The sequence below is a fragment of the Geodermatophilus sp. SYSU D00703 genome, assembly GCF_054050155.1.
The window spans coordinates 55,530-111,701 of record NZ_JBJGYU010000013.1 but is presented as its reverse complement, the minus strand read 5'-3'; the positions used below and the strand labels follow the sequence as shown (position 1 = coordinate 111,701).

At 73.8% G+C, this 56,172-nt stretch carries 58 protein-coding genes, 1 pseudogene and 1 riboswitch (2 of these 60 running past the window's edge); of the genes and pseudogenes, 31 read left to right on the top strand and 28 right to left on the bottom strand.

Annotation, left to right across the window (positions count from 1 at the left end; all coding sequences use genetic code 11):
* Both ACI782_RS14565 and ACI782_RS14560 read left to right on the top strand, forming a co-directional pair.
* Positions 1-672, top strand: partial view of an ABC transporter ATP-binding protein gene (locus tag ACI782_RS14565; RefSeq protein WP_456910373.1) — the 3' portion only. It extends 606 nt beyond the left edge of the window; the window shows 672 of its 1,278 coding nt (coding positions 607-1,278); the start codon falls outside the window, past its left edge; its stop codon occupies positions 670-672.
* 69 nt (positions 673-741) lie between these two features.
* Complete coding sequence (locus tag ACI782_RS14560; RefSeq protein ID WP_456910371.1) at positions 742-2,388, top strand: glycoside hydrolase family 13 protein; 1,647 nt, start codon at positions 742-744, stop codon at positions 2,386-2,388.
* Here ACI782_RS14560 and ACI782_RS14555 read toward each other — a convergent pair.
* Together ACI782_RS14555 and ACI782_RS14550 are read right to left on the bottom strand one after the other, a co-directional pair.
* The gene (locus tag ACI782_RS14555) at positions 2,385-2,855 is read right to left on the bottom strand and encodes a GNAT family N-acetyltransferase (RefSeq protein WP_456910369.1); all 471 of its coding nucleotides are present in this window, start codon (positions 2,853-2,855) and stop codon (positions 2,385-2,387) included. The two genes, ACI782_RS14560 and ACI782_RS14555, sit on opposite strands and share 4 nt — an antisense overlap.
* Positions 2,852-3,868 carry a PfkB family carbohydrate kinase gene (locus ACI782_RS14550; protein ID WP_456910367.1) on the bottom strand — a complete coding sequence of 339 codons (1,017 nt, stop codon included), beginning with the start codon at positions 3,866-3,868 and terminating at the stop codon, positions 2,852-2,854. The genes ACI782_RS14555 and ACI782_RS14550 overlap by 4 nt, the downstream gene beginning before the upstream one ends.
* 147 nt (positions 3,869-4,015) lie before the next feature.
* On the opposite strand from ACI782_RS14550, the gene ACI782_RS14545 reads away from it, so the two are divergent.
* Entirely contained in the window at positions 4,016-4,876 is an 861-nt protein-coding gene (locus ACI782_RS14545) for a PspA/IM30 family protein (protein ID WP_456910365.1), read from the top strand.
* Positions 4,877-4,945: 69 nt separating this feature from the next.
* On the opposite strand, the gene ACI782_RS14540 is transcribed toward ACI782_RS14545, so the two are convergent.
* Entirely contained in the window at positions 4,946-5,800 is an 855-nt protein-coding gene (locus ACI782_RS14540) for a DNA-formamidopyrimidine glycosylase family protein (protein ID WP_456910363.1), read from the bottom strand.
* 94 nt (positions 5,801-5,894) lie between these two features.
* On the opposite strand from ACI782_RS14540, the gene ACI782_RS14535 reads away from it, so the two are divergent.
* Together ACI782_RS14535 and ACI782_RS14530 are read left to right on the top strand one after the other, a co-directional pair.
* The gene (locus ACI782_RS14535; protein ID WP_456910361.1) at positions 5,895-6,473 is read left to right on the top strand and encodes an antibiotic biosynthesis monooxygenase; all 579 of its coding nucleotides are present in this window, start codon (positions 5,895-5,897) and stop codon (positions 6,471-6,473) included.
* Between the two features lie 137 nt (positions 6,474-6,610).
* Positions 6,611-7,117 carry an NINE protein gene (locus ACI782_RS14530; protein WP_456910359.1) on the top strand — a complete coding sequence of 169 codons (507 nt, stop codon included), beginning with the start codon at positions 6,611-6,613 and terminating at the stop codon, positions 7,115-7,117.
* A gap of 37 nt (positions 7,118-7,154) precedes the next feature.
* Here ACI782_RS14530 and ACI782_RS14525 read toward each other — a convergent pair whose 3' ends face one another.
* Positions 7,155-11,768: an ATP-dependent helicase gene (locus ACI782_RS14525; protein WP_456910357.1), complete on the bottom strand. Its 4,614-nt coding sequence runs from the start codon at positions 11,766-11,768 to the stop codon at positions 7,155-7,157.
* Positions 11,769-11,891: 123 nt separating this feature from the next.
* Between ACI782_RS14525 and ACI782_RS14520 the strand changes: the two genes are divergently transcribed.
* Together ACI782_RS14520 and ACI782_RS14515 are read left to right on the top strand one after the other, a co-directional pair.
* Positions 11,892-13,037: an acyl-CoA dehydrogenase family protein gene (locus tag ACI782_RS14520; RefSeq protein ID WP_456910355.1), complete on the top strand. Its 1,146-nt coding sequence runs from the start codon at positions 11,892-11,894 to the stop codon at positions 13,035-13,037.
* A 12-nt stretch (positions 13,038-13,049) separates the two neighbouring features.
* The gene (locus ACI782_RS14515) at positions 13,050-14,336 is read left to right on the top strand and encodes an MFS transporter (RefSeq protein WP_456910353.1); all 1,287 of its coding nucleotides are present in this window, start codon (positions 13,050-13,052) and stop codon (positions 14,334-14,336) included.
* On the opposite strand, the gene ACI782_RS14510 is transcribed toward ACI782_RS14515, so the two are convergent.
* Positions 14,321-14,431, bottom strand: coding sequence for an LPXTG cell wall anchor domain-containing protein (locus ACI782_RS14510; RefSeq protein ID WP_456910351.1), 111 nt, complete (start codon positions 14,429-14,431; stop codon positions 14,321-14,323). The two genes, ACI782_RS14515 and ACI782_RS14510, sit on opposite strands and share 16 nt — an antisense overlap.
* A 64-nt stretch (positions 14,432-14,495) precedes the next feature.
* On the opposite strand from ACI782_RS14510, the gene ACI782_RS14505 reads away from it, so the two are divergent.
* The 3 genes from ACI782_RS14505 (at position 14,496) to ACI782_RS14495 (ending at position 16,569) form a co-directional block, all read left to right on the top strand.
* On the top strand, positions 14,496-14,690 hold the full coding sequence (locus ACI782_RS14505; protein ID WP_456910349.1) for a DUF3046 domain-containing protein: 195 nt from the start codon (positions 14,496-14,498) through the stop codon (positions 14,688-14,690).
* Positions 14,691-14,864: 174 nt separating this feature from the next.
* Positions 14,865-15,899 carry a recombinase RecA gene (recA, locus tag ACI782_RS14500; RefSeq protein ID WP_456910347.1) on the top strand — a complete coding sequence of 345 codons (1,035 nt, stop codon included), beginning with the start codon at positions 14,865-14,867 and terminating at the stop codon, positions 15,897-15,899.
* A 7-nt stretch (positions 15,900-15,906) separates the two neighbouring features.
* Complete coding sequence (locus tag ACI782_RS14495; RefSeq protein WP_456910345.1) at positions 15,907-16,569, top strand: regulatory protein RecX; 663 nt, start codon at positions 15,907-15,909, stop codon at positions 16,567-16,569.
* A gap of 220 nt (positions 16,570-16,789) precedes the next feature.
* On the opposite strand, the gene ctaD is transcribed toward ACI782_RS14495, so the two are convergent.
* From ctaD to ACI782_RS14465, 6 genes are all read right to left on the bottom strand, one after another.
* Complete coding sequence (gene ctaD / locus ACI782_RS14490; protein WP_456910343.1) at positions 16,790-18,544, bottom strand: aa3-type cytochrome oxidase subunit I; 1,755 nt, start codon at positions 18,542-18,544, stop codon at positions 16,790-16,792.
* Positions 18,545-18,671: 127 nt separating this feature from the next.
* A complete protein-coding gene (locus ACI782_RS14485) occupies positions 18,672-19,094 on the bottom strand; it encodes a hypothetical protein (RefSeq protein ID WP_456910341.1) in 423 nt (140 codons plus the stop codon).
* Positions 19,095-19,158: 64 nt separating this feature from the next.
* Entirely contained in the window at positions 19,159-20,073 is a 915-nt protein-coding gene (locus ACI782_RS14480) for an amino acid ABC transporter permease (RefSeq protein ID WP_456910339.1), read from the bottom strand.
* Positions 20,070-20,720, bottom strand: coding sequence for an amino acid ABC transporter permease (locus tag ACI782_RS14475; RefSeq protein ID WP_456910337.1), 651 nt, complete (start codon positions 20,718-20,720; stop codon positions 20,070-20,072). Before ACI782_RS14475 ends, ACI782_RS14480 begins: the two co-directional genes overlap by 4 nt.
* 71 nt (positions 20,721-20,791) lie before the next feature.
* Positions 20,792-21,685, bottom strand: coding sequence for a glutamate ABC transporter substrate-binding protein (locus tag ACI782_RS14470; RefSeq protein ID WP_456910335.1), 894 nt, complete (start codon positions 21,683-21,685; stop codon positions 20,792-20,794).
* Positions 21,686-21,708: 23 nt separating this feature from the next.
* Complete coding sequence (locus ACI782_RS14465; RefSeq protein ID WP_456910391.1) at positions 21,709-22,428, bottom strand: amino acid ABC transporter ATP-binding protein; 720 nt, start codon at positions 22,426-22,428, stop codon at positions 21,709-21,711.
* A 208-nt stretch (positions 22,429-22,636) separates the two neighbouring features.
* On the opposite strand from ACI782_RS14465, the gene ACI782_RS14460 reads away from it, so the two are divergent.
* Complete coding sequence (locus ACI782_RS14460) at positions 22,637-22,837, top strand: hypothetical protein (RefSeq protein ID WP_456910333.1); 201 nt, start codon at positions 22,637-22,639, stop codon at positions 22,835-22,837.
* Positions 22,838-22,893: 56 nt separating this feature from the next.
* Positions 22,894-24,360, top strand: coding sequence for a tRNA (N6-isopentenyl adenosine(37)-C2)-methylthiotransferase MiaB (gene miaB, locus ACI782_RS14455; protein ID WP_456910331.1), 1,467 nt, complete (start codon positions 22,894-22,896; stop codon positions 24,358-24,360).
* A gap of 71 nt (positions 24,361-24,431) precedes the next feature.
* Here the strand turns inward: miaB and ACI782_RS14450 are convergent, their stop codons facing one another.
* Positions 24,432-26,000, bottom strand: a complete 1,569-nt coding sequence (locus ACI782_RS14450) for a DUF349 domain-containing protein (protein WP_456910329.1) — start codon at positions 25,998-26,000, stop codon at positions 24,432-24,434.
* A gap of 40 nt (positions 26,001-26,040) precedes the next feature.
* Here ACI782_RS14450 and ACI782_RS14445 point away from each other — a divergent pair, with 40 nt between their 5' ends.
* The 3 genes from ACI782_RS14445 to dapF are packed head-to-tail and all read left to right on the top strand — an operon-like array spanning position 26,041 to position 28,546.
* The gene (locus ACI782_RS14445) at positions 26,041-26,760 is read left to right on the top strand and encodes a hypothetical protein (protein ID WP_456910327.1); all 720 of its coding nucleotides are present in this window, start codon (positions 26,041-26,043) and stop codon (positions 26,758-26,760) included.
* Positions 26,757-27,680: a tRNA (adenosine(37)-N6)-dimethylallyltransferase MiaA gene (miaA, locus tag ACI782_RS14440; protein ID WP_456910325.1), complete on the top strand. Its 924-nt coding sequence runs from the start codon at positions 26,757-26,759 to the stop codon at positions 27,678-27,680. Before ACI782_RS14445 ends, miaA begins: the two co-directional genes overlap by 4 nt.
* Positions 27,677-28,546 (top strand): diaminopimelate epimerase, encoded by an 870-nt coding sequence (dapF, locus tag ACI782_RS14435; RefSeq protein ID WP_456910323.1) that lies wholly within the window; start codon positions 27,677-27,679, stop codon positions 28,544-28,546. Before miaA ends, dapF begins: the two co-directional genes overlap by 4 nt.
* Before the next feature lie 15 nt (positions 28,547-28,561).
* Here dapF and ACI782_RS14430 read toward each other — a convergent pair whose 3' ends face one another.
* Entirely contained in the window at positions 28,562-28,771 is a 210-nt protein-coding gene (locus tag ACI782_RS14430) for a hypothetical protein (RefSeq protein WP_456910321.1), read from the bottom strand.
* A gap of 148 nt (positions 28,772-28,919) precedes the next feature.
* Here ACI782_RS14430 and hflX point away from each other — a divergent pair, with 148 nt between their 5' ends.
* From hflX to ACI782_RS14415, 3 genes are all read left to right on the top strand, one after another.
* A complete protein-coding gene (gene hflX / locus ACI782_RS14425; RefSeq protein ID WP_456910319.1) occupies positions 28,920-30,410 on the top strand; it encodes a GTPase HflX in 1,491 nt (496 codons plus the stop codon).
* A gap of 64 nt (positions 30,411-30,474) precedes the next feature.
* Positions 30,475-31,224 carry a phosphatase PAP2 family protein gene (locus tag ACI782_RS14420; protein WP_456910317.1) on the top strand — a complete coding sequence of 250 codons (750 nt, stop codon included), beginning with the start codon at positions 30,475-30,477 and terminating at the stop codon, positions 31,222-31,224.
* The gene (locus tag ACI782_RS14415; RefSeq protein WP_456910315.1) at positions 31,196-32,245 is read left to right on the top strand and encodes a hypothetical protein; all 1,050 of its coding nucleotides are present in this window, start codon (positions 31,196-31,198) and stop codon (positions 32,243-32,245) included. Before ACI782_RS14420 ends, ACI782_RS14415 begins: the two co-directional genes overlap by 29 nt.
* 21 nt (positions 32,246-32,266) lie before the next feature.
* Here ACI782_RS14415 and lexA read toward each other — a convergent pair whose 3' ends face one another.
* Positions 32,267-32,944, bottom strand: a complete 678-nt coding sequence (lexA, locus tag ACI782_RS14410) for a transcriptional repressor LexA (RefSeq protein ID WP_456910313.1) — start codon at positions 32,942-32,944, stop codon at positions 32,267-32,269.
* Between the two features lie 276 nt (positions 32,945-33,220).
* On the opposite strand from lexA, the gene ACI782_RS14405 reads away from it, so the two are divergent.
* From ACI782_RS14405 to ACI782_RS14390, 4 genes are all read left to right on the top strand, one after another.
* Entirely contained in the window at positions 33,221-33,862 is a 642-nt protein-coding gene (locus tag ACI782_RS14405; protein ID WP_456910311.1) for a LysM peptidoglycan-binding domain-containing protein, read from the top strand.
* A 139-nt stretch (positions 33,863-34,001) separates the two neighbouring features.
* Positions 34,002-34,616, top strand: coding sequence for a hypothetical protein (locus ACI782_RS14400; RefSeq protein WP_456910309.1), 615 nt, complete (start codon positions 34,002-34,004; stop codon positions 34,614-34,616).
* Between the two features lie 387 nt (positions 34,617-35,003).
* The gene (gene nrdR / locus ACI782_RS14395; protein WP_456910307.1) at positions 35,004-35,561 is read left to right on the top strand and encodes a transcriptional regulator NrdR; all 558 of its coding nucleotides are present in this window, start codon (positions 35,004-35,006) and stop codon (positions 35,559-35,561) included.
* An 81-nt stretch (positions 35,562-35,642) separates the two neighbouring features.
* Entirely contained in the window at positions 35,643-38,510 is a 2,868-nt protein-coding gene (locus ACI782_RS14390) for a vitamin B12-dependent ribonucleotide reductase (RefSeq protein ID WP_456910305.1), read from the top strand.
* 371 nt (positions 38,511-38,881) lie between these two features.
* On the opposite strand, the gene ACI782_RS14385 is transcribed toward ACI782_RS14390, so the two are convergent.
* The 3 genes from ACI782_RS14385 to ACI782_RS14375 form a co-directional block, all read right to left on the bottom strand.
* Positions 38,882-39,223, bottom strand: a complete 342-nt coding sequence (locus tag ACI782_RS14385; RefSeq protein WP_456910303.1) for a hypothetical protein — start codon at positions 39,221-39,223, stop codon at positions 38,882-38,884.
* Positions 39,220-39,381: a hypothetical protein gene (locus ACI782_RS14380; RefSeq protein ID WP_456910301.1), complete on the bottom strand. Its 162-nt coding sequence runs from the start codon at positions 39,379-39,381 to the stop codon at positions 39,220-39,222. The genes ACI782_RS14385 and ACI782_RS14380 overlap by 4 nt, the downstream gene beginning before the upstream one ends.
* Positions 39,382-39,890: 509 nt before the next feature.
* Positions 39,891-40,085 (bottom strand): hypothetical protein, encoded by a 195-nt coding sequence (locus tag ACI782_RS14375; RefSeq protein ID WP_456910299.1) that lies wholly within the window; start codon positions 40,083-40,085, stop codon positions 39,891-39,893.
* A gap of 181 nt (positions 40,086-40,266) precedes the next feature.
* Between ACI782_RS14375 and ACI782_RS14370 the strand changes: the two genes are divergently transcribed.
* Positions 40,267-40,662: an SDR family NAD(P)-dependent oxidoreductase gene (locus ACI782_RS14370; RefSeq protein WP_456910297.1), complete on the top strand. Its 396-nt coding sequence runs from the start codon at positions 40,267-40,269 to the stop codon at positions 40,660-40,662.
* A gap of 137 nt (positions 40,663-40,799) precedes the next feature.
* Here ACI782_RS14370 and ACI782_RS14365 read toward each other — a convergent pair whose 3' ends face one another.
* Positions 40,800-41,636 carry a LysM peptidoglycan-binding domain-containing protein gene (locus tag ACI782_RS14365; protein ID WP_456910295.1) on the bottom strand — a complete coding sequence of 279 codons (837 nt, stop codon included), beginning with the start codon at positions 41,634-41,636 and terminating at the stop codon, positions 40,800-40,802.
* A 2-nt stretch (positions 41,637-41,638) separates the two neighbouring features.
* Positions 41,639-41,799: riboswitch (cyclic di-AMP (ydaO/yuaA leader) on the bottom strand.
* Positions 41,800-42,097: 298 nt separating this feature from the next.
* Here ACI782_RS14365 and ACI782_RS14360 point away from each other — a divergent pair.
* Entirely contained in the window at positions 42,098-43,681 is a 1,584-nt protein-coding gene (locus ACI782_RS14360; RefSeq protein WP_456910293.1) for an alkaline phosphatase D family protein, read from the top strand.
* A 93-nt stretch (positions 43,682-43,774) separates the two neighbouring features.
* On the opposite strand, the gene ACI782_RS14355 is transcribed toward ACI782_RS14360, so the two are convergent.
* From ACI782_RS14355 to ACI782_RS14335, 5 genes are all read right to left on the bottom strand, one after another.
* Complete coding sequence (locus ACI782_RS14355; protein WP_456910291.1) at positions 43,775-44,584, bottom strand: cyclase family protein; 810 nt, start codon at positions 44,582-44,584, stop codon at positions 43,775-43,777.
* Positions 44,581-45,084: a VOC family protein gene (locus ACI782_RS14350; RefSeq protein WP_456910289.1), complete on the bottom strand. Its 504-nt coding sequence runs from the start codon at positions 45,082-45,084 to the stop codon at positions 44,581-44,583. Before ACI782_RS14350 ends, ACI782_RS14355 begins: the two co-directional genes overlap by 4 nt.
* A gap of 110 nt (positions 45,085-45,194) precedes the next feature.
* Positions 45,195-45,644, bottom strand: coding sequence for a hypothetical protein (locus tag ACI782_RS14345; protein ID WP_456910287.1), 450 nt, complete (start codon positions 45,642-45,644; stop codon positions 45,195-45,197).
* Between the two features lie 199 nt (positions 45,645-45,843).
* Positions 45,844-46,836, bottom strand: coding sequence for a hypothetical protein (locus tag ACI782_RS14340; RefSeq protein ID WP_456910285.1), 993 nt, complete (start codon positions 46,834-46,836; stop codon positions 45,844-45,846).
* A gap of 23 nt (positions 46,837-46,859) precedes the next feature.
* Positions 46,860-48,206, bottom strand: a complete 1,347-nt coding sequence (locus ACI782_RS14335; protein ID WP_456910283.1) for an SLC13 family permease — start codon at positions 48,204-48,206, stop codon at positions 46,860-46,862.
* Between the two features lie 192 nt (positions 48,207-48,398).
* Here ACI782_RS14335 and ACI782_RS14330 point away from each other — a divergent pair, with 192 nt between their 5' ends.
* Positions 48,399-49,166 carry an IclR family transcriptional regulator gene (locus ACI782_RS14330; RefSeq protein ID WP_456910281.1) on the top strand — a complete coding sequence of 256 codons (768 nt, stop codon included), beginning with the start codon at positions 48,399-48,401 and terminating at the stop codon, positions 49,164-49,166.
* A 6-nt stretch (positions 49,167-49,172) separates the two neighbouring features.
* On the opposite strand, the gene ACI782_RS14325 is transcribed toward ACI782_RS14330, so the two are convergent.
* Positions 49,173-49,328: a hypothetical protein gene (locus ACI782_RS14325; RefSeq protein WP_456910279.1), complete on the bottom strand. Its 156-nt coding sequence runs from the start codon at positions 49,326-49,328 to the stop codon at positions 49,173-49,175.
* 105 nt (positions 49,329-49,433) lie between these two features.
* On the opposite strand from ACI782_RS14325, the gene ACI782_RS14320 reads away from it, so the two are divergent.
* The 5 genes and pseudogenes from ACI782_RS14320 to ACI782_RS14300 all read left to right on the top strand — a co-directional run bounded on the left by ACI782_RS14320 (position 49,434) and on the right by ACI782_RS14300 (position 52,040).
* Positions 49,434-49,811, top strand: coding sequence for a hypothetical protein (locus ACI782_RS14320; protein ID WP_456910277.1), 378 nt, complete (start codon positions 49,434-49,436; stop codon positions 49,809-49,811).
* 35 nt (positions 49,812-49,846) lie between these two features.
* Positions 49,847-50,881, top strand: a complete 1,035-nt coding sequence (gene mgrA, locus ACI782_RS14315) for an L-glyceraldehyde 3-phosphate reductase (RefSeq protein ID WP_456910275.1) — start codon at positions 49,847-49,849, stop codon at positions 50,879-50,881.
* A 111-nt stretch (positions 50,882-50,992) separates the two neighbouring features.
* A pseudogene (locus tag ACI782_RS14310) lies at positions 50,993-51,112 on the top strand (IS982 family transposase); the annotation flags it as partial.
* Between the two features lie 186 nt (positions 51,113-51,298).
* Complete coding sequence (locus ACI782_RS14305) at positions 51,299-51,517, top strand: hypothetical protein (protein ID WP_456910273.1); 219 nt, start codon at positions 51,299-51,301, stop codon at positions 51,515-51,517.
* A gap of 238 nt (positions 51,518-51,755) precedes the next feature.
* Complete coding sequence (locus ACI782_RS14300; RefSeq protein ID WP_456910271.1) at positions 51,756-52,040, top strand: HU family DNA-binding protein; 285 nt, start codon at positions 51,756-51,758, stop codon at positions 52,038-52,040.
* A gap of 596 nt (positions 52,041-52,636) precedes the next feature.
* On the opposite strand, the gene ACI782_RS14295 is transcribed toward ACI782_RS14300, so the two are convergent.
* The 4 genes from ACI782_RS14295 to ACI782_RS14280 all read right to left on the bottom strand — a co-directional run bounded on the left by ACI782_RS14295 (position 52,637) and on the right by ACI782_RS14280 (position 55,389).
* Positions 52,637-53,044 (bottom strand): RidA family protein, encoded by a 408-nt coding sequence (locus ACI782_RS14295; RefSeq protein WP_456910269.1) that lies wholly within the window; start codon positions 53,042-53,044, stop codon positions 52,637-52,639.
* A 323-nt stretch (positions 53,045-53,367) separates the two neighbouring features.
* Positions 53,368-53,811 carry a cupin domain-containing protein gene (locus ACI782_RS14290; RefSeq protein ID WP_456910267.1) on the bottom strand — a complete coding sequence of 148 codons (444 nt, stop codon included), beginning with the start codon at positions 53,809-53,811 and terminating at the stop codon, positions 53,368-53,370.
* A 523-nt stretch (positions 53,812-54,334) separates the two neighbouring features.
* A complete protein-coding gene (locus ACI782_RS14285; RefSeq protein WP_456910265.1) occupies positions 54,335-54,589 on the bottom strand; it encodes a hypothetical protein in 255 nt (84 codons plus the stop codon).
* A complete protein-coding gene (locus ACI782_RS14280) occupies positions 54,586-55,389 on the bottom strand; it encodes a YoaK family protein (RefSeq protein WP_456910263.1) in 804 nt (267 codons plus the stop codon). Before ACI782_RS14280 ends, ACI782_RS14285 begins: the two co-directional genes overlap by 4 nt.
* Positions 55,390-55,548: 159 nt before the next feature.
* Here ACI782_RS14280 and ACI782_RS14275 point away from each other — a divergent pair, with 159 nt between their 5' ends.
* A protein-coding gene (locus ACI782_RS14275; protein WP_456910261.1) for a TenA family transcriptional regulator crosses the window boundary here: on the top strand, positions 55,549-56,172 show its 5' portion. The gene runs 114 nt beyond the window's last position; the window shows 624 of its 738 coding nt (coding positions 1-624); it begins with the start codon at positions 55,549-55,551; its stop codon lies beyond the right edge, outside the window.

Sequence of the window (56,172 nt, the reverse complement as noted above, 5' to 3'; positions counted from 1 at the left end):
GACCGGGTCTGCGTGCTGCGGAAGGGCCGCATCCAGCAGGTCGCCTCGCCCCGCGAGCTCTACGAGCAGCCGGTCAACCTGTTCGTCGCGGGCTTCATCGGGTCCCCGCCGATGAACTTCCTGCCGGCGACGCTCGAGGGCAACCAGCTGCGGACGCCGTTCGGGCCGATCGAGCTCGACGAGCGCCGGGTCGCGGCGGTACAGGGTCGGGACCTGCTGCTGGTCGGCATCCGGCCGGAGTACTTCGAGGACGCGTCGCTGGTCGACGAGGCCAAGCGGCCGCTCGGCTCGACCTTCCGCGCCCGCGTCGACGTCACCGAGTGGCTGGGCGACTCGCAGTACGCCTACATCCCGTACGAGGCGCCGGAGGCGATCACCAACCAGCTGCGCGAGCTGTCCCGGGAGCTGGACTCCGAGGAGCTGCGCACCCAGGCCGTGGTCTCCATCGACGCGACCAGCCGGATCCGGGAGGGCCGCGAGGCGGAGTTCTGGCTCGACAGCCGCAAGGTGCACGTGTTCGACCCGCAGTCCGGCGAGAACCTGACGCGCGACGCCGAGGCCGGCGCCCGGCTCACCCAGATGGCCGAGGAGGACCGCGTCGAGCAGGTGCAGGAGGCTCAGGAGCAGGGCACCACGGTGGGCGGCGGCGCCCACGCGGCCGGGGCCGCCTGAGCAGCGACCCTCCAGGGGCGGCCGGTCGCCGGCCCCGCCCCGACGTCCGCCGAGCACCCCGGGAGCCCGATGTCCGCCGCCCCGGACGATCGTCGTCCGTGGTGGCGGACGGCGGTCGTCTACGAGGTCTACCTGCGCAGCTTCGCCGACTCCGACGGTGACGGGGTGGGGGACGTCGGGGGGCTGCGCAGCCGGCTGCCGTACCTCGCCGACCTCGGCGTGGACGCCGTCTGGATCACCCCCTGGTACCCGTCGCCGATGGCCGACGGCGGGTACGACGTCGCCGACTACCGCGGCATCGACCCCCGCTTCGGCACGCTCGCCGACGCCGACGCACTGCTCGCCGAGGCGCACGCTCTCGGGCTGCGCGTGGTCATCGACCTGGTCGCCAACCACACCTCTATCGAGCACCCGTGGTTCACCGCCGCGCTGGCCGGCGGCCCCGGCGCCCCCGAGCGGGACCGTTACTTCTTCCGCGACGGCCGCGCCGGCGGCGCCGAGCCGCCCAACGACTGGATCAGCGCCTTCGGCGGCCCCGCCTGGACCCGGGTGACCGAGCCCGACGGGCGCCCCGGGCAGTGGTACCTGCACCTGTTCGCGCCCGAGCAGCCCGACCTCGACTGGGACGACCCCGCCGTCCAGGCGGAGTTCGACGACGTCCTGCGGTTCTGGCTCGACCGCGGCGTCGACGGCATCCGGGTCGACGCCGCCCCGGCCATGGCGAAGGTCCCCGACCTGCCGGACGCCGGCCACGGCCCCGGGGCGCTGTTCGAGTCCAGCTCGTGGGTGGACAACCCGCACTGGGACGTCGACGAGGTGCACGAGATCTTCCGCCGGTGGCGCCGGATCGGGGACACCTACCCCGGCGACCGGCTGTTCGTCTCCGAGGCCGTGGTCAACGGTCCCGAGCGGCTGAGCCGGTACGTGCGACCCGACGAGCTGCACACGACGTTCAACTTCGACTACCTCAAGGCGCCGTGGGACGCGCGGCGCATCCGAGCGGTCGTCGACGGGACGCTGGCCGCGCTGGCGCCGGTCGGCGCGCCCGCGACGTGGGTCTTGTCCAGCCACGACGAGACCCGGCACGTCACCCGCTTCGGCCGGGCGCACAGCGGCGCCGCGACCATGGGGTTCGACGCCGCCACGCCGGCCGACCCCGTCCTGGGCCTGCGGCGGGCGCGCGCGGCGGCGCTGCTCACCCTCGCCCTCCCCGGGGGCGCCTACCTGTACCAGGGCGAGGAGCTGGGCCTGCCCGAGGTGGAGGACCTGCCGGAGGAGCTGCTGCAGGACCCCACCTGGGTGCGGTCCGGCCGTACCGCGCGCGGCCGCGACGGCTGCCGGGTACCGCTGCCCTGGGCGGGGGACCGGCCGCCGTTCGGGTTCACCGCCGAGGGAGTCGCGCCGTGGCTCCCGCAGCCGGCCGCGTGGCGGGACCTCACCGTGGCCGCCCAGCGGGACGACCCGTCGTCCACCCTCTCGCTCTACCGCGCCGCGCTGCGGCTGCGCCGCCGGCTGCCCGGGCTCGCCGGCGAAGAGCCGCTGACCTGGCGGGAGCTGGGGGAGGACGTCCTCGCCTTCGACCGCGGGACGGCGTTCCGGTGCGTCGTGAACCTGTCGTCGCGCCCGCTGCCCCTGGCTGGCCGGCCGGTCCTCGCGAGCGAGGACGTGGGCGACGTGCTGCCGCCGGACACCGCGGCCTGGCTGACGACCGCCTAGCGGACCAGGGGCCGGGTCAGCACCAGACGGTCCTGCCCCGGGCCGGCGCGGTCGGCCGCCAGGTGCTCGCTCGCCCCCAGCGCGGTGTGGAGGTCGACCGCGGCGGCGTCGTCCGGCCGCACCACCACCTGGACGACCCGGGCGCCGGTGCCTCGGGCGACCTCGTCGAACCACCCCACCAGCCGCCGGGCCAGGCCGGTGTGCCGCCGGTCCGCGCGCACGGCGAGCAGGTGGACGTAGGCCAGCCGGTCGGCGGTCACCACGCCGAGCAGGTAGCCGACGTCCTCGCCGTCCGCGCTGCGGGCCAGCACGCCGAAGCCGCCGAACTGGTCGAACCAGACCGGGTCGTGCACGGAGCGGGTGTCGACGTCCCAGAAGCGGTCGTGCGCGGCCAGCAGCCGGGCGCGGACGACGGGAGCCGACAGCTCGGCGAGCCCGACCAGGGCGACGTCGTCCGGTGCGCTCACCGGCGAGCCGCCGCGAGCTCCTCGCGGGTCGGCGGGTCGGCGCCGACCCGGGTGCAGTTGAGCGCGGCGACGAGGGCGGCGTCGTCGACGACCGGCAGGAGGCGCTCGTCGGGCAGCTCCTCGAGCGCCACGCGCGTGGTGACCCCCTCGGCGAGCAGCCCGGCGAAGAGGCCGGCGGCCAGCGCGTCCCCGGCGCCCACGGTGTCGACGACGGTGACCGCCGGTGGCTCGCGGTGCACCAGCGCGCGGCCGGGCCGGGCCACCCGCAGCGGCGCGCCGCCGTCGGTGAGCAGCACCAGCGCCGCGCCGCGGTCGGCCCAGCGCAGTGCCGCGGCGTCCAGGTCGTCGAGCGCGTCGGGCTCGAGCCAGGCGAGGTCCTCGGCGCTGACCTTGACCACGTCCGCCCGGGCGAGCAGCCGGCCCAGCCGCGCGCGCACCGCCTCGGCGGTGTTGCCCAGCGCAGCGCCGACCTGCCCCTCGGCCAGCATCGGCCGGATGTTCGGGTCGACGCTGACCAGGGCCCGGCCGCTGCCGGCGACGCGCTCGACCAGGCGGGCGATCGCCTCGCAGCCGGGCGGGGTCCAGCTGGAGATCGAGCCCACGTGCAGGATCGCCGTCCGCTCCGGGAGGATCGCGGCCAGCTCGTCGTCGGTCCACTGCCAGTCGGCCGCGCCCAGCACGTGGAAGCCGTAGTCCGGGGCGCCGTCCGGGCCGAGCCCGACGACGGCCAGGCTCACCGGCTCGCCGGCCACCACCAGGCCGGCGGGGTCGACCCCGGCCAGCTCGACGTGCCGGCGCAGCGAGGCGGCCAGCGGTCCGGAGCCCAGCCGGGCCAGCAGCCGCACGGGGGTACCCAGCCGGCCCGCGGCGACGGCGACGTTGAGCGCGTTGCCGCCGGGACGGGCGACGTACTGCGGCGCGGTCCCCTGCGGGCCGGCGCCCGCCTCGGGAACGGGGATGAGGTCGACGACCAGCTCACCCAGCACGCTGAGCACCGGGGTCTCGGGAGACACCCCGAGACCCTAACGGGGGACGCCCTCCGGGGCCTCCCTGGTGGCTCACGGAGGGCCACACCTGGGACGATGGGGGTGACGACCACCGCTGCGGCCCCGCCGGGCCGGGGACGACCGGCGGACGATCCGCGCTGAGCAGGAGGACCGATGCCCAACCCGTTCGTGAAGCTGTGGAGATACCTCACGGCCTCCGCCAACGCCAAGATCGACGAGAAGGCCGACCCCAAGATCCAGATCGCCCAGGCGATCGAGGCCGAGCAGCAGCGCCACCAGGCACTGGCCAACCAGGCCGCGGCGGTGCTCGGCAACCAGCGGCAGCTGGAGATGCGGCTCAACCGGCAGCTCGGTGAGGTGGAGAAGCTGCAGGCCTCCGCCCGCCAGGCGCTCGTGCTGGCCGACCAGAGCCGCGCCGCCGGTGACGCGCCCAAGGCCGGCGAGTACGAGAACGCGGCGCAGGCCTTCGCGACCCAGCTGGTGGCCGCGGAGCAGGCGATGGAGGACCTCAAGCGCAGCCACGACGAGGCGCTGCAGGCCGCCGAGCAGGCCCGCGGGGCGGTCGAGCAGAGCCGGATGCGGCTGCAGACCACCCTGGCCGAGCGCACCAAGCTGATGAGCCAGCTCGAGCAGGCCAAGATGCAGGAGCACGTGGCCGCGTCGCTCAAGCAGGTCAACGAGCTCTCGGCGCCGGGCAACACCCCGAGCCTCTCCGAGGTCCGGGACAAGATCGAGGCGCGCTACGCCAACGCGCTGGGCCAGGCGGAACTCGCGCAGACGTCGGTTGAGGGCCGGATGCTGGAGGTGCAGAAGGCCACGCTCGACGTCGCGGGCGCCTCTCGGCTGGACCAGATCCGCGCCTCGATGAACCAGCTCCCCAGCGGTACCTCGGGCCCGGCCGCGGTCACCGGTGGTGCCGCCGGCCCGGCCCTGGAGCAGGGCACGCCGTCCGTGCAACCGCCGACCGCGCAGCCGGTGGAGCAGCCGGCCGAGGCGCCCGAGCGCAACGCCTGAGGCACCTCGTCGACGACGGGCCGGCCGCACCCGCGGCCGGCCCGTCGTGCTCCGGGCACTCGGGTGTGGTCAGCCGGACTCGACGAGCGGCCGGGGCCGGCCCGGCTCACCGGTGCGGGCGGCCGGGTCGATGGGGGAGCGGGCGGCCTGGCAGCGCGGGCACCACCAGGTGACCCGCTCCTGGAGGTCGGGCCCCTGGTCGCCGAGCAGGATCGTCGTCCCGCACCGCCGGCAGGGGCGGCCCTTGCGTCCGGCGACCCAGTGGTCCTGTCCCCGGCGCAGGTCCCCGGTGGTGCTCTGCTCCGGGTGCTCGCGGTTGGCCAGCATCAGCGTGCGCGCCCGCTCCACCAGGCCGGCGAGGTCGGGGACGTCGGCCACCCGGGCCCACGGGTGGACGCCGGCGAGGAACAGCGACTCGACCTTGTAGAGGTTGCCGATGCCGGCCAGGTTGCGCTGGTCGAGCAGCGCGACGCCGATCTGCTCGTCGGGGGAGGACCGCAGCCGGCGCAGCGCCTCGTCGAGGTCCCAGTCCGGGCCGAGGACGTCGGGGCCGAGGTGGCCCACGAGTTGGTCCTCGTGCTCGGTGCGGACCATGGCGACGTCGTGCAGCCGGTAGCCCACGCACTCCCACCGGTCGTTCGCCAGGACGGCCCGGACGGCGAAGGCCGGCCCGCCCCGCCAGCTCGCTCCGGGCCGGTAGATGTGCCAGCTGCCGTCCATCCGGAAGTGGGTCCGCAGCGTCCAGCCGTCGGCGAACCGGATCAGCAGGTGCTTGCCGCGGGGGACGACCTCCGTCACCTCCCGGCCCGCGAGGTCTGTGGCGGCCAGCTGCGGGACACGCAGCTCACCGCGGCGCAGCGTCGTGCCCGCGAGCGCGGTGCGCATCCGCTTCGCCGCCAGCCAGACGGTGTCTCCCTCGGGCACGCCGCCAGTGTCCCCTGTGGGATGTCGTGCTGCTGTGAGACCGCTGACAGCAGGGATGACGGCGCGGTCCCTCAGCGCTGAGGCGACCGTGGCCGTGACGACCCTGCTCCGCTCCCGCCTGACCCGCCCGGAGGTCGCCGGCCGGGTGCCCGAGCCGGTGACGGTCACGGTGGCCCGGGTGGTGCGCCCGCAGCGGCGGCAGGCCTTCGAGCGGTGGGCGGCCGAGACGCTCGCGCTGGCCGCCATCTATCCGGGCAACCTCGGCGGCACGCTGCTGAAGCCGGGGCTGGGCAGCTCCGAGTACCACCTGGTGTACCGGTTCAAGGACGACGCGTCACTGGCCGCGTGGGAGAGCTCGCCGGAACGGCGGGAGGCGCTCGAGCGGATGCAGGAGATGGTCGACGAGGAGCGGTACGCCCGCGTGGCGGGGCTGGACAGCTTCTTCACCCGTCCGGCCACGCCCGGCCCGCGGTGGCGGTCGACGGTGCTCACCATCGCCGCGGTCTTCCTCATCACCTCGACGCTGCAGGTGCTCGTCATGCCACACCTCGCCGGCTGGCCGTGGCCGCTCCGGCTGCTGCTGTCGGCGTGCATCGTGGTGGTGCTGCTCGGCTTCGTCGTCATGCCGGCGCTCACCCGGCTGTTCGCCCGCTGGCTGCGTCCCCAGCGCTGACCCGCGGCGGCGCCGGTGGCCGGGCGCCCGTGAGAGGTCGTCAACGGTCCGCTTCGCCTGGATTCCCCGTCCTCCGCTGCCGATGGAGGAGGAGGCCGGTGGTCGGCCACCGCTGTCCAGGTACCCGAGGAGACGACATGACCTACCCGCCCCAGCCCGGCCCGGGTGAACCGCTCGCGCCGCAGCAGGACCGGCCGGCCCCGCAGCCGCAGGCATGGGGACAGCAGGGGCCCTACGCCCCGCCGGTCACGGGATGGGCGTCCCCGGCGTTCCCCCCGCAGCCGATCTCGCCACAGCCCGTCCCGGCGCAGCCTCCCTACGCCCAGGTCCCGGGTCAGCCGTACGGTGCCGCTCCGTATCCGGTCCTGCCCAAGCCCTACAAGGACAGCACGGCCGCCTGGTTGCTGTGGTTCTTCCTCGGCGCGTTCGGTGCCCACCACTTCTACCTGGGCCGGACGCAGTGGGGTGTGCTGTACGCCGTCGGGTTCGTCGTCAGCTGGCTGCTCGCCGTCGTGATCATCGGCTTCCTGGGCCTGATCGCGCTGTTCGTGCTGTGGATCATCGACGCCGCCCAGATGTCACGGCGCCTGCAGGAGTACAACGCGCACGCCTACGCGGTGAACCGGTCCCTCGGGCTGGCCTGAGGCCGCGCGGGCGTCGGGCGGGACCGGGGCCGGCCGGTCACGCCCGCACGCGCAGGCCCCGCGGGGTCGCGGCGAACCCGGCCGCCTGCAGCGCCGCCGACAGCGGTGTCGACTCGTGCACCGACGCGCCGTCGGCCTTCTGCACCACCATCCGGCCGAGCGCTCCGGCGGCCACCGCGCCGGACAGCGCCGTGGCCGCCTCCTTGAGCACCGTCTCGTCCTCGGTCCAGGACAGCAGCGTCTTGCCGCCGCGCTCGACGTAGAGCACCAGGTCACCGTCGACGAGCACGACGAGGGCGCCGGCTTTGCGACCGGCCCGGTGGCCGCTGCCGGCCCGCCGTCCGCTGCCGGTGCCCTCGCCGACGTCGACGGCCCCACCGTCGGCACCGCCCCCGTCCGGCCCGCCGGCCGACCGCTCGGGCCACGGCAGCGCCGCGCCGTAGACGTTGGCCGGGTCGGTCGCCGCCAGCACGACCGCGCCCGCCGGGACCCGGTCCGGGGTGGCGAAGCCGCGCAGCCGGTCGACCGAGCCGGGCGTGCCGAACTGCGCGGCGCCGAGGGTCTCGACGAAGTAGCCGCGCCGGGCCCGCCCGTTCTCCTCGAACGCGCGCAGCACCGGGTAGACCGCGGAGAACCCGCCCGGGACCTGCTCGGCCATCACCGCGCCACGGGTGAGCACGCCGTGCCGCTCCAGCAGTGCCTCGGCCCGCGCGGTGGTCCGCTTGGTGGGGTTGGTCTCCCGGTCGGGCAACCGGGACCAGCGCCCGGCGACCGTCGGCGGCCCGGTGCGGGTCGGCATGGCGGGCCGGCCGAGGCGGGGGCGCCCGTAGCGGGTGCGGTCGAGCCGGGCGCGCGGCGGAGCCGGCGACCGCTTGTGCGTGCCGCCACCGGCCAGCCGGGTGCGCAGCGGGGCGAGGGTGTCGTTGGTGAGGGCGCCGGCCCACACCAGGTCCCAGACGACGTCGGCGAGCGCGGCGTCGTCGGTGGAGCCGACGAGGTCGGACAGTCCGCGGAAGAACAACGCCTGCCCACCGGCCAGCCGGTCCAGCACCGCTGCGCCCACGCTGTCCTCCTCCGGCAGCTCCAGCGGGTCGGGCAGCAGCAGCGGGGCCAGGTCGGCGGGCACCAGGCTGACCCAGCCGTCACCCCCGGGCAGCCCGCCAGCCCCGGCCCAGAGCACCTCGCCGGTGCTGGTCAGCTCGTCCAGCATCGCGGGGGAGTAGTCACGCACCCGGGCCGGCAGCACCAGGGACTCCAGGGCGCTGGCCGGGACCAGCGCGCCGGCCAGCTGCTCGACCACGGCGAGCACGCCGTCCGGCCCCCGCATCCGGCTGCCCACCGACTGCCAGGAGGGGGTGAACCGGGCGAGGGTGTCGATCGGCACCGGCTCCACCTCCTGCCGGAGCCGGGCCAGGCTGCGCCGGCGGATCGAGCGCAGCACGTCCGCGTCGCACCACTCCTGCCCGGTGCCGCCGGGGCGGAACTCGCCGGTGACCAGCCGCCCGGTGCCCACCAGCCGTTGGAGGGTGGCGGTCACCACGGCGACGCCCAGGCCCAGCCGCTCGGCCACCTCGCTCGGCTGGAAGGGGCCGTGGGTGCGGGCATAGCGGCCGACGAGGTCGCCCAGCGGGTCGGGCACCGGCTCGGTGAAGACCTCCGGGACCCCCACCGGCAGCGCGGTGCCGAGGGCGTCGCGGAGCCGGCCGGCGTCCTCGATGGCGACGTGCCGCTCCTCTCCGGCGATGCGCACCACGAGCGCGCGTCGCGCGGCCACCAGCTCGTCGAGCCACGTGCCGGGCACACCGCGGGCCGCGGCCTCCGCGGGGGTGAGGTCCCCGAGGATGCGCAGCAGGTCGGCCGCACCGTCCAGGTCGCGGGCGTGGCGGTCGGCGGGCAACCGCTGCAGCTCGCTCTCGACCTCGGAGAGCGCCTCGGCGTCGAGCAGTTCGCGCAGCTCGGAGCGGCCGAGCAGCTCGGCCAGCAGTCCGGTGTCGAGAGCCAGGGCCTGGGCCCGCCGCTCGGCGAGGGGGGCGTCGCCCTCGTAGAGGAACTGCCCGACGTAGCCGAACAGCAACGACTGGGCGAACGGGCTGGCGGTCTGGGTCTGCACGTCGACGACCCGCACCCGGCGGGAGCGGACGTCGCGCATGAGCTCGACCAGGCCCGGCACGTCGTAGACGTCCTGCAGCACCTCGCGGGCCGCCTCGAGGGTGATGGGGAAGCTGGAGAAGTCGCTGGCCACCGACAGCAGCTGCGCGGCCCGCTGCCGCTGCTGCCACAGCGGCGTGCGCCGCCGGGGGTCGCGGCGGGGGAGCAGCAGGGCGCGGGCGGCGCACTCGCGGAAGCGGCTGGCGAACAGGGCGGAGTTGCCGACCTCCGCGGTCACCTCCCGCTCGACGTCGTCCGGGTCGAGGACGGCCAGGTCGGCCTCGGGCGGTTCCCCCGTCGTGTCCGGGAGACGGAGCACGATGCCGTCGTCGGAGTGCATCGAGGCGACGTCCACGCCGTACCGCTCGCGCAGCCGGGCGGCCAGCACCAGCGCCCAGGGGGCGTTGACCTGGGCGCCGAAGGGGGAGTGGACGACCAGCCGCCAGTCGCCGAGCTCGTCGCGGAAGCGCTCGACCAGCAGGGTGCGGTCGTCGGGGAGGTGCCCGGTGGCCTGCTTCTGCTCGGCGAGGTAGGCCAGCAGGTTGGCCGCGCCCCACTCGTCGAGCCCGGCCGCCCGCGCGCGGTCGCGGCCGGCCTCCGGCGTCGCCGACCCGACCTCGCGCAGGAAGGCGCCGAGCGCGCGACCGAGCTCCAGTGGCCGGCCGGGTGCGTCCCCGTGCCAGAACGGCATCTTCCCCGGCTGGCCGGGGGCCGGGCTGACCAGGACCCGGTCGTGGGTGATCTCCTCGATCCGCCAGGAGGAGGAGCCGAGCAGGAAGACGTCACCCACCCGCGACTCGTAGACCATCTCCTCGTCCAGCTCGCCGACCCGCCGGCCCCCCGAGCCCTCGCTCCCCACGAGGAAGACGCCGAACAGCCCGCGGTCGGGGATGGTGCCGCCGCTGGTGACCGCCAGCCGTTGGGCTCCGCTGCGGGCGGTGAGCGTGTCGGTGACCCGGTCCCAGGTCAGCCGGGGACGCAGCTCGGCGAACGCGTCCGACGGGTAGCGGCCGGCGAGCATGTCGAGGACCGCGTGCAGGGCGGAGTCCGGCAGCGACCCGAACGGCGCCGAGCGGCGGACCAGCGCCGCCACCTCGTCGACCGTCCGCGGCCGCTCCGACACGATCGCGACGACCTGCTGGGCGAGGACGTCGAGGGGGTTGCGCAGGTAGCGGATCGACTCGATCGCGCCCGCCCGCATCCGCTCGGCGACCAGCGCGCACTGCACCAGGTCGCCCCGGTACTTCGGGAAGAGCACCCCGCGGCTGACCGCGCCGACCTGGTGGCCGGCCCGCCCGACCCGTTGGAGACCCGAGGCCACGGTCGGCGGCGCCTCCACCTGGACGACGAGGTCGACCGCCCCCATGTCGATGCCGAGCTCGAGGCTGGAGGTGGCCACCACCGCCGGCAGCCGCCCCGACTTCAGGGCCTCCTCGACCACCGCCCGCTGCTCGCGTGAGACCGACCCGTGGTGGGCCGCGGCGACCGGCTGCACCCCCTCGGGCACGCCCCCGCCGGAGCCGGCCTGGGCCAGGAGCGCGGCGGCGTTGGTGCCGGGCGGGACCGTCTCGCCGGTGGCCCGTTCGTAGGCCAGCTCGTTGAGCCGGCTGGTGAGCCGCTCGGCCAGGCGCCGGGAGTTGGCGAACACGATGGTGCTGCGGTGGGCCTCGACCAGGTCGAGCACCCGCTCCTCGACGGCCGGCCAGATCGACGTCCGCGGCTGGTTGCCCGCCGCCGACCCTTCCAGCTCACCGGTGGGCTGCCCGAGGGTGCTCATGTCCTCGACCGGGACGACGACCGAGAGGTCCCACTCCTTGGCCGAGCCGGGGGCGACGACCTCCACCGGACGGCCGCCGGCCAGGAAGGTCGCCACCTCCTCGATCGGCCGCACCGTGGCCGACAGCCCAATCCGCTGGGCGGGGCGTTCCAGCAGCTCGTCGAGCCGGTCGAGGGACACCGCCAGGTGCGCCCCCCGCTTGGTGTCGGCGACGGCGTGCACCTCGTCGAGGATCACCGTCTCGACGCCCCGCAGCGCTTCGCGGGCCGAGCTGGTCAGCAACAGGAACAGCGACTCGGGGGTGGTGATCAGGATGTCGGTGGGCCGACGGGTGAAGGCCCGTCGCTCGTCAGCGGGGGTGTCCCCGGAGCGGATGGCGACCTGGATTGCGGGGCGGGGCAGCCCCAGCCGGGCGGCGGCCTGCCCGATGCCGGCCAGCGGCGCCCGCAGGTTGCGCTCGACGTCGACGGCGAGCGCCTTGAGCGGGGAGACGTAGAGGACCCGGCACCGCGCCTGCTGGTCCTCCGGTGCCGGCGTGCTGGCCAACCGGTCCAGCGACCACAGGAAGGCGGCGAGCGTCTTCCCCGAGCCGGTCGGCGCCACGACGAGGCCGTGCCCACCGCTGCTGATCGCCTGCCACGCCCCCTGCTGGGCGGGCGTGGGCTCGGCGAAGGCCCCGGTGAACCATGCGCGGGTGGCCTCGGAGAACCGGTCGAGGGCGGACACGAGCACCAGTGTCGCCCGCGGGTACGACAGTTCGCCGGGCCACGTGGCAGAGGCGGGAACGGCCCTTCCGTCGGGAAGCGACCTGCTCCTGGAGCGGGGGTGGTCTCGGGCACACTGACCGCCATGCGCCGCTCCCTGTACGAGGCCGAGCACGAGGACTTCCGCGAGATGGTCCGCGCCTGGGCCGAGAAGACGATCGTCCCGTTCCACGACCAGTGGGAGAGGGAGGGCATCGTCCCGCGGGACGTCTGGACCTCGGCCGGCGCCCAGGGGCTGCTGGGCACCGACATGGACGAGCAGTACGGCGGTGGGGGTGTCCGCGACTTCCGGTACCAGGCGGTCGTCGACGAGGAGCTCATGCGCATCGGCGCCACCGGTGTCGGGTTCACGCTGCACAACGACGTCGCCGGCCCCTACCTGCGCGACCTCGGCACGGAGGAGCAGAAGCAGCGCTGGCTGCCCGGGTTCTGCAGTGGTGAGCTCATCACCGCCATCGCGATGACCGAGCCGGCAGCGGGCAGCGACCTGCAGGGCATCCGCACCACCGCCCGGCGGGACGGCGACGCGTGGGTCCTCAACGGCTCCAAGACCTTCATCACCAACGGCATCAACGCCGACCTGGTCATCGTGGTGGCCCGCACCGACCCGGACGCGCCCGGCTCCAAGGGGATCAGCCTGCTCGTGGTGGAGCGGGACATGCCCGGCTTCGCCCGCGGCCGGAACCTGGAGAAGGTCGGTCTCAAGGCGCAGGACACCGCGGAGCTGTTCTTCGACGACGTCCGCGTGCCCGTGGAGAACCTGCTCGGCACCGAGAACCGCGGCTTCTACCACCTCATGGAGAACCTGCCCCAGGAGCGGCTGTCGATCGCCGTCGGTGCGGTCGCCTCCGCCGAGACGGTGCTCGCCCACACCGTCGAGTACGTCACCGCCCGCACGGCGTTCGGGAAGCCCGTGAGCAGCTTCCAGAACACCCGCTTCGTGCTGGCCGAGCTGAAGACCGAGCTGACCATCGCCCGGACCTTCGTCGACGAGTGCGTGCTGCAGCTCAACAGCGGCGACCTCACCCCGGTCGACGCGGCCATGGCGAAGTACTGGACCACCGAGCTGCAGAACAAGGTGGCCGACCGCTGCCTGCAACTGCACGGCGGCTACGGCTACATGGACGAGTACTTCGTCTCCAAGGCGTGGCGCGACGCCCGCATCCAGTCCATCTACGGTGGGACCAACGAGATCATGCGGGAGATCATCGGCCGCTCCATGGGGCTGTAGGCCGGGCGCGACGTGACCGCCGAGACCCGTGCCCTCCCGGACCCCACGGCCGTCCAGCGCCGCACCCTCGGGGTGCTCGGGTCCTCCGTGGCCCTCGCCGGTCTCGGCGTCACGGTCGGCATCACCGTCGGCGGTCTGCTGGCCCGGGACGTCGCCGGCACCGACAGCGCCGCCGGTCTGGGGCAGACCGCCAGCGTGCTCGGGGCGGCGGTCATCGCCGTCCCCCTGGCCCGGATCAGCGACCGGTCCGGGCGTCGGGCGGGGCTGGCCGTCGGCTACGCCCTCGCGGTCGTCGGCTCGGTCACGACCGTCGTGGCCACGCTGCTGTCGTCCCTGCCCCTGCTGCTGGCCGGCCTGTTCGGCTTCGGCGCCGCCACCGCGTGCGGCTTGCAGGCGCGCTACGCGGCCGCCGACCTGGCGGAGCCGGAGCGCCGGGGACGTGCGCTGTCGCTGGTGGTGTGGGCGACGACGGTCGGTTCGGTGCTCGGCCCCAACCTGGCCGGCCCGGGGGAGTCCCTCGGGGACGCGCTGGGGCTGCCGCCACTGACCGGCGCGTTCGCCATCTCGACGGCGGTCTTCGCCGTCGTGTCGGCCGGTCTGCTGGCGCTGCTGCGGCCGGACCCCCTGCTGCTGGCCCGCCGGCTGAGGGGGGTCGGCACCGACGGCGTCGCCCGGCCGCGGCGGGCGACCGTGGCGGCGCTCCGGGCGGTGTGGGCCGACTCCCGCGGACGCCTGGGCCTGACCGCGGTCGTGGTGGCGCACTCGGTGATGGTCGGCGTGATGGTGATGACGCCGGTGCACATGGGCCATGCCGGCGGGCCGGAGGGGACGACGCTGCGCGTCATCGGCCTGGTCATCAGCGTGCACGTCGCCGGCATGTACCTGTTCTCCCCGCTGGTGGGGCTGCTGGTCGACCGGGCCGGACGCCGCAGCACCGTGGCCGTGGCCGCGGTGCTGCTGCTGACCGCCGCCGCGCTCGCGGGCACCGCTGCCCCAGGAGACGCCGTCCAACTCGGCGTCGGCCTGCTGCTGCTCGGCCTGGGGTGGTCCTGCGGGCTGATCGCGGGCTCGACCCTGGTGACCGAGTCGGTCGAGGAGCGGCAGCGGCCCACCGCGCAGGGCGGCGCGGACCTGCTCATGGGGCTGGGCGCGGCACTGGCCGGCGTGGTCGGCGGCCCGCTGCTGGCCCTCGGGGGCTACGGGCTGGTGGCCGCGGTGTCGGCAGTGCTGGTCGCCCCGCTGGTGGTCGTCCTGGCCCGGAGCGGCTCGGTGCCGGAGTCGGCTCAGCGCCCCCGGTAGTTGCGGTAGAGCAGCACCAGCGAGGCCACGAGGCACAGCACGATGCCGATCTCGAGGACGAGGTCCCACGTCGACGACCCGGTGCTGGGGATCACAGCACCAGCGTAGGAGCCCGCCGCTCCCGGCGGTCCTCCTCCGGCGCGCGCTAGCGTCGAGGACGTGCGCCTGCAGGAGTTCTGGTCCCGCCTCTCTCAGACCTTCGGCTCCATGCGGGCCCAGAGCGTGGCCCGGGACCACGTCTTCTCCGCCCTCGGTGGGCGCACCGCGGTCGAGGCGATCGAGGCGGGGCTGCCGGTGCGCAAGGTGTGGCTGGCCATCTGTGAGGAGTACGACGTCCCGCAGAAGGAGCGGTGAGTCGCCGGCTCGGCGTGTCACCCTGGCAGTCGAACACACGTTCGGGCTAGATTGGACCCGCAGTCCACAGGCCGGGTGCCCGTCCACAGGTCCACCGGTTCCCCCGGAAGTGTCAGACCCCCGCCCTAGCGTCGACACCGACCCGCTCCACGCGACTTCCCGAAGGTGAGCACCATGGCAACGCTCGACCGCGACAAGGCCCTCGACATGGCCCTCGCCCAGATCGACAAGCAGTTCGGCAAGGGCTCGGTCATGCGGCTGGGCGACAACGCCGCCCAGGCGATCAAGGTCATCCCGACCGGATCCATCGCCCTCGACATCGCCCTCGGCATCGGTGGCCTGCCGCGCGGCCGCATCATCGAGGTGTACGGCCCCGAGGCCTCCGGTAAGACGACGGTCGCCCTGCACGCGGTGGCCAATGCCCAGGCCGCCGGCGGCATCGCTGCGTTCATCGACGCGGAGCACGCGCTCGACCCCGAGTACGCCCGCGCGATCGGCGTCGACACCGACGCGCTGCTGGTCAGCCAGCCCGACACCGGTGAGCAGGCGCTCGAGATCGCCGACATGCTCATCCGCTCCGGTGCGCTCGACATCATCGTCATCGACTCGGTCGCCGCCCTGGTGCCCCGTGCCGAGATCGAGGGCGAGATGGGTGACAGCCACGTCGGTCTGCAGGCCCGCCTGATGAGCCAGGCGCTGCGCAAGATCACCGGTGCGCTCAACAGCTCCGGCACCACCGCGATCTTCATCAATCAGCTGCGCGAGAAGGTCGGCGTCGTCTACGGCTCCCCGGAGGTCACCACCGGTGGCCGTGCGCTGAAGTTCTACTCGTCGGTCCGGCTCGACGTGCGACGCATCGAGACCCTCAAGCAGGGCACCGACGCCGTCGGCAGCCGGGTCCGCGTCAAGGTCGTCAAGAACAAGGTGGCCGCGCCGTTCAAGCAGGCCGAGCTCGACCTGCTCTGGGGTACCGGGTTCAGCCGCGAGGGCGGCCTGATCGACGCCGGCGTGGAGCAGGGCTTCATCCGAAAGTCGGGTGCCTGGTACACGTACGAGGGCGACCAGCTCGGGCAGGGCAAGGAGAACGTCCGCAACTTCCTGCGGGACAACCCCGACCTCGCCGACGAGATCGAGAAGAAGGTCAAGGAGAAGCTCGGCATCGGCCCGAAGCTCGACGAGCCGGCCCCGGCCGACAAGGTCGACTTCTGACCCGCCGATGAGCTGGCCCGAGGCCGGTGAGCGCGCCCGCTCCGGCCGTCGGCGCGGGCGGCGCCCCGGACTGTCCTCCGATCCGGACAGCACGGACGCCGCCCCGCCGAGCGCCGAGGACGAGGTCGAGGACGACCCCGGTGACCCCGAGCAGGTCGCCCGGTCGATCTGCCTGCGTGCCCTCACCGGCGCACCGAAGACCCGCCGTCAACTGGCCGACCTGCTGGCCAAGCGAGGAGTACCCGACGGTGCGGCCGAGCGGGTGCTCGACCGGTTCGGCGAGGTCGGCCTCATCGACGACGCCGCCTTCGCCCGCGCCTGGGTGACCTCCCGGCAGGCCGGCCGTGGCCTCGCCCGGCGAGCCCTCAAGGCCGAGCTGCGCGCCAAGGGCGTCGACGGAGAGGTCGCCGAGGAGGCGGTCGCCCTCGTCGACGACGAGGACGAGTGGGCAACCGCGCGCCGCCTGGTCCAGCGGCGTCTGCCCAGCCTGCGACGGGTGGACCGTGCCACCGCCGAGCGCCGGCTCGTGGGCATGCTGGCCCGCAAGGGCTACGGCTCCGGGTTGGCGGCGTGGGTGGTCCGCGAGGCCCTCGACGAGGACCGCACCGACGAGGAGTCCGACGAACCCGGACGGCACAGCGAGCTCGGCCTGGACGCCTGGCTCCCCTGAGCGGGGACACGCAGCGGGGACCACGGAGAGCCCGGTCGCCCGGTGTCCGGCGGCCCGACGTGAGCGTCCCCGGATCATCACGCCGGTTCTCCGGACGGCGCGGGCCCAGCACCCGACGGGGTCCTGGGCCCGCCCCGTCCGTCGCACCGCCCCTCGAGGCCCGCCGACCAGGGCCCGGGCGAGTTCGGTGGAGGAACCTCCGTCGAGAGGGCGCGGCCGCTCAGGTGGGGTCGGGGTCCCGCGGGCCCTGCCGTGGGCCGGCCGTCCCGCCGATCTCCGAGGCGTAGGGCTCGTGCCGGCGCCCCACGTGCGCCTCTTCCTGCAGCCGCTCGATGAGGTGCGGGTAGTGCATCTCGAACGCCGGCCGTTCGGAGCGGATCTTCGGGATCGCCAGGAAGTTGTGCCGCGGCGGCGGGGACGACGTCGCCCACTCCAGCGAGTTCCCGTGGCCCCAGGGGTCGTCGCGCAGCGCCAGTTCCCCGTAGCGCCACGAGCGGTAGACGTTGTAGAGGAACGGGATGATCGACGCGCCCAGCACGAACGAGAAGATCGTCGAGACCGTGTTCAGCGTCGTGAACCCGTCGGAGGGCAGGTAGTTGACGTACCGGCGCGGCATCCCCTCGTTGCCCAGCCAGTGCTGCACCAGGAAGGTGCCCCAGAAGCCGATCAGGGTCATCCAGAAGTGCAGCTTCCCGAGGCGCTCGTCCATCATCCGGCCGCACATCTTCGGGAACCAGAAGTACACCCCGCCGTACGCCGCGAACACGACGGTCCCGAAGACCACGTAGTGGAAGTGGGCGACCACGAAGTAGCTGTCGTTGAGGTGCCAGTCCAGCGGCGGTGACGCGAGCAGGACGCCGGTCAGCCCGCCCAGCAGGAACGTGACCATGAAGCCGATCGCGAACAGCATGGGCGTCTCGAAGCTCATCGCACCGCGCCACATGGTGCCGATCCAGTTGAAGAACTTGATGCCGGTCGGCACGGCGATCAGATAGGTCAGGAAGGCGAAGAACGGCAGCAGCACCGCGCCGGTGGCGAACATGTGGTGCGCCCACACCGTGACCGACAGGAAGGCGATCGCGATCAGGGCGAAGATCATCCCCTTGTAGCCGAACAACGGCTTGCGGGAGAACACCGGCACGATCTCGCTGATGATCGCGAAGAACGGCAACGCGATGATGTAGACCTCGGGATGGCCGAAGAACCAGAACAGGTGCTGCCACATCATGGCGCCGCCGGCTTCCTCGTTGTACACGGCTGCGTCCAGCTGCCGCTCGGCGAGCAGGGCCATGAGCGCGGCGGTCAGGATGGGGAACGCGATCAGGATCAGGAAGCTGGTGACCACCGCTCCCCAGGTGAAGATCGGCATCCGGAACATCGTCATCCCGGGCGCGCGCAGGCAGATGATCGTCGTCAGGAAGTTGACGCCGCCGAGGATCGTGCCCAGGCCGCTCACCGCCAGGCCGGCGATCCACAGACTCCCGCCCAGTCCCGGCGAGCCGAGGTCGGTCGACAGCGGCACGTAGGCGTACCAGCCGAAGTCCGCGGGCCCACCGGGGACGACGAACCCCGCCCCAGCGGTGAGCGACCCGAACAGGAACAGCCAGTAGGAGAAGGCGTTCAGCCGCGGGAAGGCGACGTCCGGCGAGCCGATCTGCAGCGGCATGATCAGGTTGCCGAAGGCGAAGAACAGCGGCGTCGCGAAGAACAGCAGCATCACCGTGCCGTGCATGGTGAACAGCTGGTTGTACTGCTCGGGCGAGAGGAACTGCAGACCCGGCCGGGCCAGCTCGCCGCGCATGAGCATCGCCATCAGCCCGCCGCCGAGGAACCACGCGAAGGACGTGAACAGGTACAGCAGGCCGATGACCTTGTGGTCGGTCGTCCGCACCAGACTCAACAGCAGCGAGCCCTTGGGGGCGTGCGGCTGGGCGGTCGGACGGCTGACGATCGGGTGCGGGGCCAGAACGGTCATGTGGGCGCTCCCAGGGACCGGCCGGCGCTCCGTCGTCCGGCGGAACGCGCCTGACCATGGTGGCCCCGTGCAACCGCTGACGGAACCCGGATCGTCCTGCCGATGACGCCCGGGGGAGGACCCCGCGTCAGCCGGCGGGGCGCGCCGTCGCCGACCAGGCCGACACGTCGACCGCCACCCCGTCGGACGCCTCGTCGTCGGGCACCAGCCAGTCCCCGTCGGTGCCCCTGCCGTGTGCGAGCCAGGTCTGGATCTGCAGGTCGAAGGCGCGCTCCGCCGAGGACGCCGGCCGGGTGACCGGCCCGAGGAACGTCAGGTCGGCCTCCTCGGCGCCGGCGAAGCGGAGCACCACCCGGCAGCGCGCCCGGCGGTGGCGGGCCGGCGGGACGACCTCGCGCACGACGGCGGACTCGGCGCCGCCGGCGGCGGCGAAGTCCGGCGCCGCGGCGCGCAGCCGGGTCACGAACTCCTGAGCGGCGTCGGGAATGCCGTCGGGTAACCGCACGACGGCCGGGAGCGGCGGCACGGCGGGGCGGAGAGCGGTGTCCACGTGAGGGATCTCGGCAGGTCGGCGGCCCTGCGTGACCACCGGTCGCACCACGGGTCCCAGCCGGTCACCGCTGGCTCGGCTCCACCGGGACGCCGCCCCCGCCGCCGTCCATCTGGACGTCGGCGCCGAGTTCGGGCTCGGCCGCGGCCGCCGCCTTGGCGCTGCGCCGCGTCCGCTTCTCGACGTACCGGGCGAGCCAGGACAGCAGCACGTTGACGACGATGTAGATCAGGCCGGCGGCCACGTAGAGCTGGAAGGTGTACCGGTTGCCGAACTCGAAGTTGAAGAACTCCACGAGGCTGCGCGCGGTCCGGAGCAGCTCCACGTAGCCGACGATGAAGCCCAGCGAGGAGTCCTTGAGCAGGACGACCAGCTGCGCGACCAGCACCGGCAGCATCCGGCGCACCGCCTGGGGCAGCAGCACGAGGGTCATCACCTGGGTCTTGCGCATCCCCAGGGCGAAGGCCGCCTCACGCTGGCCGCGGTCCACCGACAGGATCCCGGCCCGGAAGATCTCGGCCAGCACCGCCATGTTGTAGAGCGTCAGGCCGAGGACGAGTGCGCGGAACGCGGTCATCGGCACGCCGATGGTCGGCAGGAACAGCAGGCAGAACAGGATCAGGATCAGCAGCGGGACGGCGCGGAAGAACTCGACGACCACGGTCACCGGCCCCCGCACCCACGCGTGGTCGGAGAGCCGGCCGACCGCGAGCAGCGCGCCCAGGACGGTCGCCAGCACCATCCCGACGGCGGCCGCGGCGAGGGTGTTGAGCAGCCCCTGCCACAGCGCCTGCGGTACGCCGGACGCGGGGTCGACGAGGATGGCCCACCGCTCGGGCTCCAGCTGGCCGTTGGACCCCAGCCGCCACAGCGCCAGCGCCACGAGGGCCGCGACGAAGAGCACACCGAGGACGGTGCCGATGCGCTGCCGCTGCCGGGACCGCGGGCCGGGCAGGTCGAAGAGGACGGTGCTGCTCATCGGACGATCGCCACCCGCTTCTCGAGCACCCGGATCAACCAGGCGGAGGGGAGGGTGATGGCCAGGTAGCCGAGGACCACGGCGATGAACACCACCAGCAACTGGTCGGCGTTGACGTTGGCCAGCCGTTGGAGCGCGGCGGTCAGGTCTGTGACGGCGAAGCCCGCGGCGATCGAGGTGTTCTTCGCCAGCGCGATCCACACGTTGCCGAGCGGGGGGATGACAGTGCGGAAGGCCTGCGGCAGGACCACCGTGCGCAGCGTCTGCCGGAAGTCCAGCCCCAGCGCGCGGGCCGCCTCGGCCTGGCCCGGCGGGACCGCGTTGATGCCCGAGCGCAGCGCCTCGCAGACGAAGGCCGCGGTGTACAGCGACAGCGCGGCGACCGCGGTGGCGAAGCGGCTGGGGAACTGCAGGTCGATGTAGACCAGCCCGAAGGCGAAGAAGAAGAAGACCACCGTCAGCGGCGTGTTGCGGAACACCTCGACGTAGAAGGTGGCCAGCCCGCGCAGCGGCGGCACCGGGCTCACTCGCATCCCGGCGAGGACGGTGCCGAGCACCAGGGCGAGGACCCCGCTGACGACGGCCAGGGAGAGCGTCGTCAGGAACGCACCCCACAGCAGGTCCCAGTTGTCTGTGATGAACTGCACCGCACCCTCACCGGGTCAGGGACGAGTGCGGCGCCGCCGGGCGGTGGCCCGCCCGGCGGCGCCGCGGGGACTCAGTAGCGGTCGACCGCCGGCGGCTCGGGAGCCTCCTCGCCGGTGATCTGGCCGACGGTGCGGTCCCAGGCCTCGGCCCAGCGGCCGTCCTCGTAGGCCTCCTCGAGGACGTCGTTGATGAAGTTCCGGAACTCGGTGTCACCGAGGGCGAGGCCGATGCCGTAGGGCTCCTCGGTGAACGGGTTGCCCACCAGCTCGAAGCCCTCGGGGTTGCCGGCCACCAGTCCGGTGAGGATGACGTTGTCCGTCGTCACCGCCTGCACGTTGCCGTTGGCCAGGTCGTCGGCGCACTTGGAGTACACGTCGTAGGTGACCAGGGTGGCCTGCGGGTAGTTGTCGCGGATGTTCTGCGCCGGGGTGGAGCCCTCCACCGAGCAGACGGTCTTGCCGGCGAGGTCGTCGGGTCCCTGGATCCCCTCGGGGTTGCCCGCGGCGACCATGATGTCCTGCCCGGCCACGTAGTACGGCCCGGCGAAGTCGACGACCTGCTTGCGGGTGTCGTTGATCGTGTAGGTCGCCACGACGATGTCGACCTGCCCGTTCTGGATGAACGGCTCCCGGTTGGCCGAGACGGTCTCGGTCCACTCGATGTTCTCCGGCGCGATGCCCAGCTCGCCGGCGACGATCTTGGCGATCTCGACGTCGAAGCCCTCGGGGTCCTGGGTCTGCGGGTTGAGCAGGCCGAACCCGGGCTGGTCGTACTTGGTGCCGACGGTGATCGAGCCGGCCTCGGAGAGCTCGGCCATCGTCGTCCCGGCGTCGAACTGGACGTCCTCGGCGACCTCGGCGGTGTTCTGGGCCTCCTCCTCGGCCTGCTGGCCGGCCTCGCTGGAGCAGCCGGCGAGCACGAGGCCCAGCGCCCCGACGGCGGCGGCGTAGCGGGTGATGCGCATCTGCGTTCCTTTCCTGCCGGGCTCTAGTGGTTGAGGATCTTCGAGAGGAAGTCCTTGGCCCGGTCCGACTGCGGGTTGGTGAAGAACGACTCGGGGTCGGTCGCCTCGACGATCCGGCCGCCGTCCATGAAGACGACCCGGTTGGCCGCGCGGCGGGCGAAACCCATCTCGTGGGTGACGACGATCATGGTCATGCCCTCGCGGGCCAGCGCGGTCATGACGTCGAGGACCTCGTTGATCATCTCGGGGTCCAGCGCCGAGGTCGGCTCGTCGAAGAGGATGACCTTGGGGTCCATGGCCAGGGCCCGGGCGATCGCCACCCGCTGCTGCTGGCCGCCGGAGAGCTGCGCCGGGTACTTGTCGGCCTGCACCCCCACGCCGACCCGGTCGAGCAGCTCGCGGGCCCGCCGCTCGGCCTCCGCCCGGGACTGCCCACGCACCTTGACCGGGCCCAGGGTGACGTTCTCCAGGATCGTCTTGTGGGCGAAGAGGTTGAAGCTCTGGAACACCATCCCGACGTCGCTGCGCAGCCGGGCCAGGGCCTTGCCCTCCTCGGGCAGCCGCTGGCCGTCGATGGTGATCTCGCCCTGCTGGATGGACTCCAGCCGGTTGATGGTGCGGCAGAGGGTGGACTTGCCCGACCCCGAGGGGCCGATGACCACGACGACCTCGCCGCGGTCCACGGACAGGTCGACGTCCTGCAGCACGTGGAGATCGCCGAACCACTTGTTGACGCCGGACAGGCGGACGAGAGGTCCTCCCGTCGTCCGCGCGTCGGTGTTCGCTGGGCTGGTCACCCTGGCGACCCTAGGGCCGGGATGCAGCAGGGACCGCACCGAGTGATCACGAAGGCGTAACAACCCGCGGGCGCTGGAGGGGGCGTCACCGGAACGGGTAACGGACGAACCCGGCGCGCGAGGTCCGCGGGCCGGAGGGAGCCGAGGAGGGCGCATGACCGACGACCGCGGGGACCGGGCACCGGGCGACGGGCCGGTCCCGGACGACGCGCCGGCCTTCGTCGACGACCCGGGGAAGGTCGACCAGGCCAGGGACGAGGACGAGCCGGACGCGCTGCTCGCCGACGCCCCGGACACCGGGACCGGCAAGGCGCAGGCGGAGTTCGACGAGGACCAGCCCGGCCCGGGCGTCTGACGGCCCACCGGCGCGGCGGCGGCCGGCGGGGCCGCGCGCCGTACCCTCGGTCCGTCATGGGAACCGAGCTGAGCCACGCCGCCCCGCCCGCCCCGGCGCGCACCTACCGGGTGCGCACCTACGGGTGCCAGATGAACGTGCACGACTCCGAGCGCCTGTCCGGGCTCCTGGAGGCGGCGGGCTACGCGCCGGCCGCCGAGACCGAGGACGCCGACGTCGTCGTCCTCAACACCTGCGCGGTGCGGGAGAACGCCGACAACCGGCTGTACGGCAACCTCGGCCACCTGCGCCCGGTCAAGGACGCGCACCCCGGCATGCAGATCGCCGTCGGCGGGTGCCTGGCGCAGAAGGACCGCGGCGAGATCGTCCGTCGTGCCCCCTGGGTGGACGTCGTCTTCGGCACGCACAACGTCGGCTCGCTGCCGGCCCTGCTGGAGCGGGCCCGGCACAACGCCGAGGCGCAGGTCGAGATCAAGGAGGCCCTCGAGGTCTTCCCCTCGACGCTGCCGGCCAAGCGGGACTCCGCCTACTCCGGCTGGGTCTCCATCAGCGTGGGGTGCAACAACACCTGCACGTTCTGCATCGTCCCGTCGCTGCGCGGCAGGGAGAAGGACCGCCGTCCGGGCGAGATCCTGGCCGAGGTCCAGGCGCTGGTCGACCAGGGCGTGCTCGAGGTGACCCTGCTCGGGCAGAACGTCAACAGCTACGGCGCCGAGTTCGGCGACCGCGGCGCGTTCGCCGACCTGCTGCGCGCCGCCGGCCGGATCGAGGGCCTCGAGCGGATCCGGTTCACCAGCCCGCACCCGCGCGAGTTCACCGACGACGTCATCGCCGCGATGGCCGAGACCCCGGCGGTGTGCCACGCGCTGCACATGCCGCTGCAGTCGGGGTCGGACGACGTCCTGCGCCGGATGCGCCGCGCCTACCGGCGGGACCGCTTCCTCGGCATCCTCGACCGGGTGCGGGCGGCGATGCCCGACGCGGCGATCACGACGGACGTCATCGTGGGCTTCCCCGGCGAGACCGAGCAGGACTTCGCGGACACCCTCGACGTCGTCCGGCAGGCCCGGTTCTCCAGCGCCTTCACCTTCCAGTACTCCAAGCGGCCGGGGACCCCCGCGGCCGAGATGGAGGGGCAGCTGCCGAAGGCCGTCGTCCAGGAGCGCTACGAGCGGCTGATCGCGCTGCAGGAGGAGATCAGCTGGGCGGAGAACCGCGCCCAGGTCGGGCGGGCCGTCGAGCTGCTGGTCGCCGCGGGGGAGGGCAGCAAGGACGCGCGGACCGGGCGGATGAGCGGCCGGGCCCGGGACGGCCGGCTGGTGCACTTCACGGCGGCGGACGGCGTCCGGCCCGGGGACGTGGTCGAGGCCGTCGTCACCCAGGCCGCGCCGCACCACCTCGTGGCCGACGGCCCGCTGCTGTCCCACCGCCGGACCCGGGCCGGGGACGCCGCCGAGGCCGGTACCCGCCCGACCACCCCCGGGGTCCTGCTGGGCATGCCGCGGATCGGCGCCCCGGCCTGAACCAGGCGTAGGAGGCTCCGCCTACGCCTCCGTGGCTCGAGACGTCGGCGGAGCCTCCTGTGCCTTGGTCCTCACCTGCGGGAGGCGGCCTTCTCGGCCTCGGCCAGCCACTCGCGCCGGGTGGCCAGGTTGGCCTGCGCCTCCCCGATCCGCCGGGCGTCCCCGGCCGCCTCGGCCTTGGCCAGCTGCTCCTCGGCCTTGGTGACGGCCTGGCGCATCGAGGTCACCATCGGGTTCTCCGGCGCGACCCGCGCCCGCGTGGAGTCGACCGCGCCGCGGACCCGCTGCTCGACGGCCTGCATGCGGTCCTCCAGCTGGCGCATGACGCCGCGCGGCACGTGACCGATGGCGTCGTAGCGTTCCTGCAGCTTGCGCAGCGCGTTCTGCGCGCCGCGGAGGTCGGTCGACGGGTCGAGCTTCTCGGCCTCGGCGAGGATCTCCTCCTTGGCCTGCTGGTTGGCCAGCTGCTCGGCGTTGCGGGCCTTGTCCTGCTCGGCGCGGGCGGCGAAGAAGACGTCCTGGGCGGCGCGGAACTGCTTCCACAGGTCGTCGTCGCCGTCCCGGCCGGTGCGCGGCACGGCCTTCCAGCGGTCCATGAGCGAGCGCATCGCGGCGCTGGTCGACCCCCACTCGGTGGAGGTGGACAGCCGCTCCGCCTCCCGGATGAGCTCCTGCTTGGCCGCGCGGGCCTCGCTGCGCTGCGCGTCGAGGGCGGCGAAGTGCGCCCCCCGGCGGCGGCTGAAGGCGTCGCGGGCGGCGGCGAACCGGCTCCACAGCGCCTCGTCGGTCTTCCGGTCGATGCCGCGGATGGTCTTCCACTCCTCGACGATGGCCTTGAGCCGGTCACCGGCGGCCTTCCACGAGGTGGACTCGGCGGCGATCTGCTCGGCCTCGGCGGCCAGTGCCTCCTTGCGGGCGACCTGGGCGGCGCGGGCGGCCGCCTTCTCCGCCCGCGACTCGGCGGCCACGGAGTCGGCGGTCTCCACCATCGCGCGGGCCCGGGCGGCCAGCCCGTCGAGGTCGCCGACGGCGGTGGCGGTGGGGATCGAGTCGGCCAGCGCCTGCGCCTTGGACTTCAGCTCGCTCGGGTTCCCGGTGTGCGCCTTGAGCCGGGCCTCGAGCAGGGACACCTCGGTGGCGAGGTCGTCGTAGCGGCGCGCGTAGTGGGCCAGGCCGGCGGCCGGGTCGCCGGCCTGCCAGGAGCCCACCGCGCGCTCGCCGTCGGCGGTGCGGACGTAGACGGTGCCGTCCTCGTCCACCCGGCCCCACTGTGCGGGGTCCGGCGTCGGCTGCGCGGGGGCGAGCGCCGGGGGAGCGGTCTCCGGGACGAGGGCCTCCGGGGCGACGGCCTCCGGGACGACGTCCTCCGGGGCGAGCGCCGGGGGAGCGGCCTCCGGGGCGGCGGCCTCCGGGTCGCCGGTCACCGGCGCGGCCGCGCCGTCGGCGGGAGGGGGCATTTCCGGGACCTGTTCCGACGGCGAGGCGACCTCCGGCGTCCCCGCGGCCGGGTCGGCCAGCGCGGCGTCGCCGGGAGCAGGCGCGGCCGCCGTCCCCGCGTCGGGGGTGACCGCCTCGGAGCCTGCCGCGTCCGGGGTGGGGACCTGCTGCGAGGTGTTTTCGGCGTTCTCCGTGCTCGACACGCACCGCAGTGTCCCACGCCGCATCCGGGACACTGCTCGGGTGAGCTCCAGCCCGGCCGGATCCGCCGCTCAGGGGACCGCCAGGCCCCTGACGGTCGCCTTCTGTCCCTGCCCGCCGCTGCTGCTGCCGCAGGTCGAGGGGTGCGCCGCGGAGGAGACCACGCAGCTGCGGGCGGCCTGTGCCGAGGCGGTCGACGCGCTGCTCGCGCCCCGACCCGAGGTCGTCGTCGTCGTGGGCAGCGGCGCCGACGGCCGGTTCGGCCCGGGGGACGGCGGGGACCTGCGCGGCTTCGGCGTCGACCTGAGCGTGCCGTTCGCGGGGCCGCGACGGCCGGGGGGCCGGTGCACGCCGCTCGCGCACACGGTGGGTGCCTGGCTGCTGGAGGAGGCGGGCCACGGCGGTGTCCGGCTCGGGGTGGCGCCCGCGGACCTCGCCGACGTCCTCGCCGAACTGCCAGGCCGGGTCGGCGTGCTGGCGATGGGTGACGGCTCGGCCCGCCGCACGGTCAAGGCACCCGGGTACCTCGACCCGGCCGCCGGCCCGTTCGACGCGGCCGTCGCGCGTGCGCTCGCCGCCGGGGACGCCGCGGCGCTCGCCGCGCTCGATCCGGCGGAGGGCGAGCGGCTCCTGGCCGCGGGCGTGCCCACCTGGCGGGCGGTCGGGGCCTTGCTCGCCGGCCGGGAGGTGCGGGCGCGGCTGCACGCGGAGGTCGCCCCCTACGGCGTGGGCTACCTCGTCGCCGACTGGCTGGTCGCGTGACGGCGCAGCCGCCGGTGGTGGCGCTGGTCGGCCCGACCGCCACCGGCAAGACCGCGCTGGGGGTGGCCCTCGCGCAGCGGCTGGGCGCCGAGGTGGTCAACGCCGACTCCATGCAGCTCTACCGCGGCATGGACATCGGCACCGCCAAGCCCGACGCCGCCGAGCGGGGCGGCGTCCCGCACCACCTGCTCGACGTGTGGCACGTGCGGCAGGCGGCGTCGGTCGCCGAGTACCGCCGGCTGGCCCGCGCCGAGATCGACCGGCTGCGGGCGGCCGGCACCGTGCCGCTGCTGGTCGGCGGGTCGGGCCTGTACGTGCGCGCCGTCCTCGACGAGCTGGACTTCCCCGGCACCGACCCGGTCGTGCGGGCGCGGCTGGAGGCCGAACTGGCCCAGGTGGGCCCGGCCGTCCTGCACGCCCGGCTGGCCGCGGTCGACCCGGCCGCCGCCGGGTCGGTGCTGCCGAGCAACGGACGGCGGATCGTGCGCGCGCTGGAGGTCGTGGAGATCACCGGCGGGCCCTTCCGCGCCCAGCTGCCGGAGCCGCGGCCGCACTACCCGGCCGTGGTCGTCGGCCTGGACCGGGACCCCGCCGAGCTCGACCGGCGGATCGCCGTGCGCGTCGACCGGATGTGGGCGGCGGGCTTCGTCGCCGAGGTCGAGGCGCTGGCCGCCGACGGGCTGCGGGAGGGCCCCACCGCCTCGCGCGCGCTCGGCTACGCGCAGGTCCTCGGCCAGCTCGACGGCGAGCTCAGCGCCGAGGAGGCCCGCGAGCGCACGGTGTCGACCACGCGCCGCTTCGTCCGCAGGCAGCGCTCGTGGTTCCGCCGCGACGCCGCGACCACCTGGCTCGACGCCGCCCGCCCCGACCTGGTCGACGCCGCGGAGGCGCTTATCACCGCTCGTACGATCGGCCGGTGACTGCGAACCGGGTGCTGGTCGGCCACGGCACGGAGAACGACTTCGTCGTCCTGCCCGACCCCGAGGGCACGGCCTGGCCGGAGGACCGGCTGGACGCCGCAATGGTCCACCGGCTGTGCGAGCGGCGGTCCGGTCTCGGTGGGGACGGCGTGCTGCGCGTCGTCCGCAGCGTGCACGTGCCCGACGCGCCCGCGGTGCTCGGCGAGGCGCTCGGGCAGTGCGAGTGGTTCATGGACCACCGCAACGCCGACGGCTCGCACGCCGAGATGTGCGGCAACGGCATCAGGCTGTTCCTGCACGTCCTGGTGACCGAGGGCCTCCTGGACCGCGCCGCCTGCGAGGCCGGCGTCCTGGTCGGCACCCGCGGCGGCCCGCGCCGGGTGGGCGTGGCTCCTGACGGCGGCTACTGGGTCGACATGGGGCCCGCCCGGCCCTTCGGGCACGGGGCGGCGCGGCTGGACGGGGTGGCCTTCCCCGGGCGCGCGGTGTCGATGGGCAACCCGCACCTGGCCTGCCTCACCGACGTCGACGTCGACACGCTCGACCTCGGGACGGCGCCGGACGTCGACCCCGGGCTGTTCCCCGACGGGGTCAACGTCGAGTTCGTGAACGTGCTCACCCCCGCCGCGCACGTCCGGCTGCGGGTGTCGGAGCGGGGCGTGGGGGAGACCCGCTCGTGCGGCACCGGTGCCTGCGCGGCGGCGTGGGCGGCCCTCGAGGCGGGCGGGGCCGACACCGGGACGGTGACCGTCGACGTCCCCGGCGGCCGGCTCACCGTCCGCGTCGACGCGACGACGACGGTGCTCACCGGCCCGGCCGTGGTGGTGGCCGCCGGCGAGCTGACCACCGAGTGGCTGGCGAGCTGAGCCGCGGGGCGTCGCTCAGCTCTTCGGGGTCTCCTCGCCCTCCGGGGCGTCCGGCATCATCGACTCGCCGGCGGTGCCGGGGCTGCCCGACGGCCGTCCGCGACCGCTGTCCTGGTCCGGGCCGGCGCCCAGCGGGTTGCGCGGCGGGTTGAGGCCCTTGGGGTCGCGGCCCGGGTCCTCGAGCTCCTCGTCGCCGCTCAGGCTGCTGCTGCCGCTCTCGGTCATGCTCGGCGCCTCCTCGTGGTCGTCGGATTCAGCCCCTACCCGGCCGGATCGCGGTCACGCGTGGGGATGGTCCTGGGCGACCGCGGTGTTGTACCGGGCGATGACAACTCAGATGCCCCGGCAGGTGGGGCGTGCCACGCTGGACACGATGACGACAGCACAGAACCGCGCCGCTCGCGACGGCGCCGAGGAACGGGCCCTGCGGGCCGCCCCGGAGCCGGCGGAGGAGGCGACCCGTCCCGCCGAGCAGTGGGACGAGGCGGAGGACACGACCGGCTCCTACGACCTGGAGGCGCGCGGCGCGCTGCGCCGCGTCGCGGGCCTGTCCACCGAGCTCGCCGACGTCACCGAGGTCGAGTACCGCCGGCTGCGCCTGGAGCGCGTCGTGCTGGTCGGTGTCTGGACCGAGGGGACGCAGGCCGACGCCGACCGCTCCCTGGCCGAGCTCGCCGCGCTGGCCGAGACCGCCGGCTCGCAGGTCCTCGAGGCGGTGAGCCAGCGGCGTGAGCGGCCCGACGCCGGCACCTACGTGGGGTCGGGCAAGGCCGCCGAGATCCGTGACGTCGTGGCCTCGGTCGGGGCCGACACGGTGATCTGCGACGGCGAGCTGACGCCCGGCCAGCTGAACGCGCTGGAGAAGCTCCTCAAGGTCAAGGTGGTCGACCGGACCGCGCTGATCCTCGACATCTTCGCCCAGCACGCGTCGAGCCGGGAGGGCAAGGCGCAGGTCGAGCTGGCCCAGATGCAGTACATGCTCCCGCGGCTGCGCGGGTGGGGTGAGTCGCTGTCCCGGCAGGCCGGTGGCCGCGTCGCCGGCGGTGGGGGCATCGGTACCCGCGGTCCGGGTGAGACGAAGATCGAGACTGACCGGCGGCGCATCCGCGCGCGGGTGAGCAAGCTGCGGCGGGAGATCGCCGGCATGGCGACCGCGCGGGCGACCCAGCGCAGCAGCCGCGGGCGCAACGCCGTCCCGAGCGTGGCGATCGCCGGCTACACCAACGCCGGCAAGTCCAGCCTGCTCAACCGGCTCACGGGCGCCGGGGTGCTGGTGGAGAACGCCCTGTTCGCCACCCTCGACCCGACGGTGCGCCGGGCGCAGTCCCCGGACGGCCGGGAGTACACGCTCACCGACACCGTCGGCTTCGTGCGGCACCTGCCGCACCAGCTGGTCGACGCCTTCCGGTCGACGCTCGAGGAGGTGGCCGCCGCCGACCTGCTGCTGCACGTCGTCGACGGCTCCGACGCCGACCCGCTCGGCCAGATCGACGCCGTCCACGTCGTCCTGCAGGAGATCGACGCCTCGGCGGTGCCGGAGCTGATCGTCGTCAACAAGGTCGACGCGATGACCGAGGAGGACATCCTCACGCTCCGCCGGGCGCTGCCCGGCGCGGTGTGGGTCTCGGCGCGGACCGGCGCGGGGATCGAGCAGCTCCGCGAGATCGTCGCCGCGCGCCTGCCGCGGCCGGACGTCGACGTCGACGTGCTGGTGCCCTACGACCGCGGCGACCTCGTCGCCCGTGTGCACCGCGACGGTGAGGTGCTCCGGGAGGAGCACGAGGCCGACGGGACGCGGCTGACCGCCCGGGTCGACGGCTCGCTCGCCGCCGCGCTGGAGGAGTTCGCCGCTCCGGTCGGCTGACCGGGGGCGGCGCGCCTCGGTCGGCCGAGGTCACGATCGGGTCACGTCCCGGTACCGTGAGGGCGTGACCAGCGGCGCGGTGCGGCGACGGCCGGGCGAGCGCCCGCCGGACCAGGACGTCGCGACCCCGCCCGCTGAGCGGGTGGTCTCCGTCGGCCGGCCGCCGTGGTGGCTGCTCGTCACGGCGCTGCTCGTCACCGTCGGGGTGACCGCGGACCTGCTCAGCCGCGGCGTCCTGGAACGGATGGACCTGCGGGTCTCCGAGGTGGTCAGCTCCTGGGACCTCAAGGACTCCGCTGCGTACTGGCCGGTCTGGGCGGTCACGCAGCTCGGCGGGCGCGGCTTCATCCTGATCGTCCTGGCGGGCCTCGTGGGCTACCTGCTGTGGCGGCGCCGCACCGTCGTGCCGCTGCTCCGGGTGCTGGTCGCGCTGGCGCTGCTGACCGTCGTCGTCTACGGCTTCAAGTACGGGACCGGGCGGACCGCGCCGGCCTACCCGGGGTCGTTCTTCTACCGGGACGGCGCCTCCTACCCCTCCGGACACGTGGCCAACGCCGTCCTCATGTGGGGAGTCGCGCGGTGGCAGGCCGTGGAGTTCCGGCTGGCACCCGGCGTGCAGCGGATGTTCCGCCTGCTCAGCGTCGCCGGTCCCGTCGCGACGGGCGTGGCCATGGTGTCCCTGGACTTCCACTGGGTCACCGACGCCGTGGTCGGGGCGGCGGTCGGCATCCTGTTGCTGGGCGTGGTTCACGCACTGGACGCAGCAGTGCTGTCACGCTGGGTGGGTGCCCGAGCTGGCCACCCGTCCGCGTAGCGGCACCCCGGGGCGGCGTCTGGCCGCGGGGACGGTCCTCGCGCTGACGCTGGCCGTCGGTGCCGCGGTGCCTGCCCACGCCGAGGAGGCCGCCGAGCCCAGCACGCGGTGCCAGATCACCGATCCTCGCCTGCCGGAGCTCTCCGGGCTGGTCGTGGTGGGCGACCGCATGCTGGCCATCAACGACGGCGGGGACCGCGTCGACGTCCACGTCCTCGACACCGCCTGCCAGGTGGTCGACGTGCGCAGCGCGCCGGTGGACCCCTTCGATCCCGAGGACCTGGCGGTCGGCACCGACGGGACGGTGTGGCTGGCCGACACCGGCGACAACAACGGCACGCGGGAGACCGTCGCCCTGCTCGCGCTGCGACCGGACGACGGCACCGCCGTGTACCGGCTGGCGTTCCCGCAGGGGCCGCGGGACGTGGAGGCGCTCCTGCTCGCCCCCGACGGCACGCCCTACCTGGTGACCAAGGAGGTGCTCGGCGCGAGCAAGGTCTACCGCCCGGTCAGTGACCTCGTCGACGCCGGCACGGTCGGCCTCACCGAGGTGGCCGGCGTCGAGTTCACGCTCACCGGGACCCCGGGCGGCCCCGTCGGGCGCGCGGGCCAGCTCATGGTCACCGGCGGAGCGGTCTCGGCCGACGGTCGCCTGCTCGCGCTGCGCACCTACACCGACGCCTACGTGTGGCCGCTGTCGGGCTCGGACGTGGCCGGTGCGCTGGCCGCCGACCCCGTCCGGCTGCCGCTGCCCGAGTCGCCGCAGGGCGAGGCCATCAGCTTCACCGCCGACGCAACCGGGCTGGTCGTGGCCAGCGAGGGGCTGCCGACCGACGTCACCGTCGTCCCGCTGGGTGCGCTCCCCACCCCCGCTGCCGCGAGCGCGCACACCGACGGCTCGCTCCCGGACCTGCTTAGCACCGACGACGGCGGGGGAACCGCGATCGTGGCAGGGGTCATCGCCGCGGCCGTCGCCGCCGTGCTCGTGTGGATCGGCGGGCGGCTGCGCCGCCGCTCCTGAGCCCGGGACGGCGGGTTCGGGTCAGACCCGGCGCAGGACGGTGACGACCCGGCCCAGGATGGTCGCCTCGTCACCGGGGATCGGCTCGTACGCGGGGTTGTGCGGCAGCAGCCACACGTGGCCGTCGCGGCGCTTGTAGGTCTTGACCGTCGCCTCGCCGTCGATCATCGCTGCGACGATCTCGCCGTTCTCGGCCGTCGGCTGCTGGCGGACCACGACCCAGTCGCCGTCGCAGATGGCGGCCTCGACCATGGAGTCACCGGCCACCTTGAGCATGAACAGGGTGCCCTCGCCGACGAGTTCGCGCGGCAGCGGGAAGACGTCCTCGACGGCCTGCTCGGCGAGCACCGGGCCACCGGCGGCGATCCGGCCCACCAGGGGCACGTACGTCGGGGCGGGACCCTCCTCGGCGCCGGCCGGCGCGGCCGGGGCGACGAGCTCGGCCGGCGCGTCGCCGGGCAGGCGGACGTCGAGTGCCCGCGGCCGGTTGGGGTCGCGGCGCAGCCAGCCCTTCTTCTGCAGCACCGTCAGCTGGTGGGCCACCGAGGAGGCCGAGGAGAGGCCGACGGCCTCACCGATCTCCCGGACCGACGGCGGGTACCCCCGGCGGTCGATCGAGTCGCGGATGACCTCGAGCACGCGGCGCTGCCGCTGGGTCAGGCCGTCCCCGGCCTCGCTCCGGTCCGGGAAGGTGCGCACGGATGCCGTCTCGGTCGCCGCGGGCCTGCCTGCCGTCCTCCGGCGGCTCCCCGACGTCCCGCTCTTGTCCGCCACCGTCGCCTCCTCGCCGGCTGCTGTCGCAGCACGTCTCGTCCGTCGGGACGACCGTAGCGTGCCCGGCGCGCTCGATCAAACACGTGTTCGAAACGACCGGCGAGCTGCCGTGGTGTTTGTCGGACCCATCCGGTAGACATCGCACAGACGTTCGAATCGAACAGACGTTCGACGGTCGGCGGGGCTACGGGAGGAGTGGTCGTGGGAAGCGTGCGGCAGGCGGTGTTGGACTTCGACGACGCGGTGCAGGTGCCCTGGCGGCCCCGGCTGCGCGCGGTGCCGGGTGGCGACGAGGGCGAGGCGCCGCGGTCCTCGGGGGCGCGGACGACCCCGTCCCGCGTGGGCGCCTGCCGGCCTCCGGCACCGGCGGTGCCCCGCTCGCCGGGGGTGGAGGGGGTGCGGTCGGCGGCTGCGACGGTCGCCCGGCCCGCGCCCACCCGGCCCCGCGGAACGCGGCCGGCGCCGGCGCGTCCGGCCGGAGCGGCCGTGCCCGGTGCGCCGGCGGCCCGTCCCGTGCGCGGTGGGTGCGGTCCGGTGGGCCGGGCCGCGGCGTCGCCGCTGCGACTGACCCGGCGGGCGCGCCGGTTGTCGGTGGTCCTCACGCTGGGCCTCGGCGTGGCGCTGGGCTCCTGGCTCAGCCCGCTGGTGGCCGGGGGTGGCGGCGAGCTGCAACTGGCGGGCGAGCGCAGCGTCGTCGTCCAGGCCGGGGACAGCGTGTGGTCGATCGCCACCGACTTCGCCGGTCCGGACCAGGACGTGCGGGCCGTGGTCGACGCGATCGAGGAGCTGAACGACCTCGACGGCGCCCGGGTCGTCCCCGGTCAGGTCCTGCAGCTGCCCTGAGCCCGGCGCGACGGCGGCGCTCGGGTCGCTCGCGCCCGGCGTGGCGCCAGAGGCCGACAAGGCGGAGTGGTCAGGTTCGTCAACCCTCCGTACGAGGTCGTTGACGCAGAGTGGTCGTCGCGCGCTTAACGTCAGGGGCGTGTCGTGGACGTCCGGAGGCCGAGCAGCGGTCTTCACCCAGCAGTCGCAGTCGGTCGACGTGTCCGTGGAGGGCGCCTGGTGGCCGGGCTCGATCCTCGGCTGGCGCCACGACCCGCAGGGCCCCTGTGAGGTCTGGGTCCGCGTGGCTGTCGCCGGGGTCGTGCGCGAGATCTGGACCGCGCTGACCGACCTGCGCCTGCCCGAGCCGCCTCTCGCGGTCGTCGCCCCTGCCGCGGCGGGGCGCGGCGACGGAGCCGGATCGCTGCCGGTCGACCTGAGGCGAGCCGCCGCGCGGGAGCGGCTCGTCGCCGGGGTGCTCGGCGCGCCGGAGGTGCGGCAGTCCGACGCATCGGCTCCGGTTCGGCACCGACGCCGGCACGGTGGGGACGTCACGGCGGAGATGCCCGCGATCGGCGTCGGCTTCCCGGGCCGCCATCGTGCACCCGCGGTGGCCGGGAGGCACCGGGCTGCGGACGACGACACCCGCGTCGACCTCCAGGCGGTGGCCGTCCCGCCGCGGCTCGAGGTCGACTGCCTCACCCGCCCGATGCGCCTGGGGGACCGGGTGCCGCGGCCGCGCAGCCCGCGCGTCGACGGCGTCGTCCGCGCCTGAGCCCCGGCCCGCCCGGCAGGACCGACGACCGCGCGCCGATCCGCCACCACACCCCCGCGCCGTCGTCGCGCGACCGCCGCGGGGCGTGTCGCGGCGTGTCGCCGTGGCGGGTGGGACGGCAGGGCGCCCCTGGTCACGGCCGTGTCTCGACCGCGTGTCCCGGCTTGCAGATCTTGTGTGCCCGGTCCTAGGGTCCCCCTACATCTAGTAGTTGCACCGTTGTAAGCCCGTCCACAGCCGGTCCTCAGGTTCTCCGCGGGACGTCCACCGGATGTCCCCAGGAGGGTCCACAGTCGGCCTCCGGGACCCGGCGCACCGGCCGTCCCGCGGTCGCCGTGCCGAGACCGGGCGGGCGAGCGACGGACCACACGAGGGGAGGGGATCGCGGTGCGCTGTCCCTTCTGCCACAACCCCGACAGCCGCGTCATCGACTCGCGCGAGGCCGACGAGGGGGCGACCACCCGTCGCCGCCGGTCGTGTCCTGCGTGCGGGCGGCGGTTCACCACGGTGGAGGAGGCCGTCCTCGCCGTGGTGAAGCGCAGCGGCGTCAGCGAGCCGTTCAACCGCACGAAGGTGGTGGCCGGCGTCCGCCGGGCCTGCCAGGGGCGGCCGGTCGACGAGGACCAGTTGCAGCAGCTCGCGCAGCAGGTGGAGGACGCCATCCGGGCGACCGGAGCGGCGGAGGTCCCCAGCCACGAGGTCGGGCTCGCCATCCTGCGGCCGCTGCGGGAGCTCGACGAGGTCGCCTACCTGCGCTTCGCCAGCGTCTACCGCGCGTTCACCTCGCTCGAGGACTTCGAGAAGGAGATCACCGAGCTCCGGGCCCGGCACGTCGCCGCCGGGACCCCGCCGCTCCCTGGCATGCAGGACACCCCTCCGGCCCCGCGCCGGCGGGGGAGCGGGCGGAGCCAGGCCGCCTCCACCGGCAGCGCCGCCGGCACCTGAGAACTGTCAGCACCACCCGTTAGAACAAGAGCGGCTCTCTTCCCCAGCCGCCTTGCCCACCAGCAACAGAGGGAGAGCTCCGTGACCGAGACCGAGGATCGCTTGACGGGCCGCACGCGTCGCGCCGCCAAGGCGCCGACCCGGGGGAAGGGCCTGAAGGTCAAGCGCGTCTTCACCACCGCCGGGGTGCACCCGTACGACGAGGTGACCTGGGAGCGTCGTGACGTCGTCATGACGAACTGGCGGGACGGCTCGATCAACTTCGAGCAGCGCGGCGTGGAGTTCCCCGCCGAGTGGAGCATCAACGCCACCAACATCGTCACGACGAAGTACTTCCGTGGCGCCGTGGGCACGCCGCAGCGCGAGAGCAGCCTGCGCCAGCTGATCGACCGGGTGGTGCTGACCTACGCCCGGGCCGGCCGTGAGCACGGCTACTTCGCCACCGAGGGCGACGCGGAGATCTTCGAGCACGAGCTGACCTGGATGCTGCTGCACCAGTACTTCAGCTTCAACAGCCCCGTGTGGTTCAACGTCGGCACGAGCGCCCCGCAGCAGGTCAGCGCCTGCTTCATCCTCGCCGTCGACGACACGATGGACTCGATCCTCAACTGGTACCGGGAGGAGGGGCTGATCTTCAAGGGCGGCTCGGGGGCCGGCCTGAACCTCTCCCGGATCCGCTCGTCCAAGGAGCTGCTGTCCTCCGGTGGCACGGCCTCCGGCCCGGTCTCCTTCATGCGCGGTGCCGACGCCTCCGCGGGCACGATCAAGTCCGGTGGCGCCACCCGTCGCGCGGCCAAGATGGTCGTCCTCGACATCGACCACCCCGACATCGAGGAGTTCATCGAGACCAAGGCGCGCGAGGAGGACAAGATCCGCGCGCTGCGGGACGCCGGGTACGACATGGACCTCGGCGGCAAGGACATCACCAGCGTCCAGTACCAGAACGCCAACAACTCCGTCCGCGTCTCCGACGAGTTCATGCGCGCGGTCGAGGACGGCACCGACTTCGGCCTGCGCGCCCGGCTCGACGGGTCGGTCATCGAGACCGTCGACGCCAAGGCGCTGTTCCGCAAGGTCACCCAGGCCGCCTGGGAGTGCGCCGACCCGGGCATCCAGTACGACGACACGATCAACGACTGGCACACCAACCCCGAGACCGGCCGGATCAACGCGTCCAACCCGTGCTCGGAGTACATGAGCCTGGACAACAGCTCGTGCAACCTCGCGTCGCTGAACCTGATGAAGTTCCTCAAGGACGACGGCACGTTCGACGCGAAGAACTTCGTCAAGGCCGTCGAGCTGGTCATCACGGCGATGGACATCTCGATCTGCTTCGCGGACTTCCCGACCGAGCCGATCGGTGAGACCACGCGCGCCTACCGCCAGCTCGGCATCGGCTACGCCAACCTCGGTGCGCTGCTGATGGCGACCGGCCACGCCTACGACTCGCGGGGCGGCCAGACCCTCGCCGCGGCGATCACCTCGCTGATGACCGGCACGGCCTACCGCCGCTCGGCCGAGCTCGCCGGCATCGTCGGCGCGTACGAGGGCTACGCCCGCAACGCCGACGCCCACGCGCGGGTCATGCGCAAGCACGCCGCCGCCAACGACGCCATCCGCCCGGTGGGCGCCGACGACGCCGACGTGCTCAAGGCCGCCACCGCCCAGTGGCAGGAGTGCCTGGAGATCGGCGCGGACAACGGCTGGCGCAACGCCCAGGCCTCCGTGCTGGCCCCGACCGGGACCATCGGCTTCATGATGGACTGCGACACGACCGGCATCGAGCCGGACTTCTCGCTGGTCAAGTACAAGAAGCTGGTCGGCGGCGGCTCGATGCAGATCGTCAACCAGACCGTGCCGCGGGCCCTGCGCAGCCTGGGCTACCAGGACGAGCAGATCGAGGCGATCGTCGAGTACATCGCCGAGCACGGCCACGTCGTGGACGCCCCGAGCCTGCGCCCGGAGCACTACGAGGTGTTCGACTGCGCGATGGGCGAGCGGGCCATCTCCCCGATGGGCCACGTCCGGATGATGGCCGCGGTGCAGCCGTTCATCTCCGGCGCCATCAGCAAGACGGTCAACATGCCGGAGACGGCGACGGTCGAGGACGTCGAGAACATCTACTTCCAGGGCTGGAAGCTCGGCCTCAAGGCGCTGGCGATCTACCGCGACAACTGCAAGGTGGGCCAGCCGCTCTCCGACGCCAAGGCCAAGAAGGCCGACGCGACGGCCTCGGCCACGGAGGCGCCCGCTCCCACGGCGCTCGCGCACCCGGTGCGCAAGCGGCTGCCGAAGAAGCGGACCAGCATGACGACGTCGTTCAGCGTGGCCGGGGCCGAGGGCTACATGACCGCCGGCATGTACGAGGACGGCAGCCTCGGCGAGGTCTTCCTCAAGCTGGGCAAGCAGGGCTCGACCCTGGCCGGCGTCATGGACGCCTTCTCGATCGGCATCTCGATCGCGCTGCAGCACGGTGTGCCGCTGGAGACCTACATCCAGAAGTTCACCAACATGCGGTTCGAGCCGGCCGGCATGACCGACGACCCGGACATCCGGATCGCGCAGTCGGTGATGGACTACATCTTCCGTCGCCTGGCCCTCGACCACCTGCCGGTGGAGAAGCGCGCCAACCTCGGCATCTTCAGCGCCGAGGAGCGGGCCGCCCAGGTCTCCGGCTACGGCACCTCGGCCTCCACCGCCGAGGTCGTCGAGGAGGACGAGGTCGACCTGGAGGCCCTGCGGACCTCCGCGCCGGCCGAGGGCCCGGCCAAGCCGGAGCCGAAGGCGGAGAAGCCGGTCAAGGAGGCGCACTCCTCGGCGGAGCTGCTCGAGCTGGTCACCGGGACCGCCACCGACGCGCCGCTGTGCATGACCTGCGGCACGAAGATGCGCCCGGCCGGCAGCTGCTACGTCTGCGAGGGCTGCGGCTCCACCAGCGGCTGCAGCTGATGAGCTGAGTCGGCCGGGGCAGGTCCCCTGCCGGGCGGACGGCGACGCCCGACTTCGGGCGGCGACGTCCGGACCCGGCGGGCGGGACGTCCCTGACCGCTGAGGTCGTCAACCGGCCCGGTCCCCTCGAGGGGCCGGGCCGGTGCCGTCTCACCGACGGGAGGCGGTGGAGCCCCGCCGCCCCGGCGGCTCAGCTGGTCGACGAGACGGCGCCGACGACGAGCGGGGCCAGCAGGCGACCCGGCGATGGCCCCGACGAGGCGCAGCACCATGCCGACCACCTTGGACCGACGTCCCCGAGCAACCCTCCTCGAGGTCCACCCGCGTCGGATCTCCGCCCGCCGACCCCCGCTCCGGGAGACGAACCCGTCTCAACCGGTGGTCGCCGGGCCCGCCGCCCGGCGACGGGTCAGCGCGGTCACGGTCAGCCAGGCAGCGGCCGACGCCAGGACCCCCGCTGGGACGGCGTCCTGGGCCTCGCTGCCCACGAGGAGCGCGGCGAACAGCACGGGGGAGAACGGCAGCCGGGTGGCCGCCACCATGCCGACCGCGGCACCGATGGCGACCGCGAGGGTCGGCGAGGTGCCCAGCAACACCGTCGGGATCATCGCCAGCGCGATCCCGAGGAAGATCGGCCCACCGCGGAAGCCGCACCCGAGGCTGATGGCGTAGCCGAGCGCCTTCGCGACGAGGAGCAGGAGCAGCACGGTCACCGAGGTCTCGGCGTCGATCGCAGGCAGGCCCGACTGGGCAGCGCCAGGATCGGGGCCGCGCCCAGGGCGACGCCGCTCTCGATCAGCATGAAGCTGGCCACCAGCGGGCCACCGAAGAGCGCGGAGATCGCCGAGAACTCGCCCGCGGTCCGCGGCACGTGTCCCTCCCGCGGGCCGAGCCGGGCCAGCGGCACGGGGGCCGCGCCCACCGCCGAGCCGAGGGCGATGAGCCGGGGCCTCGGGACCCAGCACGGCTCCGAAGCACAACGTCCCGAGGGCGGCCAGGGCCACCCCGGGGGCGGCGCGCACCGCGACGGGCGGCCCCGCCAGCCCCAGCAGCAGTGAGTTGCCGCCGTCCCCGGTCAGCAGAGCGCGGGCGCCGAGGACCACCGCCGCACCCACCACGGGCAGGCCCAGCACGAGGTACCACGGCGGCGCCGACGCCCCTAGCGCGGATGGCAGGTCGTCCCACAGCCAGCTCTCGACGAGGTGGACGAGCGCGAGGAAGGCGGCGGCGAGCACCGCCGCCGGGATGCCGATGGCGGCGGCGAGCAGGACGAGCTGCACCAGCCCGCGGGCGTCGGCGCCGGAGGGCCGCCGGCGGGGTCGGTCGCCGGCACGTCGGGCGGTGCGTGGCGGGAGCCGCGCTGTCGCCGCGGGCAGGAGCTCATCCGCCCTGCTGCGCCTTCTGCTCCTCCTCGACGTGCGGCCGGCCGATCGCGGCCAGAGACCGGCCGGCCTGCTCGTACCGCTCGCCGTGCGGGTCGGCCGCTGAGGTGCGGACCGGCCGCTGCGGCCCCCCGAGAGCCAGGAGGCCCGCGATCTCCGGGTGGGCGATGAACTGCTCGGTCAACCACCGCACCGCGGCCTCCCCGTGAGCGCGTCTCCCCGGGGTCCTGATGCTGGTGTCCTCCGCCGTCTGCGAGCCTCACCCGCAGCGGATGAACCGACGCGGGAGGTGACGGTCCCAGGGCGCAGGCGCCGGTGACCCTCGCGTGCTCGGTGCGATACCGGTCCGACGGGGAGGCGTGGACGGTGGCGAGGTGGCCTCTCTGGTCGGCACGGCCGCCGCCCGCCCGATGCTGGAGCGGGGCGAGGGCGGGTCGATCGTCCTGACCAGCTCGACGGCGGGCCTGGTGGCGTTCCCGAACTCGGGCCACTACCCAGCCGCCAAGCACGGCGTCACCGGGCTGATGCGCACGCTGGCCGTCGAGCTCGCGCCGGCGCGGATCCGGGTGAACTCGGTGCACCCGACCACGGTCGACACCCCGATGGTGCAGAACCCGGCCACGTACGAGGTGTTCGGCCTGCCCGGAGCCAGCCGGGAGGAGGCCGCCGAGGGCTGCAAGGCGGTCAACGCGCTCCCGGTCCCCTGGGTCGAGGCGGTCGGCATCAGCAACGCCGTCCTGTTCCCGCCTCCGACGAGGCGCGCTACGTGACCGGCATGGCCTTCCAGGTCGACGCCGGCGGCACCGCGCCGTACCGGATCGCGCCGGAGACATGACCCGTCCCGGAGGGCACGCGGGCCCCGGCCGCGCGCGGCGGCCGGGGCCCGGGGGAGTCGTGGGCCGAGGGGTCAGCCGCGGTAGTTGGTGTGGACGTGGTCGAAGTGGTTGGCCGTCACGCCACCGCGGTCGGCCATCGGCTTCCAGGCCCCGGTCGGCGAGGTCAGGATCCGCTGCTGCCAGATGACGTACTCCACGCCGAGCTCGTCCCAGTGGTCGATGTGGTACTGGGCGATGGCGTCGCCGAGGGCGGCGTCGGTCAGGACCATGTAGTCCACCGCCAGCCCGGAGGGGTGACCGTGCGGGTCGACCGCGCTGGCGCGGGTGCCGCCGAGGGTGATGCCGGCGGCGCCGGGCACGTCGGAGACGACGGCGTTCGCGGCGGCCTGCGCGGCCGGCTTGATCGGCCCGGCGCTGTTGCTGATCTGCGCGGGCGCAGGCGCCGGGGCCGCCGGAGCGGCGGCGGCGACGGCCGCTGGCGCCGAGTTGCCCACGCTGCCTGCCTCGACGGGCGCCGCCGGGGCAGCCGGAGCGGCCGAGGCGGCCGAGGTGGCGCCGGTCACCAGCAGGACCTGACCCGGGACGATCAGGTTCGGGTCACTGCCGATCACGCCGACGTTGCGCTCGTACAGCTCCCGCCACGGCTGGTCGACCGCACCGGCGATCTCCGCGACCGTGTCGCCGAGCTGGACCGTGTAGTCGTCCACCGCGGCGGGGGCCGGCTCGGCGGCGGGGGCCGGCGCGAGGACCGGTGCCTCCGCGACGGTGGTGGAGGGGGTCCCGTCCGCGGCCTGGGCCGGGGAGCTGCTGAGGACGCCGAGTCCGACGACGGTGGCCCCGGCCGCGACGGGGGCCTTGGCGATCGCCTTCTTGGTGCGGACGTAGCGGGGCGCGCGGTGCTTTGCCATGGGTGGTCTCCGATCACCGCCGGCGAGGTGAGCTGTCGGGTTCGGGCGATCGGTGCCCGGCCGCGGATCGCGGCTCCACCCCGAGACGCGCCGTGCCGTGAGCCGGAGCGCGCCGTGGAACGTGGGTCCCCCACCCCTGCCCTGAGGTCGGTGTGGATGGCAGCCGGTGGGCAGGGTTTGGCGGACCGGCGCCGCGCTCTCGTTTGCTGAGCGCAGCCAAAACGCTACGTACTGTCATGTGCATTGTCGCCGTGACGGCCGTCACACCGTGGTGTTCGTGAGACGGACGCGCTGGTCGGGACGCGCGTCCGCGCGTCCCGTGGACTGCGACACAGTCGGGTGCGTTCGGGCCCTGCCTGCACCGGGACGATCGGGCTTTCCCCAGGGCTCGCCCGGGTGTCGACTGCAGGTCGATCCACGACGGGACGGTGGTGGCGCACGGCTGGAGGACGGAGACGGACATGCCCGATCCCCCGACCCGCCGCGGCCGGACCGGTGCCCCTCGGGACCTCACCCGGCGGCAGCTGCTGCAGGGCGCCGTCCTCGTCGGGGCCGGCGTGGGCCTCGGCGGTCTCGCCGGCCGTGGGTCACTCGCGCTCGGCGGCCCGGCGCTCCTGCGGTCGCGACCCGAGGCACGGTGGGGCGTGCAGAGCGGGGACGTGACCGCACGCTCGGCGGTCGTCTGGTCAAGGACCGACCGCCCGGCCCGGATGCACGTCGAGGTGGCCGCCACGGCGGACTTCCGCAGGCCCCACGCGCAGCGGTGGATCGACGTGGGGCCGGACACCGACCACACCGGGAAGGTGCTGGTCGACGGCCTGCCGCCGGGGACGGAGCTGTTCTACCGGGTCACCTTCACCGGGGACGACGACCCCGGGCGCGCCGGCGAACCGCTCGTCGGCCGGCTGGTCACCGCCCCGGTCGACCGGCGGGACGTGAGCTTCAGCTGGTCCGGCGACGTCGCCGGGCAGGGCTGGGGGATCAACCCCGGCACCGGCGGCATGACCGGCTTCGAGGCGGTCCGCCGGCTCGCGCCGGACTTCTTCGTCCACTCCGGCGACAACGTCTACGCCGACGGGCCGCTGACGGAGACCGTCGTCCTCCCCGACGGCACGGTGTGGCGCAACGTGGTCACCCCGGCGAAGAGCAAGGTCGCCGAGACCCTGGACGAGTACCGGGGCCAGTTCCTGTACAACCTGCTCGACGACAACGTGCGCCGCTTCACCGCCGAGGTCCCGCAGTTCCTCCAGTGGAGCGACCACGAGGTGACCGACAACTGGTACCCCCGCGAGGTCCTGGACGACCACCGGTACACCGTGACCGACGTCGACACGCTCGCCGCCCGGGGCCGGCGGGCCTTCCTCGAGTACACACCGGTCGCCGGCAGCCGCATCGACCGCGTCCTGTCCTACGGCCCGCTGCTGGACGTCGTCGCCCTCGACCTGCGCAGTCACCGCGGTCCGAACACGGGGGACACCACCACCGGCGGGCCGGGCGCCCGCATCCTCGGGGAGCAGCAGCTCGCCAGGGCCACCCGGCGGCTGACCACGTCCCGGGCGCTGTGGAAGGTGGTCGCCTCCGACATGCCGATCGGGCTCGTGGTGCCCGACGGTCCGATCGACGTGGACGGCGTCGCCGACCGCGACCCGGGGCGACCGGCCGGCCGGGAGCTGGAGATCGCCCGCCTCCTGTCGGACCTCAGGCGGAGCGGGGTGCGCAACGTCGTCTGGCTCACCGGCGACGTCCACTACACCGCGGCCCACCACTACGACCCGCAGCGCGCGGCCTTCCCCGACTTCGACCCGTTCTGGGAGTTCGTCTCCGGCCCGCTGCACGCCGCGCCCTTCGGGCGCAGTGCGCTCGACGGCACGTTCGGCCCCCGGGTGGTCTTCTCCCGGGTCGCCGACACCCCGAACCGGGCGCCGGGCGACACGTCCCAGTTCCTCGGCTCCGTCCGCATCGACGGGGCGAGCGGGGTCATGACCGTGCAGCTGCGGACCGTCGGCGGGGAGGTCCTGCACCAGACCGAGCTGACCCCCGCCTGACCGGCCGGGCGGTGCGCCGCCCGGGAGGAGCGGGGCCCACACGGCAGCGACCCCCTGCCCGGTTCCCGGGTGCGCACGGGCGTGGGCGGCCGGTCAGTCCTCGAAGATCGCGACGGCGCAGGTCCACCCGGCCGACGCGGAGGAGACCTTCACCGGGAAGCAGGAGACCTCGAACCCGGTGGGCGGCAGGGCCTCGAGGTTGTGCAGCTTCTCGATGTGGCAGTAGCCGATCTCCCGGCCGGCGCGGTGCCCCTCCCAGATCACCGAGGGGTCGTGGTCGACGGCGAAGCGGCGAGCCGTGTGCACGAACGGCGCGTCCCAGCTCCAGGCGTCGGTGCCGGTCAGCCGGACGCCCCGCTCCAGCAGGTACAGGGTGGCCTCCCGCCCCATCCCGCAGCCGGAGGCGACGTAGTCCTCCTGGCCGTAGCGAGCACCGGCCGCGGTGTTGACGAGGACGATCTCCAACGGAGCGAGCGCGTGGTCGATGCGCGCCAGCTCCGCCTCGACGTCCGCGGCGCTGAGCACGTACCCGTCCGGGAAGCGCCGGAAGTCCAGCTTCACGCCCGGCTGCAGGAACCACTCCAGGGGGACCTCGTCGATCGTGATGGCACGGGCGCCGCCGTCCATGACCTTCGAGTAGTGGTACGGGGCGTCGACGTGCGTGCCGCTGTGCGTGGCGATCCGGACGCGCTCGAGCGCCCATCCCTCCCGGTCGGGCAGGTCGTCGACGGTCGCCCCGGGAAGTAGGAGACGACCTCCTCGGCGGTCTGCTCGTGCGTGTAGTAGTCGATCTCCGGCAGCAGGCCGGGCGGGTCCGAGGCGATGCCGGCCATCAGTGGGACGGAGATGTCGACGAGTCGCCTCATGGCGCGCTCCCTGCTGGGAGGGGCCGCCCGGGGTCACAGGACGTGGTGTCCGTACATCTCCCCGAGCGGGTCGGCGATCAGCTCGATGCGGGCGCCGTCGGGGTCGCGGAAGTACACCGACACCCCGCTGTGCACCTCGTGCGGCACCCCGGCGTCGGAGAGCCGCTGCACCAGCTCCTGCCACCGCTCGGGGTCGACGCTGATGGCCATGTGGTGCAGCCCGCCGAGCACCTCGGCGTAGGGGCCGACGTCCAGGCCGGGGAAGTCGAAGAAGGCGACGAGGTTGCCGTTGCCGATGTCGAAGAAGAAGTGCGACGAGCCGGGGTAGTCGCGGTTCTCGATCAGCTCGGTCAGCGGGAAGCCGAGGACGTCCTGGTAGAAGCGCACGGTCCGCTCGACGTCGCTGCTGATCAGCGCGGTGTGGTGCAGGCCACGCGCGGTCGAGGCGGGGCGCTCGCCGGCGGGCTTGAGGTGCGCCGCCCGGATGCGGGCGCGCTCGGCCTCCAGCGCGGCGGGGTCGGGTGCGGTGGTGGTCATCGCGGGACGTCCTCTCGAAGCGGGGCGGGCCGGCAGCGGGCCGGGCGGGCGACCGGGGGAGTCTGCCAGCCGTCGAGCCGCCGGCCGGTCGGAGCGCGACGGGCCGGCGGTCAGCGACCGGGGACCCGCGGCCGGGGGACGACAGGGCGGTCCCCGACCCGGCCCTCGACCAGGCACGTCGTCCCGGCGGCGCGGGTCCGCGCCCCCTCGATCCGCTGCCGCGCCTCGCGCAGGAGGACGGCGTCGCTGCGCGGGACGCAGACCAGGATCCGTCGGTGCGCCCGGACGGCGGGGTGGGCGAAGGTCTGCGCGGCCAGCTGCGCGCTCAGCGGGTCGGGCAGGTCGGGGCCGTCGACCCAGAACTCGACGACGACCTCGCCGTCCGGCTCGCGCACGTGCGCCTCGGCGACGGCGGACTCGGACATCACCACGGTGACCCCCGTCGGTTCGACGAGCAGCTCCCAGCGCCGTCCGTCGGGCGAGCCGCCGGGGATGCGGCGGGGCCGGGCCGGGCCGGTGGGGGCGGACCTGGGGCGGGGCGTCTGCGCGGCGAGGGTCAACGGGGGTGCTCCTCGGGTCGGGTCTCGGGCGGGCGTCTCCACGGTGCCCAGGAGTCGCCGCCCCGAGCAGGGCCGTTGGTCCCGTGGACGCCATCCCCGTCGGCACCGGCGCCGGACGCACGAGAGCCCCGACCCTCCGCGGGGGACCGGGGCTCTCGTGTACGGAGTCAGGTGACTCCTGTGTCAGGTGACCTCTGTGTCAGATGACGAACGCGGCCAGCGACTCGGGCGCGAACAGCTCCTCCGGCTCGTACTGCCGCGGGGAGAGGCCCTGCTCGTGGTGGTACCGCAGGAACGTCTCCAGCGTGGTCCGGTTGGACTCGAGGCCGTAGGGCCACCAGTCCTCGCCGAGCGCGGCCCGCGTGCGCTCGACCTCGGCCCACAGCCAGGGCAGGGCGTAGCGCAGCGCGGCCGTCTCGCCGATGCCGGCCAGCCCGACCTCCTTGGCCGCGGCGCAGGCCTTGACCAGTTCCTGGGCCAGCCAGCGGTGCTGCTCGTAGACCTCCCGGCGGATCACCAGCGTGTGCATGATCGGGAAGATGCCGGTGCGGGCGTGGTACTGCCGCTCGACCTCCGCCGGGTCCTGGAACAGCCGCCGGATCCCGCCGCCGCCCGGGGTGTTGTACGGCCCGGGGTTGCGGGCGCTGTAGACCGCGTCGAGCTCCCCGTCGAGCAGCAGCTGCGACAGCGTGTCGGCGGGGCCGATCGGGGCCACGTCGACCCCCGGCGGTAGGTCCAGCTCCACCTTCTCCGTGCGGCCCGGCTCGTCGAGCCCGCCGGTGCGGTAGCGCACCGACCCGACCGGCAGGCCGTGGTGCTCGGCGAGGATGCCGCGGATCCAGACCGAGGCGGTGATCTGGTACTCGGGGACCCCGACGGTCCGGCCGGCGAGCTCGGCCGGGTCCTTGATGTCGGAGTCGGCGCGGACGTAGACGCCGCTGTGCCGGAACGCCCGGGACGGGAAGACCGGCACCGCCACGAACGGCGCCCCCTTGCTCAGCGTCATGACGTAGCTGGACAGGGACAGCTCGGCGACGTCGAACTCGGCGAACTTGAGCATCCGGAAGAACGTCTCCTCGACCGGCAGGTCCAGGAAGTTCAGGTCGGCGCCGCCGAGGCGGACGGTGCCGTCGCGCAGCGGCTGCATGCGGTCGTAGGCCTGGCAGGCCATGGTGAAGACGGGCGCGGCCATGGGGCGCACTCCTCTCGGGTGGGTCAGCCCAGCTGGGCGGGCAGGACGAAGAGCAGGACGGAGGCCACCGGCGCGACGACGATCATCGTCAGGCCGAAGGTGAGCAGCTTGCGGGAGACCGCGCGCTGCTGGTCCTCGGGAGCGCTGGCGACGACGAGCGCGCCGACGGAGGAGAACGGGCTGGCGTCGACCACCGTGGCCGACAGGGCGATCGCGATGAGCAGCGCCGTGGGGGAGAGGTGCCCCAGGGCCATGAGCGGGATCGCCAGCGGCACGATCGCGCCGATCACGCCGGTGCTGGAGGCGAAGGCGGACACCAGCGCCGCCACGCCGCACAGCAGCAGGGCGCTGACGACCGGCGAGCCGATGCCGGCGACGGCCTCGCCGATCCGGGTGATCGTGCCGGCGCGGTCGAGCACCTCGATCAGCGTGACCAGGCCGCACACCAGCAGGATGACGTTCCAGCTGATGTGGGCGGTGTTCTCCTTGCGCGGGAAGGCGGTGTGCACCACGACGGCGGCCACGATCGCCAGCATCCCGATGTCCCAGCCGAGCACCAGCGCGCCGAGGGCCACCAGCACGATCGCGACCAGCGTCGTGACGCGGGCGGCGTCCAGCTGCGGGCGGACCAGCGCCGGGGCCGCCGTCCGGACCGCGGTCGCCGCGCCGCCGCCACCGGTCCCCGCCGAGGGCGCGGACTCCAGCGGGGTGCCGCTGCCGTCGGCCGGGCCGCCGGGAGCGCGGACGGCGTCGTCCAGCCGCTGACCGGCGGTGCGCAGGCCGCCCATCACGACGTAGACCACGACCGCGAGGACGACGTTGAAGGCCAGGGTCCCCAGCCACAGGGTCACCGGGCCGACGTCGAAGCCCTCGCTGGCCACGGCCTCGTTGGCGATGATCCCGAGGGTGGACAGGGGCGAGAAGGTGCCCGCCCCGACGCCGGTCACGACCATCAGGCCGGCCAGCAGCGGACGGATGGCGAACTGGCGGGCGAGGCTGATGCCGATCGGCGCCATGATGCCGGCCGCGGCCTGACCGGGGGCGCCGGCCGAGGTGACCGCCGCGGTGACGGCGAAGAGCAGCAGGGGCACGACGCGGGCGTTGCCGCGCACCAGCCGGGCCATCGACACGACCAGCCACTCCGTCGTGCCGTTCGCGGCGGCGACGGAGAAGAGGTAGGTGATGCCGAAGAGCAGGATGAACAGGTTCGCCGGGAACCCGGAGAGGATCGTGGGGACGTCCTCCCCGAGCACGAGCGTGCCGAGGCCGAAGGCCCCGACGAGCGCCAGGGCGCCGATGTTGACCGTGCTGACGGTGCCCACGAGGAACACCACGAGCAGCACGACGACAGCGAGCACGTCGATGGACACGTTGCCTCCGCAGACGGGGTCCGGGAGCTCCCGGACGGCAAGGGGAGACGGGGCGGGCGAGGGCCGGCCCCGGGGCGGTCGTACCGGGAGTCGACGTCCCGGCCGCTTGCACCCATGGGACCCGGGTCACTGTGTCCCGGACAACAGTCCTCCCTATAGTCGGGAGGATCCGTTCCGGGAGTGGAGGTCGGGGTGGCCGGTCGGGAGTCGCGCAGCGTCGCGTCCAAGGTGTGCGCGGTGCTCGACGCGATCGGTGCGGCCCCGGCCGGGCTGTCGGCCACCGAGGTCGGCCGGCAGACCGGGATGCCGCTGTCGACGGCGCACCGGCTGGTGCAGACGCTGGCGGCCTGGGGCGGCCTCGAACGCCAGCCCGACGGGCGCTACCGGGCCGGGCTGCGGCTGTGGGAGGTGGCCGCGTCCGCCCCGCGGGCCAGCGCGCTGCGGGACACCGCGCGGCCGTTCCTCGAGGACCTCTACGAGGCGACCCAGCAGAACGTCCAGCTGGCCGTGCGCGACGCCGGCGCGGCCCTGGTCGTGGAGCACTTCGCCACGCGGTCGGCGGTCCGGACGGCGACCCGCATCGGCGGCCGGCTGCCGCTGCACGCCAGCGGCGTCGGGCTGGTCCTGCTGGCGTGGGCGCCCAAGGAGGAGCAGGACGCCGTCCTCGAGGGGCCCCTCGAGCGGTACACCGCGAACACGGTCACCGAGCCCGGCCGGCTGCGCCGCGTCCTCGCCGGGGTCCGCCGGGCGGGGGTGGCTGTCGCCACGAGCACGATGCCGCTGCCGGCGCTGGCCGTCGCGGCGCCGGTGGTCGGCCGCGGCGGGGTCGTCGTGGGCGCCGTGTCGGTCGTCGTCCCGCCGGAGGACACCTCCGCGCCCAGCTACGTCCCCGCGGTCATCGCCACCGCGCGCGGGGTGTCCCGGCAGCTGGCCGGCGTCCCGGTGGCGCTGCGCCGGTGACCCCGGTCAGAGGCGGTCCTTCTGCCGCCCCCACCCGAACGCCGCGGTGACCAGGAAGAACAGCAACCCGACGACGGCGAGCCAGAACAGGCCCTTCACGACGGCACCGACGACGGTGATCGCCAGCCAGATGACCAGCAGGAGTCCGAGGAAGCGGAGCACGGTCGTCTCCCGAGGGGTCGGTGGCGGGGCTGTCGTCCCCGACCCTAGGCCCTGACGGGCCCCCGACCAGGGCCGACCGGCCCCGCACCGAGAGGAGATCGCACCGTGCCCGAGGACCTCGACGCGCTGCTCGCCGCCGTCGGCCCTGAGGTGGCCGCCCTCGTGCGCGCCGCCGACGAGCTGGTGCGGCGCACCGACCCGGACGTCGTCCGCGTCGTCTGGCCGCACCAGGAGACCGTCGGCTACGGCGTGGGCCCGAAGAAGACGACCGAGCACTACGCGTACCTCGCCGTCTACGGGCAGGTCCTCAACCTCGGCTTCAACCACGGCGCCGCGCTCGACGACGGCGGCCTGCTCGACGGCACCGGGAAGTCCTTCCGCAAGCTGCGGGTGCACGGCCCCGAGACGCTGGCGGACCCGCGGCTGGCCGACCTGCTGCGGGCCGCCCGGGCCGAGCGCCTCGCCGCCCTCGGCCGTCCCTGAGGCCGGGCCCGGCGACCGCTGGTTGGATCGGGGGCATGGCCTTCCGCGCGTCCGACGCCCGCTACGACTCGATGACCTACCGGCGTACCGGCCGCAGCGGCCTGGACCTGCCCGCTATCAGCCTCGGCCTGTGGCACAACTTCGGCGACGACGTCCCGTTCGACCGCCAGCGCGCGATACTCCGCCGCGCCTTCGACCTGGGCGTCACGCACTTCGACCTGGCCAACAACTACGGCCCGCCCTACGGGGCGGCGGAGACCAACTTCGGCCGGCACCTGGCCGACGACCTCGCGCCCTACCGCGACGAGTTGGTCATCTCCACCAAGGCCGGCTACGACATGTGGCCCGGCCCGTACGGGCAGGGCGGCGGCTCGCGGAAGTACGTGCTCGCCAGCCTCGACCAGTCGCTGCGCCGGATGGGCCTCGAGTACGTCGACATCTTCTACTCACACCGGCCCGACCCGACCACGCCGCTCGAGGAGACGATGGGCGCGCTGCACAGCGCCGTCCAGGCCGGCAAGGCGCTCTACGTCGGCATCTCCAGTTACGGCCCGGAGGACACCGCGCGGGCGGCGGCGATCCTGGCCGACCTCGGGACGCCGCTGCTCATCCACCAGCCGTCGTACTCGATGCTCAACCGCTGGATCGAGACCGAGGGCCTGCTCGACACCCTCGAACGGGTCGGCGCCGGCTGCATCGCCTTCTCGCCGCTGGCCCAGGGCATGCTGACCGCCAAGTACCTGGACGGCGTCCCGGCGGGCTCGCGGGCCAGCCAGGACAAGTCGCTGTCGAGCGACCTGCTCACCGAGGAGGCGCTCGGGCACGTCCGCGCGCTGAACGAGATCGCGCAGGGCCGCGGGCAGGGGCTGGCCCAGATGGCGCTGGCCTGGGCGCTGCGCGACCCGCGGGTGACCACCGTGCTCATCGGCGCGAGCAGCGTCGACCAGCTCGAGCAGAACGTCGGCGCGCTGGACCAGCTGTCGTTCAGCGACGAGGAACTGGGCGCGATCGACGAGCACGCCGTGGACGCCGGCATCGACATCTGGCAGGGGCCGCGCACGGGTGCCTGACGACAGCCCCGGGAGCGGTCAGCGAGCCCCTCCGGTCCGGCTTCGCCACGGCGTGACCGTTGTCGGCGGCGGGCGACCCTGATCGGGAGACACTCCCGTGGCGTCGTCCGCGCCGAGGAGCCGCCCCCATCCGGCGCGCGGTTCTCCGGGCCGCTGCCCCTGGTCATCGAGTCGATCAACGACACCCTGAAGGGCCGACTCGACCTCGAGCGGCACGGCGGGCGCGCACCGGATGTCGAGTACTGCGTTCGGTACGACCGGGGCGTCGGGAAGCATCTGCCAACGGTGCCGCCGGAGCGAGTGCGGCCAGCAGAGCGCTCGATCGGGTGAACCACATGGTCGTCCGCGGCGGGCGGGCGAGCGGGCGGCCATGCTCTCAACAGCGTTGACACGCACAACTGAGGGGAGGCGGATCTCGTGAGTGAGGCCAGGCGCAGAGCGCAGGACGCGCTGTTCACCGCGATCGCGGATCAGGCCCAGAGCAACATGAAGGCTGCGCTCAAGGCGGGGGAGAAGGCCGCGCTCCTGCACGAGCTCGCCGAGGCATACCGCCTGACGGCCGGCACCGTAGTGGCCAACCCCGCAGTGGTCCCGAGCATGACGGCGCGCGATGGCCAGCCTGCGGGCAACGCATAGCGAACGAGGTCGCGACGCCTCCACGCTGACAGACCACCTCGCCGCGTCGGCACGGGTGCCATGCCGTGCCAGACCACCTCTCGTCCGACAGGCCCGTTCCACTCTTCCGGGTCGCTCGAGAGACCGGTACGGCGGTGAGCTCCAGGGACCCCGCGGGGTCGCAGGAGCGGGACCCGGCCCTGTCATGGCAGCGTGCCCGGCGGTCCGGGCCGCCTACCACCACACCGAGAGGAACACTGTGAACAAGAGCGAACTGATCTCCGCCATCGCCAAGCGCGCCGACGTCCCGACGTCGACCGTGAACTCGGTCATCGACGGCCTGCACGACGAGCTGGTCGAGGCGATCACCCGCGGCGAGAAGGTGGCGGTCTCCGGCCTGCTCACCGTGGAGCGCACTCAGCGCTCGGCGCGCACCGGGCGCAACCCGCAGACAGGTGAGTCGATCGACATCCCCGCCGCCAACACGGTCAAGGTCACCGCCGGATCGCACCTGAAGAAGGCCGCCGGCAGCGTCCCGGTGTGATCGACCGGTCCGGGGCCTGCGCGCCGCCCACGGTGCTGGGTGGACGATTCGAGACAGGGCAGCCACCGAGAACCGGCCCACCGCAGAGCAGCCTGCCCCCCTTGAGCCCGGCGACACGGTGACCATCGAGTCTGAGGCTGTCCTCGGTGGCCCTCGGCTTGCAGCCGGCAAGGTTGTCTGCGCAACAGGTGCCGATGTCCTCGGGGAAGTCCCCAGCCCGGCACGGAGTCCCTGCATCAGGAGCGGTACAGGCGCCGCGACGGCGTCCGCGTCGGCGGCGTCTCCCGCGCCGAACTGGTCAACGCGAGCACCAGCGAACCCCTGGAGACCTCCGAGGAGCGGCGGCGGGTGCAACGCGTCCACGGCCTCTACCGGACTTGGAGCCGCAACCGCGGCGACATCGACGCGCTCCGGCAGTTGCAGGACGTCATCGGGGAGTACCTGGCCGTCAGCGCAAACTGATTTCGGCCCGTGAGGCCAGACACCCGAACCCGCTTCGGCAGAGCTGGATCGGCAGGATCCACACGACGCAGAAGCGTTCCTCTGTCGAGCTGCACCCCTTGGGAACCCAGCAGATGGTGATCCCCGGGACACCCCTAGTCGAGCACAGCGATTCCGGAGACCTCTAGCAACTGCGCGGGGTGGAACAGCCGCTCGACCTGCAGCCACGTGCTCGTCGGGGCTTCCCCGGCGAACGCCGTAGCGAACACGTCGGCGTGCTTGACGAGCTGATCCATGTCGGTGGTGTAGACGGTCTGGGACACGAAGTGGTGAAAGGTTGCCCCCTGTTCGGCTAGGCAGCGGCGCAGGATCTCCAGGCACCACTCGAGCTGGGCGCGCATGTCGTTCTCGCCGACGACCTGCAGGTCGGCCAGGCTCCCCCGTAGCGGGGTGACGCCAGAGAAGTAGACCGTGTTCCCCGCCTTGATCGTCTGCGTGAACGAGAAGGTCGTGTGCACCTCCTCGGCCAGGTACCCGATGTCGGGGTTGCTGCGCTCGATCACGGAGTGCTCCCTCCTGTCGAGGGGGAAGAGGACAGGGTAGGTCCGCGGGCGGCGTGGGGGAAGTCCTCTGATGTCACTGGCGCAGTCCGCAGAGAGCCCGCAGGACGTCCGTATCCCACCATCGGCCGCCAACGACGACCGACGGCGTTGCCGCAGGTCAGACGGGGAGTCTGGACTGCTCGGCCAGGTCGGCCGCTTCGGCGTGAGTGATGTCCGGGATGACGACGCGCACGTGGCCCCTGCCCACCGGCCACTCGTGCAATCCGACCTGCTCTGCGCTCGGCGCGTTGCTGCCGGACGGGGGCTCGGGCAGGCGGCAGTGACTAGCCAGGGATCCACCCGTGCTTCTCGCGCACCGCAGCCACCTGGGGCGAGCTCCTGTCGTGGCCCGCAGCCAGGACCTCCGTCAGGTCTTCCATGAAGTGCTCGAAGCCGCTGGGGCTCGAGACAGTGAGGAACCGGGGTGGTGAGTCGCTGGTGGCAGTGATGGCATGGGGTACGCCGCGGGGCGCGAACACGAAGTCGCCGACGCCGGCGGAGAACTCATCATCGCCAACCTGCACCGTCACCGAACCCTCCAGCACGTAGAGGTTCTCGTGCTCCCGGAGGTGCGTGTGTGGGGGGATGTCGTAGGTCATCACGTACTCGAGGAAGGCGAACGCGCCATCCGTGTCTGCGCCCACCGCTTTGAACCACGTGTTGGCTACAGGGACACGGGTCGGTCGACCGGCGCCAGCGGGAACCAAGAAACCACGCGGATCACTCATGGTTCGACCTCCATCGCTCTGGTATCGGTCAGGCTGACAGCTCCCCCTTTCCGCGCCAAGGAGTGAGGTCCAGCTGCGGCCGGCCCAGGGCAGCGACCTGTGCACTGGGCTCCGGCTTCGAGCTCCGCGTGCCCATGTCCGACGTCGTGGCGATGCAGACGCGCCCGCCCGACCTCGCAGGAGCGCGGGAGACCCCGCTGCGCCGCCTGGTGAAGGAGGCGCAGCGGATGCGGCGCTCGCGAACCCGAGGCAGCAGGCCATCGCGTAGCCGAACGCCGAGCCGACGTCGCCCGTCGAGGCCAGCATCTCCCCAGGAACTCAGCGTCCTGCCCGAACACGGGAGAGGTGCCGTGCTCAGGTCGCTGTGGTGCACGGCTCGCTCCCGTGCGGGACCACGGCCTCACCCCCTGGCGTCGAACACCCCAGCCGCCCGTCGCTCGACGTCGCCAGGAGCACCACAGCCGCGCACGCATCGCAGTGACGGATGGCCCGACGGCGTGGGGGGGCGACAGCGGGTGAACCGTCAGCGGGGGCGGTCGGCGGTGCCGTCCTCGTCGCGCCGGACGCCGGGGTCGAGGCTGCGCTGGGCGATCGGCTCGGGCCCCTCGTCGAGCACCTCCGACGGCACGCCGACCCCGGCCGGCGACGCCTCGGGGGAGGAGGTGGGCGCCGGTTCCGCCGACCGGGCGGCCTCCTGCTCCGCCGGCGAGACCGCGACCGGCCCTGGCTTGTCGTCGGGGTCGTCGTCGGCGCGGGAGTGGTCGGCACCGGTCGTCATCGCGTCCTCCGTCGTCGCAGGAGGCCCCGGGGTACCCGGCCAGGCGCCGGCGGATGCGCCGGTCCAGCGCCGTCGGTCCAGCGCCGTCGGTTCAGCGCCGCCGCCACGGCCACCACGCCGCCGAGCACGGCCAGCTGCAGCACCGGGGCGGCCATCGGCGCGACGACCAGCAGGCCGCCGGCGGCCGCGGCGCCGGCCACCAGGCCGAGGATGATCTCCACGCTCGAGCGCACCTCGCGGTACCCGCGCCCGGTGGCCAGCCGCATGACGACCGTCGTCAGCGTGCCGGTGAGGTAGGTCGTCGACATCCCCGAGACGCCGAAGCGCTGGACGGTGCTGCTCTGCACGCCGAGCGCGGCGGCCATCGTGAACAGCAGGACCTGGGTCAGCACCGGCCCCGGCTCCCCGCCGGTGACCCACCACCCGACCGCGTAGGCGGCCAGCATCGCGAGCTCGACGGCGAGGGCGAGGGTCACCGGCCGCGGCCACACCGGGTCGCCCGGCCGCGGGTTCCCGGCCAGCCGGACGCCGAGCGCTGCGCCGGCGCAGAAGGCCAGGATCGCCCCACCGGAGGCGAGGGCGAGCGCGCCGTCGGCCGAGCTGGCCGAGACGCCGAGGATCACCAGGTTGCCGGTCATGACGCTGGTGAAGGCCCCGCCCAGGGCCAGCAGGCCGATGGCGTCGGTCGCGCCGCTCACCACGGCCAGCGCCACCACCAGGGCCTGCCGCAGGCCGGGGTTGATCCGGCCGGCGGGGACGGCGATCGGATCGGACGGCGGAGCGGCGGTCGAGGTGGACACGACCGAGGAGTCTCCGGCGCGACGTCGTCCCCCGCGTTGGTCGAACTGCCCATCGACGCGTCGGATCCGTGTGCACTGTGACCCTCATGGAGAGGGTGTCGCCGCTCCTAACTTCATCGGCACACAGCCACCGCTGGAGACCGGAGAAGGCGAATACCCATGACCCAGATGCTCGACCGCGCCGAGCTGCTCAGCCCCGAGGACTTCCGCGTCGCCCTGCAGGACGCCATCAAGGGCCGCGAGGCGAAGAACGCCTCGTTCAGCCAGGCGTGGGCCGACGGCAAGCTCGAGCGGCACCACTTCGCCCGCTGGGCCGAGAACCACTACCAGTACGTCGGTCCCTTCGCCGACTACCTCGGCTACATCTATGCGCAGACCCCGGACACCCTCACCGACGCCAAGGACTTCCTCCTCCAGAACATGTACGAGGAGGAGCTGGCCGACATCCGCCACACCGACCTGCTCATCCGGTTCGGCGAGGCGTGCGGCACCACGCGCCAGCGCATCGAGGACCCGAACAACGCCAACGCCGTCACCCGCGGCCTGCAGGCGTGGTGCTACGCGACCGCGATGCGCGAGCACTTCGTGGTGTCGACCGCGGCGCTGATCGTCGGCCTCGAGTCACAGGTGCCCAGCATCTACAAGAAGCAGATCGTCCCCCTGCGCGAGGTCTACGGCTTCACCGAGGACGAGATCGAGTTCTTCGACCTGCACATCACCTCCGACGAGGTGCACGGCGAGCGCGGCTACCAGATCGTGCTCGAGAACGCGACCACCCCGGAG

Bases quoted from the DNA above. Each gene is read 5' to 3' on its own strand.
- ACI782_RS14560 (WP_456910371.1), top strand. From the start codon at position 742: ATGTCCGCCGCCCCGGACGATCGTCGTCCGTGGTGGCGGACGGCGGTC.
- ACI782_RS14545 (WP_456910365.1), top strand. From the start codon at position 4,016: ATGCCCAACCCGTTCGTGAAGCTGTGGAGATACCTCACGGCCTCCGCC.
- ACI782_RS14530 (WP_456910359.1), top strand. From the start codon at position 6,611: ATGACCTACCCGCCCCAGCCCGGCCCGGGTGAACCGCTCGCGCCGCAG.
- ACI782_RS14520 (WP_456910355.1), top strand. From the start codon at position 11,892: ATGCGCCGCTCCCTGTACGAGGCCGAGCACGAGGACTTCCGCGAGATG.
- recA (WP_456910347.1), top strand. From the start codon at position 14,865: ATGGCAACGCTCGACCGCGACAAGGCCCTCGACATGGCCCTCGCCCAG.
- ACI782_RS14495 (WP_456910345.1), top strand. From the start codon at position 15,907: ATGAGCTGGCCCGAGGCCGGTGAGCGCGCCCGCTCCGGCCGTCGGCGC.
- ctaD (WP_456910343.1), bottom strand. From the start codon at position 18,544: ATGACCGTTCTGGCCCCGCACCCGATCGTCAGCCGTCCGACCGCCCAG.
- ACI782_RS14480 (WP_456910339.1), bottom strand. From the start codon at position 20,073: ATGAGCAGCACCGTCCTCTTCGACCTGCCCGGCCCGCGGTCCCGGCAG.
- ACI782_RS14470 (WP_456910335.1), bottom strand. From the start codon at position 21,685: ATGCGCATCACCCGCTACGCCGCCGCCGTCGGGGCGCTGGGCCTCGTG.
- ACI782_RS14460 (WP_456910333.1), top strand. From the start codon at position 22,637: ATGACCGACGACCGCGGGGACCGGGCACCGGGCGACGGGCCGGTCCCG.
- miaB (WP_456910331.1), top strand. From the start codon at position 22,894: ATGGGAACCGAGCTGAGCCACGCCGCCCCGCCCGCCCCGGCGCGCACC.
- ACI782_RS14430 (WP_456910321.1), bottom strand. From the start codon at position 28,771: ATGACCGAGAGCGGCAGCAGCAGCCTGAGCGGCGACGAGGAGCTCGAG.
- hflX (WP_456910319.1), top strand. From the start codon at position 28,920: ATGACGACAGCACAGAACCGCGCCGCTCGCGACGGCGCCGAGGAACGG.
- ACI782_RS14365 (WP_456910295.1), bottom strand. From the start codon at position 41,636: ATGGCAAAGCACCGCGCGCCCCGCTACGTCCGCACCAAGAAGGCGATC.
- ACI782_RS14360 (WP_456910293.1), top strand. From the start codon at position 42,098: ATGCCCGATCCCCCGACCCGCCGCGGCCGGACCGGTGCCCCTCGGGAC.
- ACI782_RS14350 (WP_456910289.1), bottom strand. From the start codon at position 45,084: ATGACCACCACCGCACCCGACCCCGCCGCGCTGGAGGCCGAGCGCGCC.
- ACI782_RS14340 (WP_456910285.1), bottom strand. From the start codon at position 46,836: ATGGCCGCGCCCGTCTTCACCATGGCCTGCCAGGCCTACGACCGCATG.
- mgrA (WP_456910275.1), top strand. From the start codon at position 49,847: ATGGCCTTCCGCGCGTCCGACGCCCGCTACGACTCGATGACCTACCGG.
- ACI782_RS14290 (WP_456910267.1), bottom strand. From the start codon at position 53,811: ATGAGTGATCCGCGTGGTTTCTTGGTTCCCGCTGGCGCCGGTCGACCG.
- ACI782_RS14285 (WP_456910265.1), bottom strand. From the start codon at position 54,589: ATGACGACCGGTGCCGACCACTCCCGCGCCGACGACGACCCCGACGAC.